General features: G+C 67.8%; 41 protein-coding genes, 3 tRNA genes and 2 pseudogenes (1 of these 46 cut by a window edge). 34 read left to right on the top strand and 12 right to left on the bottom strand.

The window, feature by feature from the left end; genetic code table 11:
* Positions 1–185, bottom strand: a pseudogene (locus RIV14_RS06405) (GntR family transcriptional regulator); the annotation flags it as partial.
* A 218-nt stretch (positions 186–403) separates the two neighbouring features.
* Between RIV14_RS06405 and RIV14_RS06400 the strand changes: the two are divergent.
* The 13 genes from RIV14_RS06400 to RIV14_RS06340 all read left to right on the top strand — a co-directional run bounded on the left by RIV14_RS06400 (position 404) and on the right by RIV14_RS06340 (position 15663).
* Positions 404–1990, top strand: a complete 1587-nt coding sequence (locus RIV14_RS06400) for an ABC transporter substrate-binding protein (protein WP_075371709.1) — start codon at positions 404–406, stop codon at positions 1988–1990.
* A 208-nt stretch (positions 1991–2198) separates the two neighbouring features.
* Entirely contained in the window at positions 2199–3164 is a 966-nt protein-coding gene (locus RIV14_RS06395) for an ABC transporter permease (RefSeq protein WP_075371710.1), read from the top strand.
* Positions 3164–5323, top strand: a complete 2160-nt coding sequence (locus RIV14_RS06390; RefSeq protein WP_075371711.1) for a dipeptide/oligopeptide/nickel ABC transporter permease/ATP-binding protein — start codon at positions 3164–3166, stop codon at positions 5321–5323. The genes RIV14_RS06395 and RIV14_RS06390 overlap by 1 nt, the downstream gene beginning before the upstream one ends.
* Positions 5323–6150: an ATP-binding cassette domain-containing protein gene (locus RIV14_RS06385; protein WP_075371712.1), complete on the top strand. Its 828-nt coding sequence runs from the start codon at positions 5323–5325 to the stop codon at positions 6148–6150. Before RIV14_RS06390 ends, RIV14_RS06385 begins: the two co-directional genes overlap by 1 nt.
* A 200-nt stretch (positions 6151–6350) precedes the next feature.
* Positions 6351–7271: a dihydrodipicolinate synthase family protein gene (locus tag RIV14_RS06380; protein WP_075371713.1), complete on the top strand. Its 921-nt coding sequence runs from the start codon at positions 6351–6353 to the stop codon at positions 7269–7271.
* A gap of 171 nt (positions 7272–7442) precedes the next feature.
* Positions 7443–8483 carry an ROK family protein gene (locus tag RIV14_RS06375; RefSeq protein ID WP_075371714.1) on the top strand — a complete coding sequence of 347 codons (1041 nt, stop codon included), beginning with the start codon at positions 7443–7445 and terminating at the stop codon, positions 8481–8483.
* 36 nt (positions 8484–8519) lie between these two features.
* Entirely contained in the window at positions 8520–9269 is a 750-nt protein-coding gene (locus tag RIV14_RS06370; RefSeq protein WP_070659199.1) for an N-acetylmannosamine-6-phosphate 2-epimerase, read from the top strand.
* 202 nt (positions 9270–9471) lie between these two features.
* Positions 9472–9753, top strand: coding sequence for an HU family DNA-binding protein (locus tag RIV14_RS06365; RefSeq protein WP_003783064.1), 282 nt, complete (start codon positions 9472–9474; stop codon positions 9751–9753).
* Positions 9754–9958: 205 nt separating this feature from the next.
* Complete coding sequence (locus RIV14_RS06360; RefSeq protein ID WP_075371715.1) at positions 9959–10804, top strand: ABC transporter ATP-binding protein; 846 nt, start codon at positions 9959–9961, stop codon at positions 10802–10804.
* Complete coding sequence (locus tag RIV14_RS06355; RefSeq protein ID WP_075371716.1) at positions 10780–12504, top strand: transporter; 1725 nt, start codon at positions 10780–10782, stop codon at positions 12502–12504. Before RIV14_RS06360 ends, RIV14_RS06355 begins: the two co-directional genes overlap by 25 nt.
* Before the next feature lie 140 nt (positions 12505–12644).
* Positions 12645–13385 carry a glucosamine-6-phosphate deaminase gene (gene nagB / locus RIV14_RS06350; RefSeq protein WP_075371717.1) on the top strand — a complete coding sequence of 247 codons (741 nt, stop codon included), beginning with the start codon at positions 12645–12647 and terminating at the stop codon, positions 13383–13385.
* 92 nt (positions 13386–13477) lie between these two features.
* The gene (locus tag RIV14_RS06345) at positions 13478–13843 is read left to right on the top strand and encodes a DUF3039 domain-containing protein (protein WP_004565276.1); all 366 of its coding nucleotides are present in this window, start codon (positions 13478–13480) and stop codon (positions 13841–13843) included.
* Positions 13840–15663: a DEAD/DEAH box helicase gene (locus tag RIV14_RS06340; RefSeq protein ID WP_075371718.1), complete on the top strand. Its 1824-nt coding sequence runs from the start codon at positions 13840–13842 to the stop codon at positions 15661–15663. Before RIV14_RS06345 ends, RIV14_RS06340 begins: the two co-directional genes overlap by 4 nt.
* A 53-nt stretch (positions 15664–15716) precedes the next feature.
* Here the strand turns inward: RIV14_RS06340 and RIV14_RS06335 are convergent, their stop codons facing one another.
* On the bottom strand, positions 15717–17075 hold the full coding sequence (locus RIV14_RS06335; RefSeq protein ID WP_075371888.1) for a nicotinate phosphoribosyltransferase: 1359 nt from the start codon (positions 17073–17075) through the stop codon (positions 15717–15719).
* 92 nt (positions 17076–17167) lie between these two features.
* Between RIV14_RS06335 and clpS the strand changes: the two genes are divergently transcribed.
* From clpS to RIV14_RS06305, 6 genes are all read left to right on the top strand, one after another.
* Positions 17168–17503 (top strand): ATP-dependent Clp protease adapter ClpS, encoded by a 336-nt coding sequence (gene clpS, locus RIV14_RS06330; RefSeq protein ID WP_075371719.1) that lies wholly within the window; start codon positions 17168–17170, stop codon positions 17501–17503.
* The gene (locus RIV14_RS06325; RefSeq protein WP_075371720.1) at positions 17503–18189 is read left to right on the top strand and encodes a DUF2017 family protein; all 687 of its coding nucleotides are present in this window, start codon (positions 17503–17505) and stop codon (positions 18187–18189) included. Before clpS ends, RIV14_RS06325 begins: the two co-directional genes overlap by 1 nt.
* Before the next feature lie 30 nt (positions 18190–18219).
* Positions 18220–19077: a glutamate racemase gene (gene murI / locus RIV14_RS06320; RefSeq protein WP_218638381.1), complete on the top strand. Its 858-nt coding sequence runs from the start codon at positions 18220–18222 to the stop codon at positions 19075–19077.
* A complete protein-coding gene (locus RIV14_RS06315) occupies positions 19074–19871 on the top strand; it encodes an MBL fold metallo-hydrolase (protein ID WP_075371722.1) in 798 nt (265 codons plus the stop codon). The genes murI and RIV14_RS06315 overlap by 4 nt, the downstream gene beginning before the upstream one ends.
* Positions 19868–20398 carry a DUF3054 domain-containing protein gene (locus RIV14_RS06310; protein ID WP_256699003.1) on the top strand — a complete coding sequence of 177 codons (531 nt, stop codon included), beginning with the start codon at positions 19868–19870 and terminating at the stop codon, positions 20396–20398. The genes RIV14_RS06315 and RIV14_RS06310 overlap by 4 nt, the downstream gene beginning before the upstream one ends.
* Before the next feature lie 85 nt (positions 20399–20483).
* The gene (locus RIV14_RS06305; protein ID WP_075371723.1) at positions 20484–21923 is read left to right on the top strand and encodes a L,D-transpeptidase; all 1440 of its coding nucleotides are present in this window, start codon (positions 20484–20486) and stop codon (positions 21921–21923) included.
* 31 nt (positions 21924–21954) lie between these two features.
* Here RIV14_RS06305 and rdgB read toward each other — a convergent pair whose 3' ends face one another.
* Positions 21955–22662 carry an RdgB/HAM1 family non-canonical purine NTP pyrophosphatase gene (rdgB, locus tag RIV14_RS06300; protein ID WP_075371724.1) on the bottom strand — a complete coding sequence of 236 codons (708 nt, stop codon included), beginning with the start codon at positions 22660–22662 and terminating at the stop codon, positions 21955–21957.
* A gap of 3 nt (positions 22663–22665) precedes the next feature.
* Positions 22666–23472, bottom strand: coding sequence for a ribonuclease PH (gene rph / locus RIV14_RS06295; protein WP_075371725.1), 807 nt, complete (start codon positions 23470–23472; stop codon positions 22666–22668).
* 152 nt (positions 23473–23624) lie between these two features.
* On the opposite strand from rph, the gene RIV14_RS06290 reads away from it, so the two are divergent.
* From RIV14_RS06290 to RIV14_RS06280, 3 genes are all read left to right on the top strand, one after another.
* Positions 23625–23918, top strand: coding sequence for an antibiotic biosynthesis monooxygenase family protein (locus RIV14_RS06290; protein ID WP_070509922.1), 294 nt, complete (start codon positions 23625–23627; stop codon positions 23916–23918).
* A gap of 58 nt (positions 23919–23976) precedes the next feature.
* Positions 23977–24633, top strand: coding sequence for an SIMPL domain-containing protein (locus RIV14_RS06285; RefSeq protein ID WP_075371726.1), 657 nt, complete (start codon positions 23977–23979; stop codon positions 24631–24633).
* Between the two features lie 213 nt (positions 24634–24846).
* Positions 24847–25464, top strand: a complete 618-nt coding sequence (locus RIV14_RS06280; RefSeq protein WP_075371727.1) for a hypothetical protein — start codon at positions 24847–24849, stop codon at positions 25462–25464.
* A gap of 82 nt (positions 25465–25546) precedes the next feature.
* Here the strand turns inward: RIV14_RS06280 and RIV14_RS06275 are convergent, their stop codons facing one another.
* The 7 genes from RIV14_RS06275 to RIV14_RS06245 all read right to left on the bottom strand — a co-directional run bounded on the left by RIV14_RS06275 (position 25547) and on the right by RIV14_RS06245 (position 29171).
* Positions 25547–26899 carry a hypothetical protein gene (locus RIV14_RS06275; RefSeq protein WP_075371728.1) on the bottom strand — a complete coding sequence of 451 codons (1353 nt, stop codon included), beginning with the start codon at positions 26897–26899 and terminating at the stop codon, positions 25547–25549.
* Positions 26900–27008: 109 nt separating this feature from the next.
* A tRNA-Leu gene (locus RIV14_RS06270) sits at positions 27009–27090 on the bottom strand.
* A gap of 70 nt (positions 27091–27160) precedes the next feature.
* The gene (bcp, locus tag RIV14_RS06265) at positions 27161–27637 is read right to left on the bottom strand and encodes a thioredoxin-dependent thiol peroxidase (RefSeq protein ID WP_070659225.1); all 477 of its coding nucleotides are present in this window, start codon (positions 27635–27637) and stop codon (positions 27161–27163) included.
* Positions 27638–27792: 155 nt separating this feature from the next.
* Positions 27793–28017: a hypothetical protein gene (locus tag RIV14_RS06260; RefSeq protein ID WP_178387824.1), complete on the bottom strand. Its 225-nt coding sequence runs from the start codon at positions 28015–28017 to the stop codon at positions 27793–27795.
* Positions 28018–28305: 288 nt separating this feature from the next.
* A tRNA-Lys gene (locus RIV14_RS06255) sits at positions 28306–28381 on the bottom strand.
* A 48-nt stretch (positions 28382–28429) separates the two neighbouring features.
* A tRNA-Lys gene (locus RIV14_RS06250) sits at positions 28430–28502 on the bottom strand.
* A 156-nt stretch (positions 28503–28658) separates the two neighbouring features.
* Positions 28659–29171 (bottom strand): hypothetical protein, encoded by a 513-nt coding sequence (locus RIV14_RS06245; protein WP_075371729.1) that lies wholly within the window; start codon positions 29169–29171, stop codon positions 28659–28661.
* Positions 29172–29351: 180 nt separating this feature from the next.
* Here RIV14_RS06245 and RIV14_RS06240 point away from each other — a divergent pair, with 180 nt between their 5' ends.
* The 6 genes and pseudogenes from RIV14_RS06240 to RIV14_RS06215 all read left to right on the top strand — a co-directional run bounded on the left by RIV14_RS06240 (position 29352) and on the right by RIV14_RS06215 (position 33086).
* Positions 29352–30272, top strand: a complete 921-nt coding sequence (locus tag RIV14_RS06240) for an ATP-grasp domain-containing protein (RefSeq protein WP_070659229.1) — start codon at positions 29352–29354, stop codon at positions 30270–30272.
* Positions 30273–30323: 51 nt separating this feature from the next.
* On the top strand, positions 30324–30698 hold the full coding sequence (locus tag RIV14_RS06235; RefSeq protein WP_075371730.1) for a YccF domain-containing protein: 375 nt from the start codon (positions 30324–30326) through the stop codon (positions 30696–30698).
* Between the two features lie 193 nt (positions 30699–30891).
* Positions 30892–31143: pseudogene (locus RIV14_RS06230) on the top strand (homocysteine S-methyltransferase family protein); the annotation flags it as partial.
* Positions 31144–31597: 454 nt separating this feature from the next.
* Positions 31598–31858, top strand: coding sequence for a homocysteine S-methyltransferase family protein (locus RIV14_RS06225; protein WP_256699061.1), 261 nt, complete (start codon positions 31598–31600; stop codon positions 31856–31858).
* 84 nt (positions 31859–31942) lie between these two features.
* On the top strand, positions 31943–32461 hold the full coding sequence (locus tag RIV14_RS06220) for a PadR family transcriptional regulator (protein WP_075371732.1): 519 nt from the start codon (positions 31943–31945) through the stop codon (positions 32459–32461).
* Positions 32451–33086 carry a GyrI-like domain-containing protein gene (locus RIV14_RS06215; protein ID WP_075371733.1) on the top strand — a complete coding sequence of 212 codons (636 nt, stop codon included), beginning with the start codon at positions 32451–32453 and terminating at the stop codon, positions 33084–33086. Before RIV14_RS06220 ends, RIV14_RS06215 begins: the two co-directional genes overlap by 11 nt.
* Here the strand turns inward: RIV14_RS06215 and RIV14_RS06210 are convergent.
* Complete coding sequence (locus tag RIV14_RS06210) at positions 33083–35773, bottom strand: DEAD/DEAH box helicase (protein WP_075371734.1); 2691 nt, start codon at positions 35771–35773, stop codon at positions 33083–33085. The genes RIV14_RS06215 and RIV14_RS06210 overlap by 4 nt on opposite strands.
* A gap of 157 nt (positions 35774–35930) precedes the next feature.
* Here RIV14_RS06210 and RIV14_RS06205 point away from each other — a divergent pair, with 157 nt between their 5' ends.
* From RIV14_RS06205 to RIV14_RS06180, 6 genes are all read left to right on the top strand, one after another.
* On the top strand, positions 35931–37718 hold the full coding sequence (locus tag RIV14_RS06205; RefSeq protein WP_075371735.1) for an oleate hydratase: 1788 nt from the start codon (positions 35931–35933) through the stop codon (positions 37716–37718).
* A 123-nt stretch (positions 37719–37841) separates the two neighbouring features.
* Positions 37842–39386, top strand: a complete 1545-nt coding sequence (locus tag RIV14_RS06200) for an alanine/glycine:cation symporter family protein (RefSeq protein ID WP_075371736.1) — start codon at positions 37842–37844, stop codon at positions 39384–39386.
* Positions 39383–40837 carry an alanine/glycine:cation symporter family protein gene (locus RIV14_RS06195; protein WP_075371737.1) on the top strand — a complete coding sequence of 485 codons (1455 nt, stop codon included), beginning with the start codon at positions 39383–39385 and terminating at the stop codon, positions 40835–40837. Before RIV14_RS06200 ends, RIV14_RS06195 begins: the two co-directional genes overlap by 4 nt.
* 32 nt (positions 40838–40869) lie before the next feature.
* A complete protein-coding gene (locus tag RIV14_RS06190; RefSeq protein ID WP_256694907.1) occupies positions 40870–42318 on the top strand; it encodes an alanine/glycine:cation symporter family protein in 1449 nt (482 codons plus the stop codon).
* A gap of 237 nt (positions 42319–42555) precedes the next feature.
* Positions 42556–44160, top strand: coding sequence for an alanine/glycine:cation symporter family protein (locus RIV14_RS06185; RefSeq protein ID WP_075371738.1), 1605 nt, complete (start codon positions 42556–42558; stop codon positions 44158–44160).
* A gap of 25 nt (positions 44161–44185) precedes the next feature.
* Positions 44186–44824, top strand: partial view of a fumarylacetoacetate hydrolase family protein gene (locus RIV14_RS06180; RefSeq protein ID WP_075371739.1) — the 5' portion only. 186 nt of this gene lie beyond the right edge of the window; 639 of the gene's 825 nt are visible here — the first part of the coding sequence; it begins with the start codon at positions 44186–44188; the stop codon falls past the right edge of the window.

Raw genomic sequence — 44824 nt, 5'->3', positions numbered from 1 at the left:
ATCTGCAGGCCGGAGCGCAGGATGTAGTTCTTAATCTCGGTCATCGTCGCCTCCGCCTGGGTGACGGGCGACGACATCAGCGTGGAGTAGGGGCCGTGAGGGATGATCGGCTCATCGGTCGTGAGTGTGATGTTCGTCTCGTCACCTGTGGTGGTGACTGCTTGTGGTGCGGGTGCTCTGTTCACGGTGCTGTTCTTCTTGGTACTAGCCACGGTTCTTGCCCTGTCAATCATTGTTGATCACTACGATGTGATTCCGCTCGTTGAACGACTCGCCCCGGCAGTGGGGCGGGAGGTCGTGAGTGTCTTGCCTGCGAAGTCGTGAGTGGTCTGGACGTCCTGACTTCTGCTACAGTCATCCTACCAACGTCAGACATAAGACGTCAGACATCAGGAGAGAATCAATGGCGATCACGACTCCGGCGGGTACCAGCCGCCGCAACTTCATCAGGCTGACCGGCACCCTGGGTGTGGCTGCCGGTCTTGCGGCCAGCGTGGCGGCGTGCGGCAAGAAGGGAGGTAAGGCGGCGAACAAGGACGGCGTCATCACGGCGGGCATCTCCTACGAGCTGGGCACCAACGGCTACGACCCCGCGACGACCAGCTCCGCCCTCACGATTGCGGCCAACTGGCACACCATGGAGGGGCTCACCGATATTCACCCGGCGACCCGTGAGGTGTACGCGGCTCTGGCGGCGGAGATGCCCAAGAAGGTGGACGACACCACCTACGAGGTGACGCTGCGCAAGGACGCGAAGTTCTCCAACGGCTCGGCCGTGACCGCTGAGGATGTCGTCTACTCCTTCGAGCGCATCCTGGTTAAGAGCTTGCCGCCGTACTCGAACTTCCTCCCCTTCATCGACAAGGTGGAGGCCAAGGATGCCAGTACCGTCACCTTCAAGCTCAAGCACGCCTTCGTGCTCCTGCCTGAGCGTCTCAGTGTCGTCAAGATCGTCCCCAAGGCGGTCGTCGAGGCCGACCCCAAGAAGTTCACGTACAACCCTGTTGGCAGCGGGCCCTACAAGATGACGGACAACGGTGCGGCGAAGCAGGTCATCGTGTTCGAGCGCAATGACCACTACAACGGTCCGTACCCGGCACTGGTCAAGACCATGAAGTGGAACATCATGCCCGATGACACCACCCGTACCAACGCGATGACCTCTGGCTCCGTGCAGGCCATCGACGCCGTCCCTGCGGCCAACCTGCCGACCTTCAAGGAGCCGATCAAGGTCTCGGCGCTGCAGGGATTCAGTCTGCTCTTCGCCATGTTCAACAACACCTCCTTCTCCAATGTCAAGGCCCGCCAGGCGGTGCTCTACGCCCTGGACTACGACAAGATCTGTAAGGACGCCATGGCTGGGCTGGCGACGCCGGCGACCTGCTTCGTCCAGGAGGGGCACCCCGCGTACAGGAAGGCCAAGACGGTCTACTCCAAGGACCTCGACAAGGCCAAGGCGCTCCTGGCTGAGGCCGGGATCACCAGTATCAGGATGCTGTGCTCGGACCACGGCTGGTTCTCCGGGGTGCGTCCCGTCATCCGGGAGAACCTCGAGGCTCTTGGGGTCACGGTCAGCTATGACGAGAAGAAGTCCTCCGATTTGTACAACTTCATTGAGTCCGAGGACGGGGCGAACGCGTGGGACGTCGTCATCGCGCCCGGGGATCCCTCGGTCTTCGGTGAAGATGGGGACCTGCTCATGCGCTGGTGGTATGACACGCCTACGTGGATCGAGAATCGCATGCACTGGAAGGGCTCGGAGGGGCAGAAGGCGATCTATGCACTGCTCGAGGAGGGGGCCAAGCTCGAGGGTGATCAGCAGATCGCCAAGTGGCAGGAGACCTTCGACAAGATCTCGGAGGAGGTTCCCCTCTACCCGATCTTCCACCGTAAGAGCCCGATTGCCTACAACTCCTCGACCCTCAAGGACTTCCAGCCGATCAAGCTGACCGCGCTGTCCTTCCTTGGGACGGGGTCGACCAAGTCCTGAGAATCACACGCGGGCGGTGCGTCACTCTCTGGAGGGTGCTGCGCCGCCCGCGCTGCGCTTGTGGCGTCGGTGTGTCCGAGGCGAAAGCAACGGACTTGCGATCTGACGTCAGACATCAGACAATTGGGATGGTGGTCGACCTTGCGGCCGCCACGTCACCCAGCCGCCCGCTTAAGGCGGCAGGACGCTAACGCAAAGGAGCATTTCAGTGTCCAACCTCTTCCGCCTGATCGGACGGCGCCTGGTCGCGCTGCCGGTCATGGTGCTGGGCGTGACGCTGCTCGTCTTCGTCGTCATGTCGTTCTCCTCGGCAGACCCGGCGCGCCTCGCGCTGGGTGAGTCGGCCACGCCGGACGCCCTCGAGCAGTACCGAGTCGCCCACCACCTCAACGACCCCCTCCTTCAGCGGTACTGGGACTACCTCGTGGGCCTGGCCCACGGAGACCTCGGCACCTCCTTCACCGGAGTCGATACTTCTCAGCGGGTTGCCGAGGCCTTCCCCATCACGCTCCAGCTGACCTTCATCGGAATCTTCGCAGCCGTCATCGTGGCCACGATCCTGGGAATCATCGCGGCCCTCTACCGCGACAAGTGGCAGGACCAGGTCATCCGAGTCATCTCCATCGCGTGCCTCGCCACCCCGTCCTTCTGGCTCGCCCTGCTGCTCATTCAGTGGTTCTCCACTGTTCCGGGCGGCACTGGCACCTTCCCTGCGCTGGTTGCTGAATGGGTGCCTCTTGACGAGGATCCTGCCGCCTATGTCAACCAGATCTTCCTGCCGGCCCTGGCCATCGCGGTGCCCAATGCCGGCTCACTGACCCGTGTGGTCCGTACCGCCATGGTCGAGGAGCTCGACCGCGACTACGTGCGCACCGCCATCGGCGGCGGTGTCCCCAGGAACGTCGTCGTGGCTCGCAACGTGCTGCGCAACGCTCTCATCACGCCGTTGACCGTGCTGGGCCTGCGCTTCGGCTACGCCATGGGGGGCGCCGTCGTCATCGAGATGATCTTCAACATCCAGGGGATGGGCAAGCTCATCTTCGAGGGCATTACCCGTAATGACGTGAACGTCGTTCAGGGAGTCTCCATTACGGTGGCACTGGCCTTCATCATTATCAACATTGTTGTTGACATGCTCTACGTCCTCGTCAACCCACGAATCAGGAGCATCTGATGCTGCACCGCTCCACACTGGATAAGGCCTCCAAGCCCGGGACGCGCTTTCAGGGCTGGAAGGCGCTTCCCCTGGGCTCCAAGATCGCTGTCGTCGTACTCGGCCTCATCACTCTTATCGCTATCCTGGCTCCTGTCGTCGCCCCCTACTCTCCCAATGCGACAGGGCTCGCGGTGGCCAAGTCGACCGCCCACATTGAGGGAATTGAGGGCGCTGGAAATCTGACCACCAGTGACCTCTCCGTGGCCCCCTCGATGTCGCACCTGTTCGGTACCGATGCCACAGGCCGCGACATCTTCTCCCGCGCCGTCTACGGCTCGAGGGTCTCGCTGGTCGTGGGTCTGACGGCCACTGGCCTGGCCCTCCTGGTGGCCTCGGTCCTCGGCGCCATCGCCGCCACCTCCCGCAAGTGGATCGCTGAGACGCTCATGCGCGTGCTCGACGTCGTCATGTCCTTCCCGGGAATCGCTCTGGCGGCCGTCCTCGTCTCGGCGATGTCGACCCGCCTGCCGATGCTGCCGGTCATCATCGTCTCCATCGGCATCCTCTACATCCCCCAGCTCACCCGCGTGGTGCGCGCCAACATCATCTCCCAGTTCGGGGAGGACTATGTGGCCGCCTCCAAGGTAATGGGTGCCCCGGTGCCGTGGATCCTCCTCAAGCACGTGGCCCGCAACTGCATCGCCCCCATCATGGTCTTCGCGACCGTCCTGGTGGCTGACGCGATCGTCTTCGAGGCCTCGCTGTCCTTCATCGGTGCGGGCATCAAGTCCGTCAACACCCCGACCTGGGGCAACATGCTCTCCGAGGGCAAGGAGCTGCTCCTGTCGGGTCACTGGTGGCCGACCTTCTTCCCCGGCCTGCTCATCCTCATCACCACCCTGTGCCTCAACGTCCTGTCCGAGGGGCTCACCGACGCGATGGCCTCGCCGCGCATCAAGGCCAAGCCCGACGTCCAGGCCGATGAGGAGGCCATGGAGGCCCAGGAGACCCTGGAGGCCTGGGACGACGCCGCCGAGGCGGTGGTCGCCAACGCCTCCGTCGCCGATGGCGATGACGCCACGAACGGGCTGAGCTCGCTGACCGGCGTCGTCGCTCCTGCAGCAGAGGACGTTTCTCTGTCCGAGCGGCTCAGCTCCCTGCGGGTGGCCGAGCTCGCCCGGAAGGACCGGCTGGTCTACGAGGACACCGGTGAGGACCCGGTCCTGGAGGTCAAGAACCTCTCGATCGCCTTCCCCGAGCAGCACGGTGAGGTCAACATCGTCGACGGCGTCTCCTTCTCCGTGCGCCCCGGCGAGACCATGGGACTGGTGGGGGAGTCCGGCTGCGGCAAGTCCATCAGCTCGATGGCCGTCATGGGGCTGCTGCCTCCCTCTGCCCGGCTCTCCGGTGAAATCCTCTTCAAGGGGCGCAACATCCTTAAGATGACGCCCGCCGAGCACAACGCACTGCGCGGTCACGAGATGAGCATGGTCTACCAGGACGCCCTGTCCTCGCTGAACCCCTCCATGCTCATCCGCACCCAGATGGCTCAGCTCAGCGCGCGAGGAGGCACTCGTAGCTCCTCCGAGCTGCTCGAGCTGGTGGGGCTCGACCCCAAGCGCACGCTGCGCAGCTATCCGCACGAGCTCTCCGGCGGTCAGCGCCAGCGCGTTCTCATCGCCATGGCGCTGACCCGCGACCCCGCCCTGGTCCTGGCCGACGAGCCGACGACCGCCCTGGACGTGACCGTCCAGAAGCAGGTCATCGACCTGCTCAACGAGCTGCGTGAGAAGCTCGGCTTCGCGATGGTCTTCGTCTCGCACGACCTGGCCCTGGTGGCCAAGCTGGCGCACCGGATCACCGTGATGTACGCGGGCCAGGTGGTGGAGCAGGCGCCCACCAGCGAGCTGCTGGCCAACCCGGTTCACGAGTACACCCGGGGCCTTCTCGGAGCCGTGCTCTCCATCGAGGCCGGCTCCAAACGGCTCCACCAGGTGCGAGGGGTCGTCCCCTCACCCAGCGAGTTCGTCAAGGGAGACCGGTTCGCTCCGCGATCGTCCCACCCGACGGTCGGACTTGAGACCCGTCCGGTGCTCAAGCCCGTGCCGGGCACGACGGAGCACAGCTACGCCATCACCCCCGAGCTCGAGGCTCTGCTCGCGAAGGAGAAGCACTGATGTCGCCCAACACGTCTGCATCGTCCTCATGGAGCGAGGACCAGCCGATCGTCGAGCTCAGGGACGTCAACGTCATCCACAAGTCCCGCACCGGCGGCCTGTTCAACCCGGACACGGTGCACGCGGTCAACAACGTCTCGCTGAGCGTCAAGCGCGGAGAGACACTGGGGCTCGTGGGGGAGTCGGGATGCGGCAAGTCCACGACCGCCCGAGTCATGGTGGGGCTGCAGCCGGTCACCTCCGGTGAGGTCATCTTCAAGGGCCGTCCGTTGGGGCGCTCGGCCTCGGACCGTCGCGAGCTGGGACGCAGCATCTCGGTGGTTTTCCAGGATCCGGCCACGGCCCTCAACCCGCGCATGATCGTGCACGACGCGCTCATTGACCCGCTCAACGTCCACGGAATCGGGTCCTCCAGGGAGCGCGAGGCCCGGGTTCGCGACCTGCTCCACCTGGTCGGGCTGCCCCCCAGCGCACTCAACGTGCTGCCTCGGCAGATCTCCGGTGGTCAGCGCCAGCGCGTCGCCATCGCCCGAGCGCTCGCTCTGGACCCCGACATCATCGTGGCCGACGAGCCCACCTCCGCTCTGGACGTCTCGGTGCGCGCCCAGGTGCTCAACCTCCTCCAGGACCTCAAGGCCTCCTTGGGGCTGGGGCTGGTGTTCATCAGTCACGACATCAACACGGTGCGCTACGTCTCGGACCGGATCGCCGTCATGTACTTCGGCAAGATCCTCGAGATCAACACCACTGAGGAGATCTTTAACAATCCTCAGGAGGAGTACACGCGCACTCTGCTGTCGGCAGTGCCCTCGCTGCTCGATGTCTGAGTAGACGGCCCCTGTCGCGGCCGGGGCCGTCAGCACCTCCGGTGAGGGGCGAACCCACTTGGGTCCGCCCCTCACCCGGCGCATCAGGGCGCCGGCCAACCCAGGCACCGGGGTGGCGCCAACCGAGAGCATCTGCAACAATACCTCGTGACGTCAGATGTCAGACGTCCGATAACCTTTCAATGAAGAGAGTCACCACAATGGACAACCGTTTCACCGGCGTCATCCCGCCGGTTGTCACCCCTTTCACCGCCGAGGGCGAGGTTGACTTCGACAGCCTGGACAAGGTCGTCGAGCACCTCATCGCCGGTGGTGTTAACGGCCTGTTCGCCTTGGGATCCTCCGGAGAGGTCGCCTACCTCACCGACGCCCAGCGCGACGCCGTCATCGAGCGAGTCGTCAAGACCGCGGCAGGACGCGTCCCGGTGCTTGCCGGTGCCATCGACACCACCGCCCACCGGGTCATCGACCAGGCTCGCCGGGCTGCCGCCCTGGGCGCCGAGGCGATCGTGGCCACCTGCCCGTTCTACGCGCTCAACGACGCCGAGGAGATCAAGGCTCACTTCCGCGCCATCGCCGCGGCCATTGACGTCCCCGTCTTCGCCTATGACGTTCCCGTGCGCCTCGGCGGCGCCAAGCTCGGTTGCGACCTGCTCGTCGAGCTGGGCAAGGAGGGCGTCCTGGTCGGTGTCAAGGACTCCTCCGGCAACGACGTCGCCTTCCGCAGGCTGGTTGCCGCCAACGAGGCCGCCGGCCACCCCCTGGCCCTTCTGACCGGCCACGAGTGCGTCGTCGACGGCATGCTCCTGCTGGGCGCCGACGGCCTCGTCCCCGGATACGGCAACGTGGACCCGGTCCGCTACGCCCAGATGTGGAAGGCCTCCCGCGAGGGGGCATGGGATCAGGTGCGCCGCCTCCAGGACGAGGTGTGTGCCGGCTTCGAGATCGTCTTCGTGCCCCAGGGCCGCTCGGCCGACGCGACCGGTATCGGAGCCTTCAAGACCGCCATGGAGGCGATCGGGATCATCGCCACCAACGAGATGGCCTTCCCCGTCAAGGCTCTCGAGGGTGAGACCAAGGAGCGGGTCCTGCAGATCGTCAAGGCCCAGGGCCTCATCTGACGTCCCGACGGCTGCATGCCCGTGGCCGACATCTTGACTGCCACGGGCATGCAGCCGCCATCGCAACAGCGAGGCCTCGATCCTCGTCTCAAGCGGCCTCCCGCGGCCGCCCTCATCCCCTCAACTTTTCAACCCGGCGCGCCAGCGCCCAACCTCCCGTCGGAGAGCGTCATGAGTCAGGATGTCCTCCCATCCGCCCCCCTCAACCCACCACCATCGTCGTCCGGCCAGGAACCGCTCGTCGTCGGACTCGACCTGGGCGGCACCAAGATGGCCGCCGCGCTGGTCGACGCCGGCGGAACCCTGCAAGGGCCGGTGAGCTCCTGCCCGACCCCGGCTCACGACGGTCCTGCCGCCATGCTCGATGCCATCAGCGGCCTGATCGCGAAGGTCGTCGAGACCGGAACGCACCAGGAACCCGGTCAGGCCGCGGCGATCACGGCGGTCGGGATCGGCACCGCCGGCGTCGTCGACGTCGAGCGGGGGATCATCCTGTCGGCCACCGACGCCATCACCGGATGGGTCGGCACGCAGGTCGCCACCGGCGTTCGCGAGCGGCTCTCCGCCCAGGGGCTGGGTGAGCTGCCGATCCACGTCGAGAACGACGTCGACGCCTACGCCGCAGGAGAGGCCTGGCTCGGTGCCGGCACCGGGGCCGAGGTCGTCCTCATGGTGGCGGTGGGAACCGGGGTCGGCGGCGCCCTCGTCATCGAGGGGCGAACCCGCAGGGGCGCCCACCACGTGGCCGGCGAGATCGGCCACGTCCCCGTCCCCGGGGCCCAGGGCGAGCCCTGCACCTGCGGCAGGGCGGGGCACCTGGAGGGCGTTACCGCTGGGCCGCAGATCCATCGCCGCTACCTGGCCAAGGGTGGAGACCCCGACGTTCCCGACGCCCGCGGGGTCGAGGAGCGCGCCGCTGCGGGGGACGATATCGCCGCGGAGGTCTACCGCGACTCGGCCGCCTGCCTGGGCAGGGCACTGGCTGGACTGGTCACCGTGATCGACCCCGACGTCGTCGTCGTCTCGGGCGGACTGGCGCGTGCCGGCGACCTGTGGTGGGAGCCCCTGCGGCAGACCTTCGCCGCAGAGATCATCGACCCCCTGGCCCCCATCAAGATCCTTCCCGCCACCCTGGGGACCACCGCGCCGATCGTCGGCGCGGCTCGCGGTGCCCTCGCCCTAGCCACCAGCAACGACAACCACCGCCCCTAGCCGTCGGCCCCGGGCCCCATCAGACAGGACACACCTATGACCGAGCAGTCACCCTCACAGTCATCAACGCAGGCGCAGGCCGCCTCCGCGGGGATCCACCCCGTCCTGGAACGCCTCAAGGGAGGACTCATCGCCTCCGCCCAGGCCTACCCGGGCGAGCCCATGCGCGACCCGCGCACCATGGACCAGGTGGCTCAGGCCTGCGTCGCTGGCGGCGCCGTCGGCATCCGCGCACAGGGGCTGGCGGACCTGGCCCTCATCTGCCAGCACGTCGACGTTCCCGTCATCGGCCTGTGGAAGGACGGGCACGACGGCGTCTTCATCACCCCGACCCTCACTCACGCCATCGCCGTGGCCGCCACCGGAAGCCAGATCGTGGCACTGGACGGCACTCGGCGCCCCCGTCCCGACGGGCTGAGCCTGGCCCAGACCGTCGAGGGGCTGCGGGCGGCCCGCCCCGAGGTCCTCGTCATGGCCGACTGCGGCTCCCTGGATGACGCCAAGGCCGCACAGGACGCAGGAGTGGACATCCTGGGGACCACTCTGGCCGGCTACACCGGGGAGCGCCCCAAGACCGACGGGCCCGATCTTGAGCTCGTCGACCAGGTCGTCGGTATCGCGGAGGTCCCCCTGGTGGTTGAGGGCAGGGTCCACACGCCCGCGCAGGCGGCCGCCGCCATGGAGCACGGCGCCTTCGCCGTCGTCGTCGGAACCGCCATCACCCACCCGACGACCATCACCTCGTGGTTCGCGGGCGCGCTGCCCGGCGCCTTGCGGAAGGGATGAACGGAAGGGCGCAAGGAAACGGCGCCGTTCCGCGACTCGCTCCGTGTGTGACGGATGTGACTGCTGTGGCGCAAATGTGCGAATTGTTACTCGCTACCCAGCGCGACACTCCGGTCTGACCTGACAAACCCAAGGTTTTATGCGTAGCGTTGCCAGAAGTGGCACCACACAAGGGTGTCCGTCCACGATCGAGAGGGAAGACATGTCCGTCAACCGCACCGAGCTCATCGCCGCCATCGCCGAGAAGGCCGGCCTGACCAAGACCGACGCCGACGCCTTCCTGGGAGCCTTCCAGGATGTCCTCGTTGAGAACGTCGCCAAGGGTGAGGCCGTGAAGATCACCGGCCTCATGGGTATCGAGCGCGTCGAGCGTGCCGCACGCACTGGCCGCAACCCCCGCACCGGTGAGGAGATTCAGATCCCCGCCGGCTACGGCGTCAAGGTCACCGTTGGCTCCTCGCTGAAGAAGGCTGTCGCCGAGTGATACGTGGGGCCGCGCCCCTGACATCCTGATTCCGGCCCGTTGCCGCCCCGTCGAGGCGTGGCAACGGGCCGAATCATGTTCTCGCTGCGGTGTTCTCCTCATCGGGCTGATGATGCTCAGGGAGGTTCTCCTGGAGGAAGCCGGGATCGGTGATCTCCTCCTCGTGGCGGAGGGCTGAATGGGCGAGGGCTTTTACAGTGGAAACATGTCTGCTTCCACATTCGCGGTGAGCTCGCCCGACGGTACAGGCGCGGTGACGGCACTGGCTGGGGCGTCGCCCGCTCCCGCCTCCGTTCCAGCGCTTCAGATGAGGGGACTGGTCAAGGCCTTCGACCGCAAAGTCGCGGTGGACCGGCTGAGCCTCGACATCCCCGTGTCCAGCTTCTACGGCATCGTCGGCCCCAACGGGGCGGGAAAGACGACCAGCCTGTCGATGGCCACCGGACTGCTGCGTCCCGATGCCGGTCAGGTACTCGTTCATGGCGTTGACGTGTGGACGCAGCCTCAGCGGGCCAAGACCCTTCTGGGGGTCCTGCCCGACGGGCTGCGCACCTTCGACCGTCTCAACGGCCTTGAGCTCGTCACCTACTCAGGACTCCTGCGCGGGCTCGAGCGCGACGTCGTCGTCCCCCGGGCGACCGAGCTGGTCAAGGTGCTGGGGCTGTGGGAAGCCGGAACCACCCTGGTCGCCGACTACTCGGCGGGCATGCGCAAGAAGATCCACCTGGCCTGCGCCATGGTGCACTCGCCCTCCATCCTGGTCCTGGATGAGCCCTTCGAGGCCGTCGACCCGATCTCGGCCCAGACGATCCAGGCGATCCTGCGGGACTACGCCGCCGCCGGCGGCACCGTGGTCATCTCCAGCCACGTCATGGCCACCGTGCAGCGCCTGTGCGACCACGTGGCCATCATCAATGCCGGCCGGGTGGTCATCGCAGGCACGACGGAGCAGATCGCGGCCGGCGAGGACCTCGAGCAGCGCTTCACCGAGCTGGTGGGGGGCCAGGTGCGAACGGAGGGGCTGTCATGGTTGCGACCCTCGTCAAGCTGAAATGGCGCCTGACCCTCAATGCCCTGACCAAGAACGTCTGGGCCATCATCGGGACCGTGTTCGGGGCCCTCTACGGTATCGGGGCGCTCGCCATGGTGCTGGCCGGCGCCGTCGGGCTGGGGCTGAAGGCCGATGCCGACGTCATCATGCTGGTGCTCGGGGCTCTCGGGGCGCTGCTGGTAGCCGGCTGGGCAGTGGTGCCTCTGCTCATCACCGGGCTCGACTCCACCCTGGACCCTCGCGCCATGGCAGCCTGGGTCGCTCCGTCCAGAGGGCTGGCGCTCGGCCTGCTGGCCGCCGGCGCTGTGGGGATCCCCGGTTGCATCACGGCTGCCGTCTGCCTCATTCCGGTCCTCACCTGGCTACTGGCGGGCCAGCTCGCGGCGGCACTCCTGGCGCTGCTGTGTGCTCCGGCCGCCCTGGCCACCTGCGTCCTGCTGTCCCGGATCATCGTGACAGCCGCAGGCATCTCCTCCTCGCGCCGTGGACGAGAGACGACGGCGATCATCGCCTTCGTCGCCTTCATGGTGTGCACGCAGCTGCCGAATCTGATCCCCCGGCTCCTCGGAGACGATCCCACCGACATTCTTCAACCGCTCGGGACCCTGGCCAGAGTCATGGGCCTGAGTCCCTTCGGGTGGGCCTTCGCGGCCCCCGGTGTCATGGCCACCGGTTCCGTGCCGGCGGCCCTGGCACTGGCGATCGGCGCGTGGATCCTCCCCGTGATCCTGCTGCCCCTGTGGCAGCGCGTGGTGAACAAGGCGATGACCTCTCCCGGTACGTCGCACACCCGGACGCGGGCCTACGCAGCCGACGGCGCGGGAAGCGATGCCCAGCATCGCGGCCTTCCCGACGTACTGCCGTGGGCCCGCAGGCTCAGCGCCGCCCTGCCCGCGCCCGCCGCCGCTGTGGCGGCCCGCAGCCTGCGCTACTGGCGCACTGATCCCAGGTACCTGGTTCAGTTCGTATCCGTCCTGATCCTTCCTGTTGTGCTCGTTCTGGGTCCTGCTCTCAACTCCTCCCGATTCGTCGTCTACGTCAACGGTCAGCGGGTGGAGACCAGCTTCGCCCTCGGGCACGCACCGACTGCGCTGCTGTTCATGGCACCTGCCCTGGCCGTCTTCATGGGGTGGGCTCTCCACGACGACCTCGGAATGGACTCCACCGCCCTGTGGAGCCATCTCAGCGCCGGGATCAGCGGAGCACATGACCGCCTGGGGCGGGTGGTCGGGGCGGCCGTGTGGCAGGCCCCCGTCATGCTCGTCGTCGATGTGTTCATGGTCGTGTGGACAGGCCGATGGGGGGCTCTCCCCGCCGTCACCGGCGCCTGCCTGGCCCTCTATGGCAGCGCGCTGGCCTGGTCCTGCCTCGCCAGTGTCCTGCTGCCCTACGAGACACTCGCCCCCGGGGACAGCCCCATGCGCTCGCGGACCTCGGGGACGGCCTTCCTGGCCGCGCTCATTCAGATGGCGGCGATCCTGCTTCTGCTGGCCGTGTGCTCCCCGGTCCTGGGGGCGGCGATCTACGGCGTCGTCCAGGCGGCGCCGGTGTGGGAGTGGACGGCGCTCGTCGCGGGGGTCGTGTGGTGCAGTCTGCTGCTGTGGGGCGGAGTCGTCATCGGCGGCCGGGCTCTGGACCGGCGAGGACCTCAGGTTCTCGCCACGATCCGCACCTGGCCGGGACATGCCCAGCCGGTGTGATCGCGCTGGTCACACCACGATGGAGTGATTGATTCTGATGACTCAGGGTAGGGTTGCTTTAAAGTCGCTCACTCAGGTAGCGGCTCCCAGGGATTAGTAAACTCCCCACCACCAGTCGTTGTGTCAGAGAGGACATCACCGTGCAGCTTGTCATTCTGGATTCCGCGCAGGCGATCGCGCAGCGGGCGGCCGACGAGATTGAGGCGCTGCTCAAGGACAAACCAGCAGCTGTGCTGGGGACCGCGACCGGCTCCTCACCCCTGCCCCTGTACGACGAGCTCACCGCTCGCTGCGCCGCCGGCCGCCTCAGCTTCGCCGAGGTCACTGGATTCATGCTCGACGAGTACGTCGGCCTGCCCGCCGGGCACCCGGAGCGCTACGCCACCTTCATGGAGACCAATCTGCGCTCCCGCGTCGACATGCGCCCCGGCGCCCTCCACGGCCCGGACGCGCTGAGTGAGGACCTCGAGGCGGCCTGCCGGGACTACGAGGCACAGATGGCTGGCGCCGGATACTGCGACCTGCAGATCCTCGGCATCGGCTCCGACGGGCACATCGGGTTCAACGAGCCCGGCGGTGCCCTCGACTCGCGCACGCACCTGGGCGAGCTCCACGAGCAGACCCGCCGGGACAACGCCCGCTTCTTCGGCGGCGACGTCGAGGCCGTGCCCACCCAGTGCATCACCCAGGGGCTGGCGACCATTATGGAGGCCCGCAAGCTGGTCCTCATCGCCACCGGCGAGGGCAAGGCCGAGGCCATCGCCCAGCTCGTCGAGGGCGAGGTCAGCACCCAGTGGCCGGCGACCGTCATGCAGCGCCACGACGACGCCCTCGTCCTGGTCGATCCCGCCGCCGCCAGTCGACTCACCTCGACGCACTGACGGCGGCGTCGGGCTCTCCTCAAGGGAGAGCCTTCCCACAGGGGTGGGGCGGGCCGCTGCCGGTGCGCGCTGTCCGACCTACACTGGGCGGCATGACAGACGTCCTCGCCAGTGCCGATCCCGGATCGCCCGGGGCCCCGACCGACCCGGCCGCCGAGCCCACCCAGGGTGTCGGTACGGCTGTCCTGGAGCGCGAGGAGCTCCAGTCAACCGATGACGGCGATGCTGATCGCTTCGCCCACTACGTCCGCAAGGACAAGATCGCCGCGGCCGCTGTCACCGGGCGTCCCGTTGTCGCCCTGTGCGGCAAGGTGTGGACGCCCGGGCGCGACCCGTCGAAGTACCCGGTGTGCCCCACCTGCAAGTCCATTTACGAGGAGATGCGCAACGGGGAGGGCTCCGGCGACGGCAAGGGGCCTCGCTTCCCCCGCTTCCCGTTCGGGCGAGGCGGTCGGTGAACGCCGCCCGCGGCGGCCAGGCGACCCACCCCACCCCGACGCGAGCCTCGACGTCGGCGGCCCAGAACCTCTCCCCGGCCTACCCGCGTCGCGCCGCCTGGGGGACCGCCGGTTCACTGCGTGCTTGGCAGGCCGCCGCGCTGGGGCAGTACCTGGAGACGATGCCCCAGGACTTCCTGGCGGTGGCCACACCCGGGGCCGGTAAGACGACCTTCGCGCTGCGAGTGGCCACCGAGCTGCTCAGCTCCGGCGACGTCCACAAGGTGACGATCGTCTGCCCCACTGAGCACCTCAAGTACCAGTGGGCCGAGGCCGCCGCCCGCGTCGGCATCCATATCGACCCGTCCTACTCCAACTCCCAGGGGGCGCTCGGCTCACGCTTCGACGGCGTCGCCGTGACCTACGCCCAGGTGGCCGCCAACGCCAACCTCCACCGCGCCCGCACCGACCAGGCCCGCACCCTGGTCATCCTTGACGAGATCCACCACGGGGGAGACGCCCTGAGCTGGGGCGACGCGATCCGTGAGGCCTTCACCCCGGCGCGGAGGCGACTGGCCCTGACCGGAACACCCTTCCGCTCCGACACCTCCCCGATCCCCTTCGTGCGCTACAAGGAGGACGCCTCCGGGGCGAAGCGCTCCCAGGCGGACTACTCCTACGGCTACTCCGACGCGCTGCGCGACGGAGTCGTGCGCCCGGTGATGTTCATGTCCTACTCGGGGCAGATGCGGTGGCGCACCAAGGCCGGCGACGAGGTCGCGGCGCGCCTGGGCGAGCCCCTCACCAAGGACCTGGAGTCCCAGGCCTGGCGCACCGCGCTCGACCCGGCAGGGGAGTGGATCCCCGCGGTCCTTGCCGCCGCCGACCAGCGCCTGACCGAGGTGCGCCGCCAGGTCCCCGACGCCGGAGCCCTCGTCATCGCCTCCGACCAGACCAAGGCACGCGCCTACGCCAAGCAGCTGCGCGCCATCACCGGCGAGGCCCCCACCGTGGTCCTCTCCGACGACAACGGCGCCTCCAGCCGCATCGAGGCTTTCTCCGCCTCCACCGACCGCTGGCTGGTGGCCGTACGCATGGTCTCCGAAGGGGTGGACGTACCCCGCCTGGCCGTGGGCGTCTACGCCACCTCCACCTCCACCCCGCTCTTCTTCGCTCAGGCGGTGGGGCGCTTCGTGCGCTCGCGGGCCAGGGGGGAGACCGCCTCGGTGTTCCTCCCCTCAGTCACGCCGCTGCTGGCCCTGGCCGGGGAGATGGAGGTGGCCCGCGACCACGTCCTGCGCCGCTCCGACTCGGCGGCGCAGGAGGACGCCCTGTTCAACCCCGAGGACCGGCTACTCGCCGAGGCCAACAAGGCTGAGAACGCCTCGGCCGAGCTGCTGCCGGGCTTCGAGGCCATGGACAGCCAGGCAGAGTTCGACCGTGTCCTCTTCGACGGCGGCGAGTTTGGCACCGGCGCCATGGTGGGCAGTATCGAGGAGCAGGAGTACCTAGGGCTGCCGGGCCTGCTGGAACCCGAGCAGGTGACCGCCCTGCTGCGCCAGCGCCAGGACAAGCAGATCGCCTCCCAGAAGAAGCAGGCCGCCGCCGAGGCGCAGAGGCGGAAGAACTCAGGCGTCGACGACGCCCGGCGCCGGGCAGCGGCCCGTAAAGAGCTCTCCCAGCTGGTGGCAGCCTGGGCCCGCCGCTCGAGCCAGCCCCACGGCGTCGTCCACAACGAGCTCAGGCGCGTGTGCGGGGGACCGGAGGTCGCGGCGGCCTCCACCGAGGAGATCGAGAAGCGCATCCAGACCCTGCGACGCTGGTTCGTCGGCAAGCGCTGATAAGGAGCGCCGACCAGGGGCGGGATGCGCCCCTGGTCGGTCAGCGTCGGGTCTCAGCGTCGGGTGGCGCTTCGCCCGTCGATGTCGACGTGGCGGGTCGGCACCGCCGACTCACCATCGCTCAGACGCCAAGCGTTGTAGGGGAGCTCGGCACGGGACGCCCGGTGCCGCTCCGCCGCCGTGCTCAAGGCCTCCTTGCCGCGGTGCTCCTCGATGATCCGGCCCTCATCGACCAGGAGCACCTGAAGCGGCCGGGCACCGGCCTGGCTCAACGCCGACATCCCCTCGTCCTGCGAGCTGGAGGAGACCACCAGCTCCTCGGCGGCCGTGCCCTCGGAGGTAAGGATGCGGCCGGCCCACTTGCGGCCGCCCACGGTCGACTTGCCGCCCGAGGAGAACTTGGCGACCTCCTCCATGGTGCCGTCGGCGCCCTCGCGCTCCACCAGCTTGTAGACGAGCGCCGCGGTCGGGCGCCCTGAGCCCGTGACGAGCTTGGTGCCCACGCCGTAGGAGTCCACGGGGGCAGCCCCCAGCGCCGCGATGGCGTGCTCGTCGAGATCGTTGGTGACGGTGATCCTCGTCGACGTCGCCCCCAGGGCGTCGAGCTGGGCGCGCACCTTGAAGGCCTCGGCCACCAGGTCGCCGGAGTCCAGGCGCACCGCCCCGAGCTCACCACCGGCGGCGCGGGCCGCCTTGACCGCCCGCTCCACACCGGTGGCGATGTCGTAGGTGTCCACCAGGATCGTGGTGCTCGGTCCGAGGCTGGCCACCTGCGCGGCGAAGGCCTCCTCCTCCGTGTCGTGCAGGAGAGTGAAGGAGTGGGCCGAGGTCCCCACCGTGGGGATGCCGTAGAGGAGCCCCGCCTCCAGGTTGCTCGTTCCCACGAAACCGCCGACGACCGAGGCCCTGGCCGCGGCGACTGCCGCCTGCTCGTGGGCCCGGCGCGCCCCGAAGTCCACGCAGGGGCGCCCGTGAGCGGCGATGGTCATGCGGGAGGCGGCTGCGGCGACGGCACAGTCATAGTTGTAGATCGACAGGGCCAGGGTCTCCAGGATGCAGGCCTCGGCGAACGTGCCCTCCACAGTCAGCAGCGGGGAGCCGGCGAAGTAGCACTCGCCCTCGGCGTAGCCGCGGATCGTCCCGGTGAAGCGGTAGTTGCGCAGGAAGTCCAGGGTCTCGTCGTTGACGACCCCGGTGCGGTGCAGGAAGTCGATCTGGGAGCCGGTGAACGTGAAGGCCTCGATGGCATCCAGCAGCCGACCGGTGCCCGCCACGACACCAAAGCGGCGTGACCCGGGGAGCCTGCGGCCGAAGAGCTCAAAGACGCTGCGCCGGGAGGCGGCCCCCGATGCCAACGCTCCTTGCAGCATCGTGAGCTCGTACATGTCGGTCAGCAAAGAGGTCGAGGTCATAGACACATCCAGGGAGGCGGCGGTGGGATCGGCAGAGGGCGCGTAGCTGTTCACGGGACCAACCTATCGCGGCTCACCGCTACCCTGGTGTCATGAGCGCCTCGTTGCCCGTTGCGGAACCGGAGATCCTGGAGGAGCCGCGTGTCCGCGCCCAGCGCCTGTGGTGCACCGTGGTCCACGACGACCCGGTCAACACGATGAGCTACGTGACCTGGGTGTTCCACTCCTACTTCGGTTTCTCGCTGCCTGTGGCCGAGGCGCGGATGATGCAGGTGCACACCTCCGGCCGCGCCGTGGTCTCCCGGGGGGCCCGCGAGCGCATGGAGGTCGATGTCACGGCGATGCACGGCTACGGCCTGCGCGCCACCATCGAGCCCATGGGCGACGATGGCGACGCCGGTGCGGACGACTCCTCGGGAGAATGGTGATGCGAGCCTTCCGCCGAGTCCCCGAGGGGCTGGTCTGCGGTCTTGAGGACTGGGAGCGCGAGCTGCTGGCCAGGCTGGCCCTGGAGGTGCGGGCTCTTCTCCAGGCGGATGCTCCCCCCACCCAGGAGGCCGACCAGTCCGAGGCCCCCTCGTCGCCGCGTCCCGAGTCGGTGCGCCCGGGGGAGAGCGAGCGGGACCGTGAGGTCCTGGAGGCCCTGGACTTCGACCTCGATCCGCCGACCAACCACGTTCACGCCGGCCGCACGAACGCGGACCCCGTCGTCGCCGTCCTGCTCCCGCGGGCCTCGGAGGATCCCGTGACCGCGATGGAGGTCAGCAGCCTGACTCGTGCGCGCCTGCGGGGCGACAAGGTCGATCGCCTGGAGCGCCTGGCCGTCGAGCTGCGGGCGCCGTCGGGCCCTGAGGGAACGGTGCTCGTGGCTCCGGGCCAGGAGTCCGAATGGCTGGGGGCGGCCAATGACATCCGGCTCGTGCTGGCCCAGCGCTTGGGCATCGAGTCGGCTCAGGACGCTGAACGCGTTCACGCAGCTGCCTTCCAGGAGGTCCCCGAGGAGGAGACGTCTCGCGAGCAGTGGTACCGGGGGACGGCGCTCGTCTACGACATGATCACCTGGTGGCAGGAATCACTGGTATCCGCGCTGTTCGGGGGCACAGGGCCCGCATAGTCTCGCGGTGTGAATGATGCTCCGATCGGGATGTTCGACTCTGGGGTTGGTGGCCTCACCGTCGCCCGTTCTGTCCTCGACCAGCTGCCCCATGAGCAGGTGCTCTACATCGGGGACACGGCCAACAGCCCCTACGGTCCCCGGGACATCGCCGAGGTCCGGTCCCTGGCTCTGAGCATCATGGACGAGCTCGTGGATCGCGGGGTCAAGCTGCTCGTCATCGCCTGCAACACCGCCTCGGCGGCCGTCCTGCACGATGCGCGGGAGCGCTACACCCTGGGGCGGGGCGTCCCGGTCATCGAGGTCATCCACCCGGCGGCACGCACCGCGGCCCGAGTGACCCGCAATGGCAAGGTCGGTCTGATCGCCACCCGCGGGACGGTCGACTCGCGCGCCTATGACGACGCGCTCCAGGCCGTTCCCGGCGTCGAGCTCGTCTCACAGGCGTGCCCGCGTTTCGTCGAGCTGGCCGAGCGGGGGGTGACCACCAGCCCCGAGGTCCTCGACGTCGCCGAGGAGTACCTGGCCCCCATCAAGGCCGCCGGCGTGGACACCCTTATCCTTGGCTGCACCCACTACCCCCTGCTGGTGGGGCCGATCTCCTACGTCATGGGGCAGGACGTGACCCTGGTGACCTCCTCGGACGAGACCGCCAAGGACGTCTACCGGGCGCTGGCCGGCAAGAACCTTCTGCGTGGTTCCGATGCCCCCGAACCGCACCATGACTTCGCCTCCACCGGTGACCCGGAGGCCTTCTCCGTCCTGGCCCGGCGCTTCCTGGGCCCCGAGGTCACCGCTGTTGAGCATGTCGCCTTCACCTCTGAGGCAACCAGCGCCCCTGTCGGGCTCCCTCACCCTCCCTCACCTCCCATTAAAGGATCTGCATGAGACTCACGATTATCGGCTGCTCCGGCTCCATGTCGGGTCCCCAGTCCTCGGCCTCCTCCTACCTGGTGCAGGCCGAAGGAGCCGACGCCGACGGCGCGGTACGCACCTACTCGATCGTGCTGGACCTCGGGCCGGGGTCGATGGGACAGCTGCTGCGCCACCTCGATCCCGCCGAGCTCGACGCCATTGCGATCTCCCACTGCCACGCCGATCACATGGTGGATCTGGTCGGCATGCACGTCTACCGGCGCTGGCTGCCCACCGGGGCGCTCGGGCCGGTCGCCTGCCTGGGGCCCTCGGAGCTGCTGGAGCGTCTCCAGGGGGTCGATGGCGTCCCGCCCAGTGAGCGCTACGCCACGGAGTTCGGTTTCGTCACCGCCGTGCCCGGCAGGTCCTACAGCGTGGGCCCCCTGGTCATCTCACCCTTCGAGGCGTTCCACCCGGTAGAGGCCTACGGCTACCGGATCGAGGGGCCGAGTGAAGAGGACTCGACGCGGCGGGTCAGCCTGGCCTTCACCGGGGACACGGACACCTGCCAGGCGATGAGTGACATGGCTCAGGGCGTGGACCTCCTCCTGGCCGAGGCGGCTTTCGTCGAGGGCCGCGACACCGTGGGTGGCATGCACATGACGGGGCGTCGCGCCGGCGAGCTCGCCGCCCAGGCCGGCGCGGGGCACCTGGTCCTCACCCACATCCAGCCCTGGACGGATCCGGCCGTGCCCCTCAAGGAGGCCGCAGCGGTCTACTCCGGCCCGTTGGAGGCGGCGACGGCGGACGCCGTCTGGGAGCTGTGAGCGCTGACGGGCACGATCGCCCCACCCCGCGCAGAACGGTCTCCTTCACCCCGGCTCTTCCCGACGGGGTGGACTGCCCCTGGACCCGGGGCAGGCGGACACGCTGGTGGCTGGTGGTTCCCGCGGACCTGGCGGCGGCGGCCCTCGTGGCCCTGTTCGGTGCCGCCTCCACCCACAGCCTGGGACAGGTTCCCGCGTCCCTGTGGCAGGCGGGTGCGGCCCTCGTCATCGCCTGGGGCGTGACCTGGGTGCTGCGACGCTCTCACCCCGATCATCTGGAGATGGCGCTGCCCGAGGGGCTCATCATCGTGGGAATCAGCTGGATGGTCTGGACCGCGTTGCGCCAGGTGGCATCCGCCTTCGGCAATGTGTCCGCCATGGCCTCCTGGGCGGTGATGACCGGGGCCTTCCTGCTGGTGTTCCTGGGAGGATGGAGGTGGCTTTACGGCTACGTGCGCGCCCACGACTCCCTGACCCCCAAGCCCGTGGCGCGTCGTCTCGCCGAGCAGGAGCAGGACGGCAGCTAGCCCCGCGGCGGGCGGCCCCGGCTCATCTCGGTATCAGATCGCTGTTTTTATGGAATGACAACCCAGCCATTCGTACCTTGGCGCCATGCACCACTGCGCCAACCAGCGTCGACCGCATCGGTGGGTCGGCGTCCTGATCGCCGTCTCCCTCTTCCTGGGAGGAGCAGTGGGCGGATCTGTCGTCTACCTCCACAGGCACGAGGGGCGGGCTCCGCGCGGAACCATCCTCATGGGCCAGGACGTCTCCGGGATGGACCGGCCGACCCTGACCGCGCTCGTGCTTCAGCGGGCCGCATCGGTGTCATTGACACTGACCGTTGACGGAGCCCCCACCACTGTCCCGCTCACCCAGATCGCCCAGATCGACGCCCGGGCCACCGTGGAGGCCGCCGTGTCCGGAGCGGGGTCACTGACGACCCACCTGCACGGCGTCGTGGGGACACGGGAGGTGGCGGTGCGGTACACGATCAACAAGGAGGCTCGCGCCGCGCTGGTGTCGCAGCTGAGCAACACGTTGCGTGACCACGTCGTCGAGCCGGCAGTGACCTGGAATGAGGGCAGCGGCGGCTTCACCGCCTCACCGGGACGAGTCGGCGACGCCATCGACCCCGATGACCTCGACGCGGCTCTCGACGTCGCCGCACGCGAGCTGGCGAACCATACCGCGCCGGTGTCGATCCGCCGTGCCGAGCCCACGGTGAGCGCCCAGGCGGCGGACTCGGTCGCGCAGTCGGCGACCGCATTGCTGGGCGCCGAGCTGTCAGTGACGGTCGACGGCGCAGCGCACACCGCCTCCAAGGCTCAGAAGGCCTCATGGATCGACTTCCCCGTCAACGAGGGCCGCATCGTGCCGACAGTCTCGCAAGAGAGGGTCAGGGCCTGGGTGACCTCGCTGAGCGCGCCTGAGGAGCGCAAACCGGTCAACGCCATCAACGACGTCGACTCGGCCGGCACGGTGCTCCAGCTCGCCCGCCCGGGCAAGTCCGGAAGGAAGGCCGGCAACATCGAGGCGGTGACGGGGGCACTCGTCCAGGGACTCGGTCAGGGCCGAAGCGTCAGCCAGCAGATCAGCTGGAACGAGGTGCCCCACTCCACCGAGAGCCGGGTGGTGCCCAACGGGCCGGAGCGTTTCGCCTACCAGGCCAAGGCGGGGGAGAAGTGGATCGATGTCAACCTCACCGACTCAACGCTGACCGCCTATGAGGGTCAGAAGGTCGTCTACGGGCCGATCCTCATCAACCACGGCGGCGTCGGGCACGAGACCATCACGGGCACTTACAAGATCTATCTGCGCTACCAGGCGCAGGACATGGGGTGCACCCCCGAGTGGCCCTACTGCGAACGTGGGGTTCCGTGGGTGAGCTACTGGCACAGCAGCTACGCCCTCCACGGCGCTCCTTGGGTCAAGGAGTTCGGCATCGGGACGGATGAGTCCTCCCACGGCTGCATCAACATCCCGGTGCCGGACGCTCAGGCGATCTGGCAGTGGTCCGAGATCGGTACCACCGTGGTGACGCACTACTGACAGCGCTTTACCGGCAGCGCCCTCGCGGGCTTCAGCCGACCAGGACGCCGGCCAGGACCGGTGCCAGGGCGCGGAAGGCCTGTCCCCGGTGGGAGATAGCGTGCTTGTCCTCAGGCGTCATCTGGGCGGTGGTGCGGCCCCGACCGCCCGGTGCATCCTCCTGGACGGGCACGAAGATCGGGTCGTAGCCGAAGCCCCCCTCGCCGTGAGGGGCGTGGGTCAGGCGCCCCTCCATAGAGCGCTCGATGGTGGTGACCAGCTCCGGTCTCCCGCCGGAGGCCGGCTGGACCAGGACCGCGGCACAGGTGAAGCGGGCGCCGCGGTGCGGGTCGGCGACGTCGGCCAGCTGGGCCAGGAGCAGCTGAAGGTTCGCGGTGTCGTCCCCGTGCCGGCCGCACCAGCGCGCCGAGAAGATCCCCGGCGCCCCGCCCAGGACGTCGACGCACAGACCCGAGTCGTCGGCGACCGCGGGCAGGCCCGTGGCCCGGGCCAGTGCCCGGGCCTTGAGCAGGGCGTTGTCGGCGAAGGACAGGCCGTCCTCCACCGGTTCGGGCGCCTTGAGGGAGGCGGCCGAGATGATGGAACCGGGCACCAGCCCAGGTACGAGCGGCGCCAGGATCTGCCGCAGCTCGGCCAGCTTGCCGGCGTTGTGGGTGGCCAGGACGAGGCGGGCTCCGGCAGGCACCTGGACCCGCCCGGTGCGCGGAGCGGCGCCGTCGGCGTGTGACGAGGCACTCACGGCTCAGGCCTGCGTGGACTGGGTCGAGGAGTCTGAGGAGGACACGGTGAAGGGCTCACCGCTGGGGCCGGCCAGGGCCCGGCGCTGGAGCGCCGCCAGGCGGCTGTTGCCGGTGGCGGCCAGGTCGAGCAGCTCTGCGAGCTCGGAGCGGTCGAAGGGGGCGTGCTCGGCGGTGCCCTGGACCTCGATGAAGCGCCCGTCCCCGGTCTGGACGACGTTCATGTCGGTCTGGGCGCGCACGTCCTCCTCGTAGGGCAGGTCGAGGCAAGGAACGCCGTCGATGATCCCCACCGAGATGGCCGACAGGGAGTCGGACAGCACCGGCCTGCCGGGGCGGGCCTTGATGAGTCCGCGCTGCGTGCCCCAGGCGACGGCGTCAGCCAGGGCCACGTAGGCGCCGGTGATCGCCGCGGTGCGGGTGCCGCCGTCGGCCTGCAGCACATCGCAGTCCAGGGCGATCGTGTTCTCGCCCAGTGCGGCGACGTCGATGATGCCACGCAGGCTGCGGCCGATGAGACGGGAGATCTCGTGGGTGCGGCCACCGACCTTGCCCCGTACGGACTCCCGGCCGGAGCGCTCCGACCCGGCCCGGGGAAGCATGGCGTACTCAGCGGTCACCCAGCCCTCGCCACTGCCCTTGCGCCAGCGCGGAACGCCTTCGGTGAAGGAGGTGGCGCACAGGACCCGGGTGCGTCCGAAGGTCACCAGGACCGATCCCTCGGCGTGGTCGAGCCAGTGGCGGGTCATGGTCACGGGGCGCAGCTCGTCGACGGCGCGGCCGTCCTTGCGGGTGAAGGGGGCAGTTGTCATGGTCTCAGGCTACCCGGCGGGCATCGGTCCTCGAGGTGGCTCCGTACCTTGGGATGCCCGATGTCTGTAGTCCGCGACGGCGATCAGCGGTAGCGTTCTTCGTGATACCTGCTTCCGGTCGGGAGCTGACGGAGACGCTGAGGAGGACACTTATGACCTATGTCAACATCACCGCGCTGACCTTCCCCGAGGGCGCCCAGGCCGAGATCGAGAAGCGCTTCGCCGCACGGAAGCGAGGTGTTGACGCCTCGCAAGGCTTCCAGGGCTTCGAGCTGTTGCGCCCGCTGGTCGGAGAGGACCGCTACTTCGTGGTGACCCGATGGGACAGGCGCGAGGACTACGAGCGCTGGAGCGCGGCGCGGCCCGCCGGCGGGCACGAGGACGACAAGCGCCGGGGCATGAGCGTGGAGGTCCTCGGATTCGAGGTCGTCCAGCACGAGGAGTAGGTGTTTAGGCGGACCGACGCCTCTTGAAATCATCGTTCTTGATTGGAGGAAGCTGAGCATGGTGACAAACATCTTCGTCAGGGAAAGTGTCGATCACTACGAACCTCCCCAGCGGGCCACAGTCCACCTGGATGTGAAGGGCACAGGGCTGAACCGTGAACACGTGCGCGCTCAAGTATCTGACGTGCTGCACCAGGTGCGGGCGCAGATAGAGTCATTGCATGATGAGCAGGAAGGCCCTGTCACATGGTTCGCCGTATCGAAAGCCCGCACGTGGTCATGGAAGGATGATGACGGTGTCAAATTCTCCGAAGAGGTCTGCGTGAAGGTGAAGTTCTGTGATTTCTCCTGCATGGGGACGTGGATGAATTCCGTGCTGGCGTTTAAAGGAGTGCGTGTTTGGACGATAGAGTGGTCGGTGACTGAGCTTCGCAAGAGGGAGCTCGAGACCTGGTTGCGCCAAAAGGCGGTGCGCTCAGCAAAAGACAAGGCGGAACAGTATGCTTCTGCTCTAGGACTGCACGTCAGTTCCGTCAAGACGGTTGCGGATGAGGGCTTTCTGGAGAAAAGTAAATCTGGTGGAATGTCAAGTGCTGTGGCCAGCCGGGGCGGCGGAGGGGCGGGATACGGGAAGGATTCCTCTGACGCCTACCAGTTCACGCCGGAGGATGTTCGCATGAGTGCATCGATCGAAGCGGAGTTCCTGGCTGAGTAACCTACTCAACCTCTTTGCGGATTCTGTGGAGCCTGTCAGGTCCGGAATGGGTGTAGAGGGTCTAAGCCTCCTGTTCGACGCAGTCTTTTGCTTCTGGCGGCATCGAGACGACGGCAGGGATGGGGAGTTGTTCCCTTGTGCCCGAACGCGTGCTCATCGTAGAGTGAAGTTGGAATGTAGATGATCTCGCGTCACAGGAGGCGTGGACTAGTCATGGGTATCGATGCTGATCGAGTAAGTCGGCAAGCCGAGCAGCTGCGTAGCACCGGGATGCTCATCATTCCGGAGTCCCCCCTGCGTCTATGGGGAAGCCTTCTGGGCTGCGTGGGCTTCACCGTGGTGGGGGTCGTGCTCATTCTGACCTCCAATCAGTCAAGCTCCCCGCTTCTCCACCTGCTCGCTGGAATCGCCAGCATCGGTTTCTTCGGCATCATCTGCACCCTGGCCATTGTCAGGAAGCTCCTTAGTCAAAGCCGGCTGATAGTCACGCCTGAAGGCGTGCGTCTGGAACGGCGCAAAGGCCAGTCATTCATCGTCAACGAGTCCGCACGCTGGGCGGATATCGCCGAGTTCTTCGGGCAGGAGGTCGCTCCCGGCGGTACACGAGCACAGCTGGTGATCGGCTACATCCTGACGCCGCTGGGACAGCAGATGCGTCACCAGGACTCGACCACCGCCCAGCTGAGCCAGCAGATCAATGAGATTGCCGACCGCGGGATGGGTAAGGAGGAGCGCGTATACCTCCCCGGCACCTTGGAGGGGAGTAAGGAGGACCTGCTGGCCCTGCTTCAACAGGCGCACCAGTTTTACGGCGCACCGGGGCACGTCTAGTCTCTTCGGCCGCTGCGTGACTGCTCCCGCCTTCGTTCACTTACGACACTGCGCGCCTGCGTCACGGCGGGTGCAGAGCGGCTCAGGGAGCCGGGGGTGGCGCTGTGACGAACACCGACTCCGGCACCCCGCACCGGGAGTAGACGAGCTGGCAGGAGTGGCAGGGGCCGAAGGCCTTGGTCGGGGTCTGGATCTTCACCCGGGTGACGGTTTCGGGCAGGCGCTCGACGCCGAACTCGGCGGCGCTCTGCTCAAGCATCTTGTAAGCGGCATCGACCTGGTAGGACCACTGCGCAAAGGCCCCGCCGCCGCGGATGGCGTGGTCGAGCCAGGCCTCGTACCAGGAGATGAAGTTCGGGGCCACGCGGGTGAAGCCATCGTCGCAGGCCCGTGAGTCCAGCCAGACGCTGCCGTCGTAGGGGCTCATGCGCCACTCGGCGCCGCAACCGGCGTCGGCCAGGTGGATGCCTCCGTCGTCGGCTGGGTAGATGTCCAGCCCGTAGCCGGGGCCGGCGCCTGAGCCCGCAATGGTGCTGAGGAACCGGCGCAGGTCCGCCGGCAGAGAGAGTCCCGCAGGAAGGCTCGGCGGCCCCAGCCTCATGCCGTGGTGGCAGCTGCCGAGCCAGCCGGCTTCGCTGCCAGGATCGTATGAGGTCGCGGCGATGAGGTTGAGGGTGTGCTGGAGCCCGTCCCTGGTCAAGGGCGGAGCGGGCTCCAGGGGCGTGAGCACCGACCACTCCCGGAGCATGCGGTGGCCACCGGGCTCGGGCGGGATCGCGTCCAGAACACTGCGTCCCGCGGGCCAGTCGGCGCCAGCGAGCTTGAGCTCAGTGATCGAATGGGGGCCGATGGCCGCATAGCAGCCCAATGCCACCGCCTCACCGGAGCGAGTGGCAGGAATTAAAGGACTGGCGAGCACCCTGTCGGTCAGGGCTCGGGGGCCGCCCAGCCGCCGGCGGTAGGCCTCCACCTCCTCAATCGGCATGTTCATGCTGCGGTCAAGATGCCCGGTGGCCACCCGGTAGCGTCTGCCTCCCACCGTGGCCTCGAACTGCTCGACCTCGGGATTGTCAGAATCGATGAGGTCCGATCGGCCGATTCCGGTCAGAAGGACGGGGCCGAAAGCGCAGGCCCAGTTGCATCCGGCGGCGACAACCGACTCCAGTTGACTGGAGCCGTAGCCGCTGGCCGTCACCAGGACCCGTCTGCTGCCGAAGGCGCCTCCACTGATCTGCAGGAAGAGGAATGCGCCGTATGGCTCGTGGTCCTGAATCTCGTCAATGAGGCACTCGATGATGGGAAGCCCCTCGCCCAACCGGACCGTCTGGGTGTCGTTGATGGCCTCGGTCGTGGCCCCTCGGAAGTGCCTGGCAATCGTCTGCGCCAGCACGACGTCGAATGCGGGGGAGTCCTGACGGAAGGAGTTCTCTGTCATCGATGCCTCGGATCAAGTCGGTGGAAACGGCAGGGACCGGAGCATGCGGAGGATACAGAACTTCTTGTCCGCGTCTGGAGACCCTCGTGGTGCTGGGAACTGACATCTGTGCGCGAGAAGGGACTCGAACCCTCACGCCCGAAGGCACCAGGACCTAAACCTGGGGCGTCTACCAATTCCGCCACTCGCGCTGCGCGGTGCCCACTCTACCGACCCCAGTCCCGGATGGCAGAATGCGGCGACCGTTCCTGTGCGCTCTGATCAGTCCACACCCAGTGCGGCGCGCAGCCGCTTGACGTGACCGGTGGCTCGCACGTTGTACTGGGCCAACGTCACGGTCCCGTCGGGGGCCACCACCACGGTGGAGCGGATGACGCCGGTGTAGACCTTGCCGTAGTTCTTCTTCTCTCCCCACACTCCCCAGGCCTCCATGACGGCGTGGTCGGCATCCGATAGCAGGGGGAAAGGCAGGTCGTGGCGGTTGGAGAACTTGGCCTGCGCGCTCGCCGGGTCCGGGGAGACGCCGACGACGGCATAGCCAGCCGCCTCGAGCGCCTCCAAGGAGTCCCTGAAGTCACATGCCTCTTTGGTACAGCCCGGAGTGCAGGCCTTGGGATAGAAGTAGACGATGACGCCCTTGTTCGTGCTGGCACGAAGGTCGCCAAGGGTCACTGTGCGGCCGTTCTGGTCGGGCAGGGTGAACTCCGGGGCTCGGTCACCGGCGGCGAGCTGGGTCATGGGTCCTCCTCGGGCTGCTGGACGGATGCACTCATCCTTGCATCGCCTCCGGTGCCAGCGGCAGTGAATTCGAGAACTTACTTTCGTGATCTGGCGAACGTTCAGGACGTCAGTCCCACGGGAGCCCCGACCCAGCTCTGGGTAAGACCTCCGGGTCAGGCGGCCTGGGCGAGCGTTCGTCGCGAGGCCTGCTGAGCCGCCTCCAGGCGCTCCAGCGCGCGCTCGAGTCGCGAGGGTGAGGCGGTCGCCCCCAGCGAGGCGAGCTCCGCGCGTGCAGCGAAGAGCTCCCTGCTGGCGGCCTCGTCGGCCCGAGCGTTCGTGGCTGCCAGCCCAGTGGCCGGAGTCGTCATGGTGGTCATGGTGTGGATGTTGCGTGTCATACGTATCTCCTCATCTTCCTTCAACGTCGTCGGCCCGGTGGGGCCTGGGATAGCAGCGCGTGCCGGAGCAGGTACCTATCTGCCGGACCGGCGTGCCCGCGGAACAAGACTTCTGGTGCGGCGACTGGTTGGCGCCGCCGTCGCAGACTGTGGTCACGAGGGCGTGGGAACCGATGAGACGGTGGCATCCTGAGATGCTTCTCAGTGCGGTGGCGGTTGTCTTCGACCGCCGTTACGCGCCTGCTGCTGTGCCTTCGGGGTCATCCCGGGCGAAGCGCGTGCCCTTCGTGGTACACCGCCAGGGACTTGAACCCTGAACCCGCTGATTAAGAGTCAGCTGCTCTGCCAATTGAGCTAGCGGTGCTCGGTCTGTGGTGACCAGCTCTTCCGGCCCTAAGGACTGGAAGATTCGTACACCGCCAGGGACTTGAACCCTGAACCCGCTGATTAAGAGTCAGCTGCTCTGCCAATTGAGCTAGCGGTGCTTCCACCACAGCGACGTCATTCGACGTGGCTCGCTGGGCGACGGAGGAATACTTTACGGATGGAGGAGGGCTTCGTCCAGTCAGGATCCACGAAACCAGGCGATTGTGCGGCAAGTCTCAAGGGTGATGGTGGTGGGTGCTGCCCGGCGTCCCCGTTCAGTGCGACGGGCCATCCTCGCGGTCCTGCCGGCGGCGGCGCACGTCGGCGGCGCGAGCACGGTCGCGCTTCGACATCGCGCCCTGCGAGGAGGACTTCCTCGACGGCGCTGCCTTGGATGCGCCGGCGCCTGTCCGTGCGCTGCGGCGATGGCCGCTCGGCCCGGAGGGGGTGGCCTCGACGTCGTCGTCCTGGTCAATGCGGCCGGTGCGAGACCACTGGTGGTACTGCTTCAGCGTGGCCGCCTGCTCCTCGGTGAGGCGGTGCCACAGGGGCAGGTCGAGCTTCTTGCGGTCGCGTACGCGGCTGCCGAGGGTCCAGCCCGCCAGCATGACCAGCGCGACCACCATGCCGCCCCATATGCTGCTGCGGCCGGCGCGGGCTCCGGTGAGCATCGAGACGGTTCCGCCGAGTATGCCCGCGGCAAGGATGGTCACGACGACGATGGCGGCCATGGACGCCCAGTAGCGCTGTGCGGCGGTGGTACGCGGCTTGCGGGTTTGAGAAGTCACCTCGGCATTGTGGCACCCTCGCACGCAGTGGCTGAGCAAGGCGTGGGTGTCGAAGGTTGCGGAACGGAGACCTGCTGGCCGCTTCAACCGGCAGGTAGTCGTATCCGCTGGTGCGGGCGCGGTTCAGTGTCACACGTCTGCGGCTCTCACCGCGCTCCTGCGCGCGGTAGCGTGGACCGCATGAGCGACCCGATCGTGACGCTGGCGACCTGCGCCGACTTCCCCAACCTTGATGACGATGACCGCGGCCTGCCGGATGCTCTGCGTGCGCGTGGCATCGAGCCGCGGGTCGCCGTATGGGACGACCCCGGCATCGACTGGAGCCAGTCCGGCACGGTCGTGCTGCGCAGTGTGCGCGACTACGCCACCAAGGGCAACTACTCCCGGTTCCTCCAGTGGGCCCGGTCGGTGCCCCGGCTCGCCAACCACCCCGACGTCGTCACCTGGAACTCGGACAAGCACTACCTCACCCGCTTGAGCGAGTGGGGGGTTCCCATGATTCCGACGATGTGGCTGGAGCCTGAGGCTGGCTACTCCAAGCACCAAGTTCACACCCGTTTCCCGGCCCATGGCGACTTCGTCGTCAAGCCGGCCGTCTCCTCGGGTGGGCGCGGCACCGGGCGCTACACCGCCACCGACGCCGCCTCCCGGTCCTCGGCGATCAATGACGCCATGCACCACCTGCGTCGCGGACGCACCGTCATGGTCCAGCGCTACCTCGAGGAGGTCGACCGCAAGGGCGAGGTCTCGCTGGTCTACTTCAACGGCGTGCTGTCCCACGCGGTGGAGAAGGCGCCGATGCTCCACCCCTCTTTCAAGTCCACCGACGAGATCCACGAGGAGATCGTCACTGCGCGCGAACCCAGCGAGCAGGAGTGGCTCTGGGGTGAACGGGTGCGCAAGGCCATCCACGCGCTGATCAAGGAGATCTCCGGCCGGGACATCCAGCTCCTGTTCAACCGTGTCGACGTCGTCGGGGACGGTCAAGGCGGTTTCTACCTCATGGAGGTCTCACTGATCGACGCGGGCCTCTACCTCGGGGCGGCGCCGGAGGCGCTGGACAACTTCGCCGACGCTATCGCTCAGCGCATCTTCTGGTGACCGCACGGGCGCGGGCATCTTCCAGGTGCCCAGGTGTGGTAGATAGGTGCCATGCGCACGCTGCTCAACATCATCTGGGTCGTCTTCGGCGGGTTTTGGCTGTTCCTCAGCTACCTCTTCTTCGGACTGATCGCCTGCCTGTTCATCGTCACGATTCCTGCAGGCGTCGCCTCCTTCCGTATCGCCGCCTACGTCCTGTGGCCCTTCGGGCGTGAGGTGGTTCCGGCCCCCGGGGCCGGCGCCATGAGCGGGATCAGCAACATCATCTGGTTCCTCGTCGCCGGGCTCTGGCTGGCCATCGGCCACCTCACCACCGCCGTGGTCCAGGCCGTCACCATCGTCGGGATCCCGCTGGCCGTGGCCAACATCAAGCTCATCCCCGTCACCTGCTTCCCCTTCGGCAAGCAGATCATCGAGACCCGCTAAGAGGTTGCGCCATATGGCGTAGCCGGTGGGGTCGGGACCCTCGGCCCGGGCTCGCGGAGACGTGCACCGGGTCCACACCCGAGACGCTACCGGTGCCGTCTCAAGCCTCCGATACCGTGTCGCAATGCGAACGCTTTCGGTATCCGCCACGTCCTTGGAGCGCGAGCCAGTTCGGTTGTCTGATCTGCTGGCCGAGGTCCTGGCGGGGGAGGGGATCGACCTGTTCGCCCTGGAGACGCTTCCGCGTCTGGACGAGGCGCAGGCGCTCGTCGCCATGGTTAAGGGCCTCGCCCCTCAGGCCGAGTGCTGGTGGGTCTCCTTCCAGGTGCGCTCCGACGGCGCCCGCCTCGCTGACGGCACGTCGCTGGCCAAGGCGGCGGCCTGGGCTGCGCAGGAGGCGATAGTCGTTGCTGTCGGCATCAACTGCGTGGCCCCCGGTGTCGTCTGGATGCACTGCACGAGGGTGGGGTGCTACTGGAGGAGGGTTGGGGGTACTGGGGGTAGGTGGGGCCTTCGTGCAGTACGCACAACCCGTGGTCAGTAGATCCCGACCCTCGTGGAGTAGGCCGACTCGGGCCGACTCGGGGCGGAGCCGGCGTCGAACCATGACCTCCGGGCCCCTGCGCAGACGGCGGTCAGGGGGCAGGGGATGGGGGTGGACCTGTGGCGCAGGCGCCGGGCTGTGCCACCAAGATCCCCGCGGACTCACTCCCGCGCGGCCCGGTGTCCACAGCGCTGACATCAACGGACCCAGCGTCAATGTTCCCAGCGGGGATCGTTGGAATCCTGCGGTTCTTCTTCGGTGTGCAACGCCGATGCGCCTGTGATGTCAGCACCATGGACACCAGCGACCTGCCAGGACCCGCCAGACCTCTTCCCTCCGGCCCCACCCTCGCCTCCTGGACCACCAGCCTGTCCCGGGTTCCCGTCCGAGCGAGTGTCTCAGAAGTCATGACACTCACACGTCTCACAAGCGAGGAGACAGCACAGCCAGCGATCTCTACGACCCGGTGACCAAGACCTGGCATTCCACTGGCGAGGGGACTGGAATCCCGGCGCTGGCGCCATCGTGGATCGACGCTGGGGCGCGGCTCGTCGGCGCCTGCTGCCGCACCCGTCCAGCCCAGATCCGCCAGCTCGCCCACGCGGTCCGTCCGTAGCCGCGCAGCCCTCCGACCTCGCCGCCCCGGTGAATCAGTCCGCGGCCGACTTGCATGCCGTTACTCTAGTGCTAGAGTAACGGCATGTCATCGGACGCCGACATCGTTCTCCTCTCGCTCCTTGCTGAGCAGCCGCGCCATGGCTACGACCTCGACCGAGTCATCGAGCAGCGCGGCTACCGCCAGTGGACCTCCCTGGCCTTCTCCTCCGTCTACTACCTCCTCAAGCGCCTGTCGGAACGGGGGCTCCTCGAGCCCGACGAGGGCTCCCAGGGGCGGCGCACCGTCTTCCGCGTGACCGACGCCGGGCGCCATGAGCTGAGGAATGCAGCCAGTGCACGTGTCCTCTCTCCGGCACCACCCTCCGCAGGCGTGCTCCCGGCGCTCAACGCCTACCCCCGGCTCGACGATCCCGCGCTCGTGGCCCTCCTCGAGCAGCGCGTCGAGGCGCTCCTTGGCAGGCTCGATGAGCTGCGCGCCCTGCGCGCCCAGGTCGACGAGGAGCACGCCCTGGCCATCTTTGACTACGAGATCCTGCGCCAGGAGGCGGATCTCACCTGGACCCGATCCCTCCTGAAGAAAGTAGACAGTGATGAGGACTGATATCAAGAAGGACCGCAAGGACCTGTACCTGCCGGGAAAGGCCGACTTCACGGAGGTGGACGTATCGGCCATGACCTACCTGGCCATCGACGGCCACGGCGACCCCAACACCTCACCGGTCTACGCCACCGCGATCCAGGCGCTCTACGCCGGCGCCTACGCGATCCGCGCCGTACTGAAGAAACGAACCGGCGACGACTTCGTCGTCGGGCCCCTGGAAGGACTGTGGACGAGCGCCGACAATGCGGCCTTCGTCGCCGGTGACAAGGGGGAGTGGGACTGGACCATGATGATCCCCCTGCCCGAGGCGGTCTCCTCGCAGGACATCGCCGAGGGGCTGGCACAGGCCGCGCGCAAGAAGCCCGAGCTGCCCATCACCGCCCTCAAGGAGCTCCCCCTGAGCGAGGGCAGGTCGCTGCAGATCCTCCACGTGGGCACCTACGACGACGAAGCCCCCACCCTGGCGCGCCTGCACGACGAGGTCATGCCGCGCCTCGGGCTTACCTGGAACGGGCCCCACCACGAGATCTACCTCAGCGACCCCAGGCGCGTGGCGCCGGAGAGGATGAAGACCGTCCTGCGCCAGCCGGTCAGGCCCGTCGCGGACACCCCCGAGGTGGACTAACCCTGCTGCGGTCCCACGGACAGCAGGTGGACGACCGCGTGCCCCTCCCGGTCGCACTCGGCCAGATCCACCAGGGCCGTCAGACGCCAGTCGTGGTCGCCGTCGGGATCCTCCAGGACCTGCGTGGCCAGCCACACCTGCCTGCCGGAGGCCTCCAGGGCCTCGCGCAGGCGCTCACTGACCCCGGCGGTCGCCAGGGCCGTCTCATCGGGGGCCTCGTCGAGTGGCGCCAGTGAGATCGCCCGGGCCGAGGTGTCCGTGCCGATCCAGTCGTACTCGTCCCAGTAACGGCCCAGCACCTCGTCCCAGCGGTCCTCGCCCCAGCCTGAGGAGACGTCCAGGCGCCCCAGGGCCTCGACGTCGTCACGCGCCATGAGCTCCACGCGCCGGAACATCTCCCGGCGCACCGCCACCCGGAAGGCGTGGCGGTTGCGAGTAAAGGCCACCGTCCCGTCCTCGTCCGCGCCGAAGGCCCGCTCCACCCCGGCCGAGTCGTCCGCGCCGGGACGGTCACCCTCCAGCAGGCCGGCGGCCTCGCCGGCCTTGCCGGCCTGGGCCTGGCCGAGCGCCTCCCACTCATCGAGCAGGGAGGAGTCGACAGCGCGCACGAGCGCCCCCAGCCAGTCGATGAGCTCGACGACCTCGGGAGTGCGGTGCTCCTCGGGCACGACCTGGCGCAGCGCCCGGTAGGCGTCGGTCAGGTAGCGCAGCACCACGCCCTCGCTGCGCCCCAGCTCGTAGCGGGAGATGAGGTCGGAGAAGGTCATCGCGTTCTCCACCATCTCGCGCACCACCGACTTCGGGGCCAGCTCGTGCTCAGCGATCCACGGGTTGGCCTGCTTGTACATCTCCAGGGCGGGGGAGAGCAGGTCGGCCAGCGGCTGGGGCCAGGTGACCTCCTCCAGGGCGGCCATGCGCTCCTCATAGTCCATGCCCTCGGCCTTCATCGCGGCGATCGCCTCGCCGCGGGCGGCGCGCTGCTGGGCGTAGAGCAGCGGGCGCGGATCGTCCAGGGTGGCCTCGACGACGCTGACGACGTCGACCGTGTGCTCCGGGGCCTCCACGTTCAGCAGGTCCATGGCCGCCAGGGCGAAGGGCGCCAGGGGTTGGTTGAGGGCGAAGTCGGCCGGCAGGTCCACGGCCAGGCGCAGCCGGGGGCGCCCGTCGGCGGCGGCCTGGGCGCTGGAGACGTGCGTCAGGACGCCCGCCGTGCGCAGCGACAGGTAGATCTCCAGGGCGCGGCGCACGTGTCGACGCCGCTGGGCCTCGGGCTCGTGGGCGCGCTCCAGCAGGCCCGCCATCGCCGCCACCGGATCGCCGGCTCGCTCCATGAGGTTGAGCACCATGGTGGTGGTGACCTGGAACTGGCTGGTCAGTGTCTCCGGGGCCGCGTCGCGCAGCCGCTCGAAGGTCTTGTCCGTCCAGTTGACGCGCCCCTCAGGGGCCTTCTTACGCACGATCTTGCGGCGCTTGCGCTCGTCGTCGCCGGCCTTGGCCAGCGCCTTGGCGTTCTCAATGACGTGCTCGGGGGCCTGGACGAGGACGTAGCCGCGGGTGTCGAAACCGGCGCGCCCCGCCCGCCCGGCGATCTGGTGGAACTCGCGGGCGGTGAGGTGACGCTCCTTGGAACCGTCGAACTTCACCAGGGAGGTCATGACCACCGAGCGGATCGGCACGTTGATCCCCACCCCGAGCGTGTCCGTGCCGCAGATGACGGACAGCAGTCCCTCGCGGGCCAGACGCTCCACCAGCCGCCGGTAGCGCGGCAGCATGCCCGCGTGGTGCACGCCGATCCCGGCGCGCAGCAGCCGCGAGAGCGTGGCCCCGAAACCGCTCCCGAAGCGGAAGTCACCGAGTGCCTTCGCCACCTCGGCTTTACGGGACTTGGGCACCAGGTCCACGCTCAGCAGGGAGGTCGCCCGCTCCACCGCCTCCTTCTGGGAGAAGTGGACGACGTAGATCGGCGCCCTGTCCTGCTCCACCAGGCGCTGAAGCAGCTCACCGATCGGCTCGACGACGTACTCCATCTCCAACGGCACCGGCCGCACGGCGTCGTCGACGACGGCGACCTCGCGGCCCGTGCGCTCGCGCAGGTCCCGCACGAAGAAGGAGACGTCGCCCAGCGTTGCCGACAGCAGCACCATCTGCGCCTGGGGCAGCTCCAGGAGGGGCACCTGCCAGGCCCAGCCGCGCTGCGGGTCGGCGTAGTAGTGGAACTCGTCCATGATGACGCAGTCCACGTCCATGTCCTCGCCCTCGCGCAGGGACTGGTTGGCCAGGATCTCCGCGGTGCAGCAGATGATCGGGGCGGCGGCGTTGATGGAGGTGTCCCCGGTGACCATGCCCACGTTATCCGCCCCGAACAGGCGCACCAGCTCGAAGAACTTCTCACTGACCAGGGCCTTGAGAGGGGCCGTGTAGTAGGAGCGGCCACCGCGGGCCAGGGAGGCGGTGTGGGCGGCCAGCGCGATCATCGACTTGCCCGAGCCGGTCGGGGTGGCGGCAATGACGTGGCGATCCTCCAGAATCTCTGAGAGCGCCTCATCCTGGTGCGGGTAGAGGGGACGGCCGGTCGCCTCCGCCCAGCTTGAGAAGGCCAGATAGACCTCCTCGGGCTCGGGGACGCGCTCGGGATCGTCAGCCGGGATGAGGGCGTCGAGCATCGCATTCAGTGCAGGGGCCGTCATGGCGACATGCTCTCATGGAGATGGTGCGACAGCGGGGCAAGACCCCAGGAGGCAGGCATACAGTGTGAGTGCCCCGCACCGCACCGGCCGACCGTTGCCGCGCCGGCGTTCACGGACATATCAACAAGTGACATCCGGCTGCTCCCAGGAGGAGACCATGACGCGAACCGTGCCCACCTACCAGCGGACCTACCCCGTTTCACCGGACGGGAACCCGTTCGTCCACAACGACCTCGGCCTCTACACCCAGAACCACCCTGTTCCGCCGGCCGATATTGCCGAGCGCAGGGCCTACCTCGTGGGCTCGGGCATCGGTGCCCTGCTGGCCGCGGCCTTCCTCATCCGTGACGGGCGCATGCCGGGGTGCAACATCACCGTCCTGGAACAGCTCGCCGTCCCCGGCGGCTCATTCGACGGCGCCGGGGACACCGACAAGGGCTTCATCGCTCGCGGGGGCAGGGAGATGGGCCAGCACTTCGAGTGCTTCTGGGACATCATGCGTGAGATCCCGGCACTGGAGATGCCCGAGCCCTACACCGTCCTTGACGAGTTCCGCACGGTTAACGAGAACGACCCCAACATCGACCCGTGCCGGGTGATCCACCACTGCGGGCGTCGTCGGGACACCTACAAGATGGGGCTGAACAAGAAGGGCCAGCGTGCAGTCATCAAGCTGCTGATGGCCAAGGAGGAGGCGACCTACGGCAAGACCATTGAGGACTGGTTCGACGCCGATTTCCTCGCCTCGAACTTCTACACGCTGTTCAAGACCATGTTCGCCTTCCAGCAGTACGAGTCCCTCACCGAGATGAAGCGGTACATGCACCGCTTCCTTCAGTACTTCCCCGGGTTCTCCGATCTGTCCTGTCTGCGCTTCTCGCGTTACAACCAGTTCGAGTCCTTCGTCCTGCCGCTGACCCGTTGGCTGAAGAACAAGGGTGTGGTCTTCCAGTACGACACCTGTGTCGACGACCTGGAGATGATCATCACCTCCGGGCGCAAGGTGGTCACCGGTATTCGTTTCCATCGAACCGACGGGCAGGAGGGAACCATCGACGTCGCCGAGAAGGATCTTGTCCTGGCCACCATCGGCTCGTGCACCGAGTCCACCGGCTACGGCGATATGGACACCGTTCCTCCCTTCCTCACCGACCAGCCCGGAGGCGCCTGGACACTGTGGCGCAACCTCGCGAAGAAGTCAGCGGTCTTCGGCCGCCCTGACGTGTTCTGCTCCGACCCCCACAAGACCGTGTGGGAATCCGTCTCCTTCAGCTTCATCGGGGCCGACCACCCCTTCCTGAAGAAGATCCATGAGCTCACCGGCAACGATCCCCTGTCGGGCCGCACGGTCACCGGAGGCATCATCACCGCGGAGGACTCAGGCTGGTGCCTGTCACTGACCATGAATCGTCAGCCCCAGTTCCGGGCTCAACCGAAGGACTGGGGCGTGGCCTGGGCCTACGGTCTCTATCCGCACGCCCTGGGGAACTGCGTGCGTAAGCCGATGATCGAGTGCACCGGTGAGGAGGTCCTGAAGGAGTACTGCTACCACTTCGGCCTGATCGGTCAGTTCGAGGAGATCAAGAGGCGCACCAAGGTTCGCCTGGCGACGATGCCCTACATCACCTCCTTCTTCATGCCTCGACGTGCTGGGGACAGGCCCGAGGTGATTCCGGATGGCTGCGTCAATCTCGGCCTTCTCGGGCAGTTCGTTGAGACGCCCGATGACTGCGTCTTCACGACCGAGGGATCGGCACGCACGGCGATGATGGCCGTCTACGGGCTGCTCGACCTCGACCGAGACGTTCCTCCGATCTGGCCCGCTCAGTACGACGTCCGTGCACTGCTGGCGGCTGCGAAAACGATGAATGACGGCAAGCTCCCCGGCGAGAAGGCTCTGAACCGCTTCCTGCGGGGCACGTACTACGAGGACATCCTTCCCTGATCGGGCCGGGCGGGGCGGCTCGGCAAGACGGCGCTCAAGGGTTCGCTGTGACGACGAGGGCGATTCATGAGAGCATGCGGGCCGTCCCCACCTGTCGCGACACCGTGAAAGGCTGAATCTCCCATGGATGCCCTCGCCGCTCAGCTCGCGGCGGTCTCGGACTGGATCACGCTCCACATCACCATGTGGGTGCTTGTCGGTACCGGGATCCTGCTGACCGTCCGCACTGGCTTCGTGCAGCTCCGCCGCCTGCCGGACATGTTCCGCCAGGTGGCCGGATCGCGTTCCGGGGCTCAAGGAGGCATCTCCTCCTTCCAGGCCTTCACGATCTCCCTGGCCGCCCGCGTGGGCATCGGCAATGTCTTCGGAGTGGCCGCCGCCCTCATCCTGGGAGGCCCCGGTGCGATCTTCTGGATGTGGGTGGTCGCCCTGGTCGGCATGGCCACGGCCTTCTTCGAGGCGACCCTGGCCCAGATGTTCAAGGTCCGCCACACCGACGGCTCCTTCCGTGGCGGGCCCGCCTACTACATGGCGCGCGGGATGCGTAGCCGGCCCCTGGGTGTCGTCTTCGCGGGACTGACGATCTTCACCTGCGGCTTCTCCATCATCATGGTCCAGTCCAACGCCGTCGCCGGGGTCATCGGCCCGGACTCCCCACTGCACCTGCCCCCGAGCGCCGCCGCAGCGGTGCTGGTGGGGCTGGCCGCCCTCGTCATCCTGGGCGGAGTGCGCCGGGTCGCTCGCGTCACCGAGTGGATGGCGCCCATCATGGCGCTGGTCTATGTCGTGATGGCCGTTATCATCGTCGCCCTCCACATCACCCAGCTCTGGGGGCTTGTGGTCACGATCGTCTCCTCGGCCTTCGGCCCGACACCCTTCGCCGGAGGGATGACCGGGGGCATCATCGCCGCCCTGACCAACGGGACCCGCCGCGGCCTGTTCTCCAACGAGGCCGGGCAGGGCACTGCCCCCTTCGCCGCTGCCACCGCCACCGTGGCCCACCCCGTCCAGCAGGGGCTCATTCAGTCCCTCGGCGTGTTCGTCGACACCATCATCGTGTGCACCGCGACCGCCTTCATCATCCTGGTCTCCGGGGTCTACAGCCCCGTTCTCGTCGAGGCGGGCAAACTCACCACCGATGCCGCGGCAACCTTGACCTCCGACGCCGTCGCCGCCACCCTCGGCGGCTGGACGGCCATCCCCATGGCTATCGTCATCTTCGTTCTGGCCTTCTCCTCCATCATCGCCGCGGCCACCTACTCCGAGGTCTCCATGACCTTCATCTCCGAGCGGCCCGAGTGGCGCTGGCTGCCCCGACTCGTCTCAGTGGTCTCCACTGGGCTGGGGGCCCTCGCCTCTCTGACCGTCGTGTGGAACACCGTCGACATCACCATGGCCGTCATGACCCTGACCAATCTGGTCGCCCTCATCTGGCTCGCCCGCTGGGGCGTGGGGGCGCTCAGGGACTGGGACGCCCAGCGTTCGGCAGGACGAGTCGTCCCCCTGTTCAACGGCGTGGGCAACCCCTATCTGCCCGGTGACCTCCCCGGTGACGTCTGGGCCGGTGAGCGGGCCAGCCTGACCGAGGCGGACAGCACCGCCGACGACGTTCCCGCAGCGACCCCAGCCAGCAGCCAGCCCGCCGCCTCGACAGGAGCAGACGCATGAACCTCACCAGCATCGAGAACCTGCTCAACTCCGTCGACAACTTCTTCTACACCTACCTTCTTGCCGCCCTGCTCATCCTGGTCGGCATCTACCTGACCACCCGCTCCCACCTGGTTCAGCTGCGCCACTTCGGCACCATGGTCAACTCGCTGCCTGGGTCCCGCTCCAGTGCGCAGGGCGGTATCTCCTCCTTCCAGGCCTTCGCCGTGGGGCTGGCCGCGCGCGTCGGCATCGGGAACATCGCCGGAGTCGCCCTGGCCATTGTGGCCGGCGGTCCCGGAGCCCTGTTCTGGATGTGGGTCGTCGCCCTCATCGGCATGGCCACCAGCTTCGTGGAGTCCACTCTCGCCCAGATCTTCAAGGAACGCGGCCGGGACTTCACCTTCCGCGGGGGCCCGGCCTACTACATCAAGAACGGTCTGGGATCGGCCCTGTGGGGCAAAATCTTCGCCGCCATGTGCATCGTCTCGGTCGGCGTGACGGTGGTCATGGTGCAGACGAACTCGCTGGCCGAGGTCATCACCGCCACCGTCCCCAGCGTCTCGGGCTGGATGGTCGGGGTCTTCCTCGTTCTGCTCACCGCTCCCGTGGTCCTGGGCGGGGTCCGGCTCGTGGCCCGTATCGCGGAGTGGCTGGCCCCCCTTATGGCGCTGGCCTACGTGCTCATGGCCGTGGTGGTCATCATCCTCAACATCGGTAGGCTCCCCGAAGTCCTGGCGAGCGTCTTTGAATGGGCCTTCGGCCTCAACCAGGCCCTGTTCGGCACCGCCGGAGGCATCCTCGCGGCGCTGCTCAACGGCGTGCGTCGCGGGCTGTTCTCCAACGAGGCCGGGCTCGGAACCGTCCCCAATGCCGCTGGCACCGCGACCGTTGCCCACCCCGTGCGCCAGGGCCTCATCCAGTCCTTCGGCGTCTTCGTCGACACGATCCTCGTGTGTACGGCCACCGGCCTACTCATCCTGCTGACCACCAAGGCCTACCACCCCGGCGACGGCTCCCTGGCTGGAGCGATCCTCACCCAGCAGGCCGTTGCCGAGCACCTGGGTGCCTGGACCACCTGGCCCATGGTGGTACTCATCTTCGTCCTGGTCTTCTCCACGGTGCTGGGCTGCTACTCCTACGCGCAGGTCAACGTCAACTTCCTGGGCGGAGAACGCCGGGCCGAGCAGATCTTCGGGATCGTCCTGACCGCCGCGGCCTTCGTCGGCACCGTCCTGACCCTGCCCGTCGTCTGGGCCCTGTCCGACATCGCCCTGGGGCTCCTGGGGGTGCTCAACCTCGTCGTCATCGTCCGCCTGGCCCCCTGGGTCATCGGAGCACTGCGGGACTTCGAGTCCCAGCGCGCCCGGGGCATCACCGAGCCTGCCTTCGTGGGCCACGGCAACTCCCTCCTGCCCGGAGACGTGGTCCCCGGGATCTGGGAGCCCGACGACGTGGCGAAGCGGGGCTGATCATCATGTCACCTCTGGGGCGCATCTCATGGATGGATCAGGTCGACGCCGCCCTGACCTCCGTCTCCGACATGCTCTACTCCTGGGGCCTCATGTGGCTCCTCATCGGCGCGGGCATCTTCTTCACCGTGAGAACCGGGGCTGTCCAGCTGCGGCACACCGACGCGATCGCCGCCTCAGTGGTCGGCTCACGCGACGGCAGCCACGGCGGCATCACCTCCTTCCAGGCCTTCGCCGTCGGACTGGCCTGTCGGGTGGGGACCGGCAACATCGTCGGGGTCGCGCTGGCGCTCATCCTGGGCGGGCCCGGAGCCGTGCTGTGGATGTGGCTCGTGGCGATCCTGGGAACTGCCACCGCCTTCAGCGAGGCCACACTCGCCCAGCTGTTCAAGGTGCGTCGCCCTGACGGCACCTTCCGCGGTGGCCCCGCCTACTACATCTCGCGAGGACTGGGGCTGCCGATCCTGGGCGGGGTGTTCGCCGTCGTCTTCCTCATCGCCAACGGCCTGGTCATGCCCATGGTGCAGGCCAACGCCATCACCGTCGCCCTTCATAGGGCCGGGGGCCTCTCGCCGAGCCTGGGAGCCGTCCTCGTCGTGGCCCTGACCGCCCCGGTCCTCCTGGGAGGCCTGCGCGCCATGGCCCGCGTGGCGGAGTACCTGGCCCCGTTCATGGCGCTGGCCTACCTGGTGCTGGTGCTGGCCATCCTCTTGACCCACCCCGCCCAGGCCTTCGAGGCGCTGTGCTCCATCATCGAGGGCGCCTTCGGCCTGCGCCAGGGACTGGGCGGCGTGGCCGGCGGGCTGACCGCCGCGCTGCTCAACGGCGTGCGCCGCGGCCTGTTCTCCAATGAGGCTGGGCTCGGAGGGGCCGCCTGCGCCGCGGGCTCGGCCACCGTGAGTCACCCCGTGCAGCAGGGCTTCATTCAGGCCTTCGGGGTCGTGGTGGACACCCTGTTCGTCTGCACGGCGACGGCGCTGGCGATCCTGGTCGCCGGCGCAGACGTCCTCCACCCCGGGGTGAGCGCCAAGGAGAGCGCGGGAACCCTCACCCAGGACGCCATCGCCCACCTCGTAGGGGAGTGGAGCCGCTGGCCCATGGCGCTGCTCATCGTCGTCCTGGCCTACACCACCATCATCGGGGCCTTCTCCTACGCCCAGGTCTGCCTCGACTACCTCACCGACCGTCCCGGGATCTCGCGCGCGCTCCAGATCGGCGCCGTCATCTGCGCCGGCGTCGGCAGCGTGCAGCAGCTGACCACCGTGTGGACCCTGGCGGACGTGCTCCTGGGGCTGGGCGCCATCATCAACCTCGTGGCGCTGGTGCTTCTGAGCCGGTGGGTCGTCGGTGCACTCAGGGACTGGGAGGCCAGGCGGGGCATGTCGACGTCGGAGGGCGGTCAACCGGTCTTCCGCGGGGACTCCCAGTACCTTCCAGCGCCCCTGCCGGAAGGTGCATGGGAGTACTCGACCGGCCGGTAGATCGGTGCTCCCGTGGGAAGCGCCACTCCGCTTCGTGTTCGTGTGGCAGCAGTGCCACGGGGCCGTCACCGGATCGAAACACTGTATCCGTAGCCTTCGCGAATACGGTGCCAGCCCCTCCCGAAGGAGGGAGACGTGGACGGGACGTGTATTCCGGTACGGACCGTTCCCGTGCTGGTTCGCGCCTCTTGCCCACCCCGCCCGCGCCGTCATCCCACCCCCTACGGAGGTTCTCACGTGCAACCGGTTCTGGCTTCCTTGACCAGTGCGACATCCAGTGCAGACAACAGCTGGGTCGCCTCCTTGGAGCGCTTCTTCGACGGTGGCGCCAAGATCCTCGATGATGCCGCCGGGTACCTGTTCCTCTACCTGCTCGCCTGGCTGCTTGTGCTGGGTGGCCTGTACTTCACTGTGCGGACCGGATTCGTGCAGCTGCGGCTCTTCCCCTACATGGTGCGGGCCATCACCTCCTCCCGTGACAGCAAGGAGGGCGGGATCTCCTCCTTCCAAGCCTTCGCCGTCGGGCTGGCCTCCCGCGTGGGCACCGGCAACATCGTGGGCGTGGCCCTCGCCATCACCATGGGCGGCCCCGGCGCCGTGTTCTGGATGTGGCTCGTGGCGCTGGTAGGCATGGCCACCGGATTCATCGAGGCCACCCTCGCCCAGCTCTACAAGGTCACCCACCCCGACGGCACCTTCCGCGGCGGCCCCGCCTACTACATCCAGCGCGGCCTGGGGTCCAAGCCCGCCGCCAAGGTCTTCGCCGTCGTCATCACCTTCGTCTTCGGCTTCGCCTACGAGGCCACCCAGGCCAATGCGATCTCAAACGCGATGGAGGACGCCTTCGAGATCAAGCCGTGGATGACCGCTGTCGCTCTGGTCGTCATCACCACGCCGATCATCTTCAAGGGCATCAAGTCGGTCGCTGCCGTCTCGGAGTGGCTCGTGCCGATCATGACGGTGATCTACGCCCTCATCGCCGTGACCATCCTGGTGCTGCACATCGGCGCGATCCCGGGTGCGATCCTCTCCATCTTCGAGGGCGCCTTTGGAATCAATGCGGCCTTCGCCGGTGTTGCCGGGGGATTCACCGCCGCACTTCTCCACGGCACCCGCCGAGGCCTGTTCTCCAACGAGGCCGGTGAAGGCTCAGCCCCCAACATCGCGGCCACCGCCACCGTGGCCCATCCTGTCCAGCAAGGATTCGTGCAGTCCCTGGGCGTCTTCGTCGACACCATCGTGGTGTGCACCGTCACCGCCCTCATCGTCCTGCTCTCCGGGGTCTACACTCCGGCAGGCCCCAACGTTTCCAAAGAGGCAGCCAAAGCGGCTGCGGACGCCGTCAAGAACCTGACCGCCGCCTCGGTCGCGAACGTGCTCGGCGGCTGGGCGCAGTACCTCATGGTCGCCATCGTCTTCGTCTTCGCCTACTCCTCGCTCCTGGGCAACTACACCTATGCCCAGGTCAACATGGACTACCTCCAGGGCAAGCAGCACAAGCACTACGCCCTGCGCGCCATGATCATCGTGGCCACCGCCGTCGGCTCCCTGTCCCCCCTCACCTTCGTGTGGAACCTGTCCGACCTCGTCATGGGAGCCATGGCCGTCATCAACATGGTCTCCATCCTCGCCCTGGGAAGCTGGGCCTTCGGAGCCCTGCGCGACTGGGAGGCCCAGCGCCGCGCCGTCGAGGCCGGTGAGAAGGACGAGATCCGTTTCATCGCCACCGACAACCCCTACCTGCCCGGCACGCTCCCCGGAGACGTCTGGGCCGCCGACGGCGCTGCCCACGCCGCCATCACGGAGCGTCGCGCCGCGCTCGAGGAGGCCTCGGGCAGCTGAGCCCAACAGCGCTAGGCTGAGGCCCATGAAGATCGCGCGCTTCTCCACCGGTGACGAGCCCCGCTACGGCATCGTCCAGGGCCTGCCCGAGGAACAGACCGCCTCGGGCGAGTCCGACGGGCACCTCCTGGTCCTCAAGGGAGACCCCCTCTACTCCCTGCCCGAGGCCACCGGGGAGGTCGTCGAGCTGCGTGAGGCCCGGCTCCTGTCGCCGGTCATCCCGCGCTCCAAGGTCGTGGGGATCGGGAAGAACTACGCGGGCCACATCACCGAGATGGGGGAGGATGAGCCACCGCGCGACCCGGTCGTCTTCTTCAAGCCCAACACCTCCGTCATCGGCCCGGATGCTCCCATCGTCCTACCCTCCTGGAGCGACGAGGTTCACTACGAGGCCGAGCTCGCCGTCGTCATCAAGACCCTCGCCAAGGACGTTCCCGTGGACCACGCCGACGACGTCATCCTGGGCTACACGGTCGCCAACGACGTCTCGGCCCGAGACCGCCAGCGCGCCGAGCCGCAGTGGGTGCGGGCCAAGGCCTTCGACACCTCCTGCCCTCTGGGGCCGTGGATCGAGGTTCCCGAGCCCGGCCGCGAGCCGCTCTTCTCACCCAGCGACGCGATGGTGCGCGCCCGGGTCGACGGCCGCCTCGTCCAGGAGGGACGG

This window comes from Actinomyces acetigenes (assembly GCF_031296635.1).
Classification (GTDB): domain Bacteria; phylum Actinomycetota; class Actinomycetes; order Actinomycetales; family Actinomycetaceae; genus Actinomyces; species Actinomyces acetigenes.
The sequence above is the reverse complement of the archived record's forward strand: the minus strand, read 5'-3'. Positions and strand labels throughout refer to the sequence as shown.

Bases quoted from the DNA above. Each gene is read 5' to 3' on its own strand.
- bcp (WP_070659225.1), bottom strand. From the start codon at position 27,637: ATGACCCAGCTCGCCGCCGGTGACCGAGCCCCGGAGTTCACCCTGCCC.
- RIV14_RS06275 (WP_075371728.1), bottom strand. From the start codon at position 26,899: ATGACAGAGAACTCCTTCCGTCAGGACTCCCCCGCATTCGACGTCGTG.
- RIV14_RS06280 (WP_075371727.1), top strand. From the start codon at position 24,847: ATGGGTATCGATGCTGATCGAGTAAGTCGGCAAGCCGAGCAGCTGCGT.
- RIV14_RS06360 (WP_075371715.1), top strand. From the start codon at position 9,959: ATGTCTGCTTCCACATTCGCGGTGAGCTCGCCCGACGGTACAGGCGCG.
- RIV14_RS06195 (WP_075371737.1), top strand. From the start codon at position 39,383: ATGAACCTCACCAGCATCGAGAACCTGCTCAACTCCGTCGACAACTTC.
- RIV14_RS06380 (WP_075371713.1), top strand. From the start codon at position 6,351: ATGGACAACCGTTTCACCGGCGTCATCCCGCCGGTTGTCACCCCTTTC.
- RIV14_RS06400 (WP_075371709.1), top strand. From the start codon at position 404: ATGGCGATCACGACTCCGGCGGGTACCAGCCGCCGCAACTTCATCAGG.
- RIV14_RS06235 (WP_075371730.1), top strand. From the start codon at position 30,324: ATGCGCACGCTGCTCAACATCATCTGGGTCGTCTTCGGCGGGTTTTGG.
- RIV14_RS06390 (WP_075371711.1), top strand. From the start codon at position 3,164: ATGCTGCACCGCTCCACACTGGATAAGGCCTCCAAGCCCGGGACGCGC.
- RIV14_RS06375 (WP_075371714.1), top strand. From the start codon at position 7,443: ATGAGTCAGGATGTCCTCCCATCCGCCCCCCTCAACCCACCACCATCG.
- RIV14_RS06345 (WP_004565276.1), top strand. From the start codon at position 13,478: ATGACAGACGTCCTCGCCAGTGCCGATCCCGGATCGCCCGGGGCCCCG.
- clpS (WP_075371719.1), top strand. From the start codon at position 17,168: ATGAGCGCCTCGTTGCCCGTTGCGGAACCGGAGATCCTGGAGGAGCCG.
- RIV14_RS06210 (WP_075371734.1), bottom strand. From the start codon at position 35,773: ATGACGGCCCCTGCACTGAATGCGATGCTCGACGCCCTCATCCCGGCT.
- RIV14_RS06335 (WP_075371888.1), bottom strand. From the start codon at position 17,075: ATGACCTCGACCTCTTTGCTGACCGACATGTACGAGCTCACGATGCTG.
- RIV14_RS06305 (WP_075371723.1), top strand. From the start codon at position 20,484: ATGCACCACTGCGCCAACCAGCGTCGACCGCATCGGTGGGTCGGCGTC.
- RIV14_RS06385 (WP_075371712.1), top strand. From the start codon at position 5,323: ATGTCGCCCAACACGTCTGCATCGTCCTCATGGAGCGAGGACCAGCCG.
- RIV14_RS06215 (WP_075371733.1), top strand. From the start codon at position 32,451: ATGAGGACTGATATCAAGAAGGACCGCAAGGACCTGTACCTGCCGGGA.
- RIV14_RS06290 (WP_070509922.1), top strand. From the start codon at position 23,625: ATGACCTATGTCAACATCACCGCGCTGACCTTCCCCGAGGGCGCCCAG.
- RIV14_RS06200 (WP_075371736.1), top strand. From the start codon at position 37,842: ATGGATGCCCTCGCCGCTCAGCTCGCGGCGGTCTCGGACTGGATCACG.
- RIV14_RS06365 (WP_003783064.1), top strand. From the start codon at position 9,472: ATGTCCGTCAACCGCACCGAGCTCATCGCCGCCATCGCCGAGAAGGCC.
- murI (WP_218638381.1), top strand. From the start codon at position 18,220: ATGTTCGACTCTGGGGTTGGTGGCCTCACCGTCGCCCGTTCTGTCCTC.
- RIV14_RS06260 (WP_178387824.1), bottom strand. From the start codon at position 28,017: ATGACACGCAACATCCACACCATGACCACCATGACGACTCCGGCCACT.
- RIV14_RS06315 (WP_075371722.1), top strand. From the start codon at position 19,074: ATGAGACTCACGATTATCGGCTGCTCCGGCTCCATGTCGGGTCCCCAG.
- RIV14_RS06325 (WP_075371720.1), top strand. From the start codon at position 17,503: ATGCGAGCCTTCCGCCGAGTCCCCGAGGGGCTGGTCTGCGGTCTTGAG.
- RIV14_RS06190 (WP_256694907.1), top strand. From the start codon at position 40,870: ATGGATCAGGTCGACGCCGCCCTGACCTCCGTCTCCGACATGCTCTAC.
- RIV14_RS06285 (WP_075371726.1), top strand. From the start codon at position 23,977: ATGGTGACAAACATCTTCGTCAGGGAAAGTGTCGATCACTACGAACCT.
- RIV14_RS06370 (WP_070659199.1), top strand. From the start codon at position 8,520: ATGACCGAGCAGTCACCCTCACAGTCATCAACGCAGGCGCAGGCCGCC.
- RIV14_RS06205 (WP_075371735.1), top strand. From the start codon at position 35,931: ATGACGCGAACCGTGCCCACCTACCAGCGGACCTACCCCGTTTCACCG.
- rph (WP_075371725.1), bottom strand. From the start codon at position 23,472: ATGACAACTGCCCCCTTCACCCGCAAGGACGGCCGCGCCGTCGACGAG.
- RIV14_RS06240 (WP_070659229.1), top strand. From the start codon at position 29,352: ATGAGCGACCCGATCGTGACGCTGGCGACCTGCGCCGACTTCCCCAAC.
- RIV14_RS06220 (WP_075371732.1), top strand. From the start codon at position 31,943: ATGTCATCGGACGCCGACATCGTTCTCCTCTCGCTCCTTGCTGAGCAG.
- RIV14_RS06355 (WP_075371716.1), top strand. From the start codon at position 10,780: ATGGTTGCGACCCTCGTCAAGCTGAAATGGCGCCTGACCCTCAATGCC.